General features: G+C 71.7%; 52 protein-coding genes and 2 pseudogenes (2 of these 54 only partly in view). 22 read left to right on the top strand and 32 right to left on the bottom strand.

The features are described from left to right. Together AB5L52_RS32765 and AB5L52_RS32760 are read left to right on the top strand one after the other, a co-directional pair. Window positions 1–431 carry the end of an amino acid ABC transporter permease gene (locus tag AB5L52_RS32765; protein ID WP_351017621.1) on the top strand. The gene continues 505 nt to the left of window position 1, outside the view, so 431 of the gene's 936 nt are visible here — the last part of the coding sequence; its start codon lies beyond the left edge, outside the window; its stop codon occupies window positions 429–431. Continuing rightward, window positions 428–1,186: an amino acid ABC transporter ATP-binding protein gene (locus tag AB5L52_RS32760; RefSeq protein ID WP_351017624.1), complete on the top strand. Its 759-nt coding sequence runs from the start codon at window positions 428–430 to the stop codon at window positions 1,184–1,186. Before AB5L52_RS32765 ends, AB5L52_RS32760 begins: the two co-directional genes overlap by 4 nt. A 31-nt stretch (window positions 1,187–1,217) precedes the next feature. Here the strand turns inward: AB5L52_RS32760 and aroQ are convergent, their stop codons facing one another. After that, window positions 1,218–1,691, bottom strand: coding sequence for a type II 3-dehydroquinate dehydratase (aroQ, locus tag AB5L52_RS32755; RefSeq protein ID WP_351568085.1), 474 nt, complete (start codon window positions 1,689–1,691; stop codon window positions 1,218–1,220). Between the two features lie 209 nt (window positions 1,692–1,900). On the opposite strand from aroQ, the gene AB5L52_RS32750 reads away from it, so the two are divergent. Then, the gene (locus tag AB5L52_RS32750; protein WP_369367419.1) at window positions 1,901–3,172 is read left to right on the top strand and encodes an MFS transporter; all 1,272 of its coding nucleotides are present in this window, start codon (window positions 1,901–1,903) and stop codon (window positions 3,170–3,172) included. 21 nt (window positions 3,173–3,193) lie between these two features. Here AB5L52_RS32750 and AB5L52_RS32745 read toward each other — a convergent pair whose 3' ends face one another. The 6 genes from AB5L52_RS32745 to AB5L52_RS32720 all read right to left on the bottom strand — a co-directional run bounded on the left by AB5L52_RS32745 (window position 3,194) and on the right by AB5L52_RS32720 (window position 11,536). Beyond that, a complete protein-coding gene (locus AB5L52_RS32745) occupies window positions 3,194–4,294 on the bottom strand; it encodes an ionic transporter y4hA (protein WP_351017632.1) in 1,101 nt (366 codons plus the stop codon). A 150-nt stretch (window positions 4,295–4,444) separates the two neighbouring features. Continuing rightward, a complete protein-coding gene (locus AB5L52_RS32740) occupies window positions 4,445–5,446 on the bottom strand; it encodes a TerC family protein (RefSeq protein ID WP_351568079.1) in 1,002 nt (333 codons plus the stop codon). A 222-nt stretch (window positions 5,447–5,668) separates the two neighbouring features. Next, on the bottom strand, window positions 5,669–7,690 hold the full coding sequence (locus AB5L52_RS32735; protein WP_369367418.1) for a TerD family protein: 2,022 nt from the start codon (window positions 7,688–7,690) through the stop codon (window positions 5,669–5,671). Window positions 7,691–7,741: 51 nt separating this feature from the next. Next, complete coding sequence (locus AB5L52_RS32730; RefSeq protein ID WP_351017641.1) at window positions 7,742–8,320, bottom strand: TerD family protein; 579 nt, start codon at window positions 8,318–8,320, stop codon at window positions 7,742–7,744. Window positions 8,321–8,478: 158 nt separating this feature from the next. Then, on the bottom strand, window positions 8,479–10,617 hold the full coding sequence (gene uvrB, locus AB5L52_RS32725) for an excinuclease ABC subunit UvrB (RefSeq protein ID WP_351017643.1): 2,139 nt from the start codon (window positions 10,615–10,617) through the stop codon (window positions 8,479–8,481). 40 nt (window positions 10,618–10,657) lie between these two features. Then, the gene (locus AB5L52_RS32720; RefSeq protein ID WP_351017646.1) at window positions 10,658–11,536 is read right to left on the bottom strand and encodes an MHYT domain-containing protein; all 879 of its coding nucleotides are present in this window, start codon (window positions 11,534–11,536) and stop codon (window positions 10,658–10,660) included. Between the two features lie 280 nt (window positions 11,537–11,816). On the opposite strand from AB5L52_RS32720, the gene AB5L52_RS32715 reads away from it, so the two are divergent. After that, the gene (locus AB5L52_RS32715) at window positions 11,817–12,689 is read left to right on the top strand and encodes a glycerophosphodiester phosphodiesterase (RefSeq protein ID WP_369367417.1); all 873 of its coding nucleotides are present in this window, start codon (window positions 11,817–11,819) and stop codon (window positions 12,687–12,689) included. A gap of 41 nt (window positions 12,690–12,730) precedes the next feature. Then, on the top strand, window positions 12,731–13,285 hold the full coding sequence (locus AB5L52_RS32710; RefSeq protein WP_369367416.1) for a methylated-DNA--[protein]-cysteine S-methyltransferase: 555 nt from the start codon (window positions 12,731–12,733) through the stop codon (window positions 13,283–13,285). 156 nt (window positions 13,286–13,441) lie between these two features. On the opposite strand, the gene AB5L52_RS32705 is transcribed toward AB5L52_RS32710, so the two are convergent. After that, window positions 13,442–13,873 (bottom strand): VOC family protein, encoded by a 432-nt coding sequence (locus tag AB5L52_RS32705; protein ID WP_351568066.1) that lies wholly within the window; start codon window positions 13,871–13,873, stop codon window positions 13,442–13,444. Between the two features lie 98 nt (window positions 13,874–13,971). On the opposite strand from AB5L52_RS32705, the gene AB5L52_RS32700 reads away from it, so the two are divergent. Continuing rightward, complete coding sequence (locus AB5L52_RS32700) at window positions 13,972–14,880, top strand: pseudouridine-5'-phosphate glycosidase (protein WP_351568063.1); 909 nt, start codon at window positions 13,972–13,974, stop codon at window positions 14,878–14,880. Further along, complete coding sequence (locus AB5L52_RS32695) at window positions 14,877–15,890, top strand: carbohydrate kinase family protein (protein ID WP_369367415.1); 1,014 nt, start codon at window positions 14,877–14,879, stop codon at window positions 15,888–15,890. The genes AB5L52_RS32700 and AB5L52_RS32695 overlap by 4 nt, the downstream gene beginning before the upstream one ends. A gap of 152 nt (window positions 15,891–16,042) precedes the next feature. On the opposite strand, the gene AB5L52_RS32690 is transcribed toward AB5L52_RS32695, so the two are convergent. Then, window positions 16,043–16,837: a methyltransferase domain-containing protein gene (locus tag AB5L52_RS32690; RefSeq protein ID WP_369367414.1), complete on the bottom strand. Its 795-nt coding sequence runs from the start codon at window positions 16,835–16,837 to the stop codon at window positions 16,043–16,045. Between the two features lie 336 nt (window positions 16,838–17,173). On the opposite strand from AB5L52_RS32690, the gene corA reads away from it, so the two are divergent. Next, window positions 17,174–18,301 carry a magnesium/cobalt transporter CorA gene (gene corA / locus AB5L52_RS32685; RefSeq protein WP_351017680.1) on the top strand — a complete coding sequence of 376 codons (1,128 nt, stop codon included), beginning with the start codon at window positions 17,174–17,176 and terminating at the stop codon, window positions 18,299–18,301. 32 nt (window positions 18,302–18,333) lie between these two features. On the opposite strand, the gene AB5L52_RS32680 is transcribed toward corA, so the two are convergent. Beyond that, window positions 18,334–18,966, bottom strand: a complete 633-nt coding sequence (locus AB5L52_RS32680; protein ID WP_369367413.1) for a uridine kinase — start codon at window positions 18,964–18,966, stop codon at window positions 18,334–18,336. A gap of 381 nt (window positions 18,967–19,347) precedes the next feature. Between AB5L52_RS32680 and AB5L52_RS32675 the strand changes: the two genes are divergently transcribed. From AB5L52_RS32675 to AB5L52_RS32665, 3 genes are read left to right on the top strand one after another with little or no spacing between them, the layout of a single operon-like run. After that, window positions 19,348–20,043 carry a DUF2293 domain-containing protein gene (locus AB5L52_RS32675; RefSeq protein WP_369367412.1) on the top strand — a complete coding sequence of 232 codons (696 nt, stop codon included), beginning with the start codon at window positions 19,348–19,350 and terminating at the stop codon, window positions 20,041–20,043. Between the two features lie 41 nt (window positions 20,044–20,084). Then, complete coding sequence (locus AB5L52_RS32670; protein WP_369369011.1) at window positions 20,085–20,645, top strand: hypothetical protein; 561 nt, start codon at window positions 20,085–20,087, stop codon at window positions 20,643–20,645. Beyond that, window positions 20,621–22,108, top strand: a complete 1,488-nt coding sequence (locus tag AB5L52_RS32665) for a glutamate synthase subunit beta (RefSeq protein ID WP_369367411.1) — start codon at window positions 20,621–20,623, stop codon at window positions 22,106–22,108. Before AB5L52_RS32670 ends, AB5L52_RS32665 begins: the two co-directional genes overlap by 25 nt. Before the next feature lie 75 nt (window positions 22,109–22,183). Here the strand turns inward: AB5L52_RS32665 and AB5L52_RS32660 are convergent, their stop codons facing one another. Beyond that, entirely contained in the window at window positions 22,184–22,702 is a 519-nt protein-coding gene (locus AB5L52_RS32660; RefSeq protein ID WP_369367410.1) for a carboxymuconolactone decarboxylase family protein, read from the bottom strand. Between the two features lie 46 nt (window positions 22,703–22,748). Here AB5L52_RS32660 and AB5L52_RS32655 point away from each other — a divergent pair, with 46 nt between their 5' ends. After that, on the top strand, window positions 22,749–24,188 hold the full coding sequence (locus AB5L52_RS32655) for a PLP-dependent aminotransferase family protein (RefSeq protein WP_369367409.1): 1,440 nt from the start codon (window positions 22,749–22,751) through the stop codon (window positions 24,186–24,188). Window positions 24,189–24,372: 184 nt separating this feature from the next. On the opposite strand, the gene AB5L52_RS32650 is transcribed toward AB5L52_RS32655, so the two are convergent. Both AB5L52_RS32650 and AB5L52_RS32645 read right to left on the bottom strand, forming a co-directional pair. Beyond that, a complete protein-coding gene (locus tag AB5L52_RS32650) occupies window positions 24,373–24,627 on the bottom strand; it encodes a DUF397 domain-containing protein (protein WP_023551555.1) in 255 nt (84 codons plus the stop codon). After that, a complete protein-coding gene (locus AB5L52_RS32645) occupies window positions 24,628–25,488 on the bottom strand; it encodes a helix-turn-helix transcriptional regulator (RefSeq protein ID WP_351017695.1) in 861 nt (286 codons plus the stop codon). Window positions 25,489–25,804: 316 nt separating this feature from the next. Here AB5L52_RS32645 and AB5L52_RS32640 point away from each other — a divergent pair, with 316 nt between their 5' ends. The 3 genes and pseudogenes from AB5L52_RS32640 to AB5L52_RS32630 all read left to right on the top strand — a co-directional run. Then, complete coding sequence (locus tag AB5L52_RS32640) at window positions 25,805–26,722, top strand: ATP-binding protein (RefSeq protein ID WP_369367408.1); 918 nt, start codon at window positions 25,805–25,807, stop codon at window positions 26,720–26,722. Between the two features lie 107 nt (window positions 26,723–26,829). Continuing rightward, window positions 26,830–27,207 carry a hypothetical protein gene (locus AB5L52_RS32635; RefSeq protein ID WP_351018416.1) on the top strand — a complete coding sequence of 126 codons (378 nt, stop codon included), beginning with the start codon at window positions 26,830–26,832 and terminating at the stop codon, window positions 27,205–27,207. A gap of 444 nt (window positions 27,208–27,651) precedes the next feature. Next, a pseudogene (locus AB5L52_RS32630) lies at window positions 27,652–27,835 on the top strand (hypothetical protein); the annotation flags it as partial. 42 nt (window positions 27,836–27,877) lie between these two features. Here the strand turns inward: AB5L52_RS32630 and AB5L52_RS32625 are convergent. The 7 genes from AB5L52_RS32625 to AB5L52_RS32595 form a co-directional block, all read right to left on the bottom strand. Further along, window positions 27,878–28,054: a hypothetical protein gene (locus AB5L52_RS32625; protein WP_351017701.1), complete on the bottom strand. Its 177-nt coding sequence runs from the start codon at window positions 28,052–28,054 to the stop codon at window positions 27,878–27,880. A gap of 194 nt (window positions 28,055–28,248) precedes the next feature. After that, complete coding sequence (locus AB5L52_RS32620) at window positions 28,249–28,905, bottom strand: DUF899 domain-containing protein (protein ID WP_351017704.1); 657 nt, start codon at window positions 28,903–28,905, stop codon at window positions 28,249–28,251. A 132-nt stretch (window positions 28,906–29,037) separates the two neighbouring features. Beyond that, window positions 29,038–30,207, bottom strand: coding sequence for a cytochrome P450 (locus AB5L52_RS32615; RefSeq protein WP_351017707.1), 1,170 nt, complete (start codon window positions 30,205–30,207; stop codon window positions 29,038–29,040). A 20-nt stretch (window positions 30,208–30,227) separates the two neighbouring features. Beyond that, window positions 30,228–31,580: an amidohydrolase gene (locus AB5L52_RS32610; protein ID WP_369367407.1), complete on the bottom strand. Its 1,353-nt coding sequence runs from the start codon at window positions 31,578–31,580 to the stop codon at window positions 30,228–30,230. Window positions 31,581–31,595: 15 nt separating this feature from the next. Next, entirely contained in the window at window positions 31,596–33,974 is a 2,379-nt protein-coding gene (locus tag AB5L52_RS32605) for an FUSC family protein (protein ID WP_369367406.1), read from the bottom strand. A gap of 142 nt (window positions 33,975–34,116) precedes the next feature. Continuing rightward, window positions 34,117–34,881 carry a nucleotidyltransferase domain-containing protein gene (locus tag AB5L52_RS32600; RefSeq protein WP_369367405.1) on the bottom strand — a complete coding sequence of 255 codons (765 nt, stop codon included), beginning with the start codon at window positions 34,879–34,881 and terminating at the stop codon, window positions 34,117–34,119. 4 nt (window positions 34,882–34,885) lie between these two features. Next, entirely contained in the window at window positions 34,886–36,835 is a 1,950-nt protein-coding gene (locus tag AB5L52_RS32595; protein ID WP_369367404.1) for a TIR domain-containing protein, read from the bottom strand. Between the two features lie 38 nt (window positions 36,836–36,873). On the opposite strand from AB5L52_RS32595, the gene AB5L52_RS32590 reads away from it, so the two are divergent. Both AB5L52_RS32590 and AB5L52_RS32585 read left to right on the top strand, forming a co-directional pair. Then, window positions 36,874–37,617 (top strand): hypothetical protein, encoded by a 744-nt coding sequence (locus AB5L52_RS32590; RefSeq protein ID WP_369367403.1) that lies wholly within the window; start codon window positions 36,874–36,876, stop codon window positions 37,615–37,617. Beyond that, window positions 37,538–37,924, top strand: a pseudogene (locus AB5L52_RS32585) (GNAT family N-acetyltransferase); the annotation flags it as partial. The gene AB5L52_RS32590 and the pseudogene AB5L52_RS32585, both read left to right, overlap by 80 nt. 170 nt (window positions 37,925–38,094) lie before the next feature. Here the strand turns inward: AB5L52_RS32585 and AB5L52_RS32580 are convergent. Continuing rightward, window positions 38,095–38,850 carry an aspartate/glutamate racemase family protein gene (locus tag AB5L52_RS32580; protein WP_369367402.1) on the bottom strand — a complete coding sequence of 252 codons (756 nt, stop codon included), beginning with the start codon at window positions 38,848–38,850 and terminating at the stop codon, window positions 38,095–38,097. 5 nt (window positions 38,851–38,855) lie between these two features. Continuing rightward, entirely contained in the window at window positions 38,856–40,316 is a 1,461-nt protein-coding gene (locus AB5L52_RS32575; protein ID WP_369367401.1) for an NCS1 family nucleobase:cation symporter-1, read from the bottom strand. Window positions 40,317–40,460: 144 nt separating this feature from the next. On the opposite strand from AB5L52_RS32575, the gene AB5L52_RS32570 reads away from it, so the two are divergent. Further along, on the top strand, window positions 40,461–41,135 hold the full coding sequence (locus AB5L52_RS32570) for a GntR family transcriptional regulator (RefSeq protein ID WP_351017729.1): 675 nt from the start codon (window positions 40,461–40,463) through the stop codon (window positions 41,133–41,135). 386 nt (window positions 41,136–41,521) lie between these two features. On the opposite strand, the gene AB5L52_RS32565 is transcribed toward AB5L52_RS32570, so the two are convergent. Both AB5L52_RS32565 and AB5L52_RS32560 read right to left on the bottom strand, forming a co-directional pair. After that, window positions 41,522–42,235 carry a uracil-DNA glycosylase gene (locus AB5L52_RS32565; RefSeq protein WP_369367400.1) on the bottom strand — a complete coding sequence of 238 codons (714 nt, stop codon included), beginning with the start codon at window positions 42,233–42,235 and terminating at the stop codon, window positions 41,522–41,524. Window positions 42,236–42,457: 222 nt separating this feature from the next. Continuing rightward, the gene (locus AB5L52_RS32560; RefSeq protein ID WP_369367399.1) at window positions 42,458–43,831 is read right to left on the bottom strand and encodes a M20/M25/M40 family metallo-hydrolase; all 1,374 of its coding nucleotides are present in this window, start codon (window positions 43,829–43,831) and stop codon (window positions 42,458–42,460) included. A 172-nt stretch (window positions 43,832–44,003) separates the two neighbouring features. Here AB5L52_RS32560 and AB5L52_RS32555 point away from each other — a divergent pair, with 172 nt between their 5' ends. Further along, window positions 44,004–44,822, top strand: coding sequence for an RNA-binding S4 domain-containing protein (locus AB5L52_RS32555; RefSeq protein ID WP_369367398.1), 819 nt, complete (start codon window positions 44,004–44,006; stop codon window positions 44,820–44,822). Window positions 44,823–45,260: 438 nt separating this feature from the next. Here the strand turns inward: AB5L52_RS32555 and AB5L52_RS32550 are convergent, their stop codons facing one another. From AB5L52_RS32550 to AB5L52_RS32540, 3 genes are all read right to left on the bottom strand, one after another. Further along, on the bottom strand, window positions 45,261–45,719 hold the full coding sequence (locus tag AB5L52_RS32550; RefSeq protein WP_369367397.1) for a DoxX family protein: 459 nt from the start codon (window positions 45,717–45,719) through the stop codon (window positions 45,261–45,263). Between the two features lie 142 nt (window positions 45,720–45,861). Beyond that, window positions 45,862–46,557: a class I SAM-dependent methyltransferase gene (locus tag AB5L52_RS32545; RefSeq protein WP_351017741.1), complete on the bottom strand. Its 696-nt coding sequence runs from the start codon at window positions 46,555–46,557 to the stop codon at window positions 45,862–45,864. A 90-nt stretch (window positions 46,558–46,647) separates the two neighbouring features. Continuing rightward, window positions 46,648–47,574, bottom strand: a complete 927-nt coding sequence (locus AB5L52_RS32540; protein WP_351017743.1) for an acyltransferase domain-containing protein — start codon at window positions 47,572–47,574, stop codon at window positions 46,648–46,650. A 120-nt stretch (window positions 47,575–47,694) separates the two neighbouring features. Between AB5L52_RS32540 and AB5L52_RS32535 the strand changes: the two genes are divergently transcribed. Next, complete coding sequence (locus tag AB5L52_RS32535) at window positions 47,695–47,991, top strand: DUF6343 family protein (RefSeq protein ID WP_369367396.1); 297 nt, start codon at window positions 47,695–47,697, stop codon at window positions 47,989–47,991. 212 nt (window positions 47,992–48,203) lie between these two features. Here AB5L52_RS32535 and AB5L52_RS32530 read toward each other — a convergent pair whose 3' ends face one another. The 4 genes from AB5L52_RS32530 to rpsA form a co-directional block, all read right to left on the bottom strand. Next, entirely contained in the window at window positions 48,204–48,584 is a 381-nt protein-coding gene (locus AB5L52_RS32530) for a tetratricopeptide repeat protein (protein ID WP_351017749.1), read from the bottom strand. 50 nt (window positions 48,585–48,634) lie between these two features. After that, entirely contained in the window at window positions 48,635–49,258 is a 624-nt protein-coding gene (gene coaE / locus AB5L52_RS32525; RefSeq protein ID WP_351017752.1) for a dephospho-CoA kinase, read from the bottom strand. 45 nt (window positions 49,259–49,303) lie between these two features. Continuing rightward, window positions 49,304–50,242, bottom strand: coding sequence for a PAC2 family protein (locus tag AB5L52_RS32520; protein ID WP_351017755.1), 939 nt, complete (start codon window positions 50,240–50,242; stop codon window positions 49,304–49,306). A 299-nt stretch (window positions 50,243–50,541) separates the two neighbouring features. After that, complete coding sequence (rpsA, locus tag AB5L52_RS32515) at window positions 50,542–52,032, bottom strand: 30S ribosomal protein S1 (protein ID WP_023551529.1); 1,491 nt, start codon at window positions 52,030–52,032, stop codon at window positions 50,542–50,544. Window positions 52,033–52,406: 374 nt separating this feature from the next. Between rpsA and AB5L52_RS32510 the strand changes: the two genes are divergently transcribed. Then, window positions 52,407–53,243 (top strand): class I SAM-dependent methyltransferase, encoded by an 837-nt coding sequence (locus AB5L52_RS32510; protein WP_351018422.1) that lies wholly within the window; start codon window positions 52,407–52,409, stop codon window positions 53,241–53,243. 103 nt (window positions 53,244–53,346) lie between these two features. Next, window positions 53,347–55,872, top strand: coding sequence for an ATP-dependent helicase HrpB (gene hrpB / locus AB5L52_RS32505; protein ID WP_369367395.1), 2,526 nt, complete (start codon window positions 53,347–53,349; stop codon window positions 55,870–55,872). On the opposite strand, the gene AB5L52_RS32500 is transcribed toward hrpB, so the two are convergent. Continuing rightward, window positions 55,862–56,247, bottom strand: partial view of a DUF3068 domain-containing protein gene (locus tag AB5L52_RS32500; protein WP_369367394.1) — the 3' portion only. It continues 607 nt past the right edge of the window; 386 of the gene's 993 nt are visible here — the last part of the coding sequence; its start codon lies beyond the right edge, outside the window — the gene reads right to left on this strand; its stop codon occupies window positions 55,862–55,864. The two genes, hrpB and AB5L52_RS32500, sit on opposite strands and share 11 nt — an antisense overlap.

The raw sequence follows: 56,247 nt of genomic DNA, 5'->3' as shown, positions 1-56,247 counted from the left end.
AGGGCGTGACGGTCGATCCGGTGCTCCTCGGCGGTACGGCGCTGACGCTGACGTATTCGGCGTACGTGGCCGAGGTGTTCCGGGCCGGCATCGAGTCGATCCACCCCTCGCAGCGCGCCGCGGCCCGCTCCCTGGGCCTGACCAACCGCCAGGCCCTGCGCTACGTCGTCCTCCCCCAGGCGGTACGGCGTCAGGTGCCGCCGCTGCTCAACGACCTGGTGTCGCTGCAGAAGGACACCGGTCTGGTGTCGATCGGCGGCGCGGTGGACGCGGTGCGGGCCGCCGACATCATCGTGGGGCGCAGTCTGAACTACACGCCGTACATCGTCGCGGGGCTGGTCTTCGTGGCGCTGACCATTCCGATGACCCGCTTCACGGACTGGGTGACGGCCCGGATGGACCGGCAGCGGGCCCAGGGAGGATCGCTATGAGCGACGCAGACGCGCCCGTCCTGCGTATGGAGTCCGTCCGCAAGACCTTCGGCGGCTCCGTCGTGCTGCGGGACGTCGATCTGGCGGTCGCGCCGCACACGGTGACCGCGCTGATCGGCGCTTCCGGCTCGGGCAAGTCCACGCTGCTGCGCTGCGCCAACCTCCTGGAGGAGATCGACGACGGTGCGATCTGGCTGGACGGCGAGGAGATCACCGATCCGCGCGCCGACCAGGACGCGGTACGGCGCCGGATCGGGGTGGTCTTCCAGGCGTACAACCTCTTCCCGCACATGAGCGTGCTGGACAACATCACGCTGGCCCCGCGCCGGGTGCACGGCGTCTCCCGCGCGGAGGCCGAGGAACGGGCCAGGGAGCTGCTGGAGCGCCTCGGACTGGGTGCCAAGGCGGATGCCTACCCCGACCGGCTCAGCGGAGGTCAGCAGCAGCGTGCGGCGATCGTACGGGCGCTGGCCGTACGGCCCCGGCTGTTGCTGCTGGACGAGATCACGGCGGCGCTCGACCCCGAACTCGTGGGCGAGGTGCTGGAGGTGGTGCGGGACTTGAAGGACGACGGCATGACCATGGTGCTGGCGACGCACGAGATGGGCTTCGCGCGGGACGTCGCCGACCAGGTTTGTTTTCTGGACGGTGGAGTCGTGCTGGAGCGCGGCACCGCTGAGCAGGTTTTCGGCGACCCGCAGCAGGAACGCACGCGACGCTTCCTGCGGCGGATCGTGGAGGCGGGCCGACTGTAGCGACGCGTCGGCAGGGGCCGCCGGTTTCTCACTACGCGTCGGCCTGGGCCTCGCCCACCAGGGCGGCCACGCGCTCCACGCCGAACACATAGCCCTGCACTCCGCAGCCGGCGATCACACCGTCCGCGCGCAGCGAGACATAGGAGTGATGCCGGAACGATTCGCGCTGGTGGATGTTGGAGATGTGCACCTCCAGGACGGGCATGCCGTCACAGGTGTTGAGTGCGTCCAGAATCGCGACCGACGTGTGGGAGTAGGCGCCGGGGTTGATGACGATCGCGCAGTGGTTCAGCCGCGCCTCGTGGATCCAGTCGACCAGTTCGCCCTCGTGGTTGGACTGCCGGAAGTCCACCGTGCCGCCGTGCGCGGCCGCGGCCTTGGCGCACAGCGCCTCGACGTCGGCCAGTGTGTCCCTGCCGTAGATCTCGGGCTGGCGCTGGCCGAGCAGGTTCAGGTTGGGCCCGTTGAGGATCATGATCGGGGCGTTGGCCAGGGTGCGGGGCACGGTTCCTCCGGTCCGTTCGGGGCGGTACGTCCACGACCGCCGCTCGCACCCGGTCTATCACGGTGGCCACAGCGGACGACGAGCCGCGCACGTCGTCGCCTCGGCGCACACTCCGGTCGCTTCATCACCTCCACGCGCCCCCGTAACGCATGATCACCGTGGGTAGTTGACGCAGCATGGCACCTGCACACACCGTAAGCACACCGTCGATGCTGCGACTCGCCGCGGCCTCCCTGGCGGGGACCGCGATCGAGTTCTACGACTTCTTCGTCTACGGCACGGCGGCCGCCCTGGTCCTGGGGCCGCTGTTCTTCCCGACGTTCTCTCCGCTCGCGGGGACGCTGGCGGCGTTCGCGACGTTCGGGGCGGGGTTCGTGGCCCGGCCGCTGGGCTCGGTGTTGTTCGGGCACCTCGGCGACCGGCGTGGACGGCGGCCGGTGCTGGTTCTCTCGCTGCTGCTCACGGGCGCCTCGACGGTCGCGGTGGGCTGTCTGCCGTCGTACGGATCGATCGGCGTCGCCGCGCCCGCGCTGCTGCTCGCGCTGCGCTTCCTGCAGGGCCTGGGCCTCGGCGGGGAGTGGGGCGGGGCGGTGCTGCTGACCGCCGAGCACGCACCGCCCGGGCGACGCGCCCTGTGGTCCAGCTTTCCGCAGGTGGGGCCCGCGTTGGGATTCGTGCTCGCCAACGGGGTGATGCTCGCGCTGTCGGTGGGACTGTCCGACGCGGAGTTCGCCGGGTGGGGGTGGCGTGTGCCGTTCTGGGCGGCCGGTGTGCTGGCGCTGTCCGGGCTGTGGCTGCGCTCGTCGCTCGCCGAGAGTCCTCGGTTCCTGGAGATCGACGACCACGCGCGCGTGCCGTTCGTCGAGGTCGTACGGCATCACGGGCGGCTGGTGCTGCTGACGGCCGGGGCGCTGGCCGCGGGGTACGCGGTCTTCTACGCGGTGACGACCTGGTCGCTCGCTTACGCGACGGAGCGGCTCGGGGTGAGCCGGACGGTGATGCTGACGTGTGTCATGGCCGCGGTGGTGGTGAAGGCGTCTCTCACGCCGTTCATGGCGGTGCTGGGCGACCGCTACGGGCGCCGGCCGATGTGCCTGACGGGGTGCGCGGCCTGCTGCGTGTGGATGCTCCCGATGGTGGCGCTGCTGTCCACCGGCCAGCCACTGCTGATGTTCCTCGGCATCCTGGGCGCTCTGGTCTCCTTCATCACCATGTTCGCGGTGATCGCCGCCTATCTGCCGGAGTTGTACGAGGCACGGGTGCGCTGCACGGGCGCCGCGGTGGGCTACAACCTCGGCGGAGTCCTGGGCGGCGCCCTCACCCCGATCGTGGCCACGGCGCTCGCGGAGCACAGCGGGCGCGTCCCCTGGAGCGTGGGCGCCTATCTCACGGGCGTGGCGCTGCTGAGCCTCGTGTGCTTCGCCCTGCTGCCGGAGACCCGCCCGGTGCCCGTCGTGGCGGTGGAGCCGGCGACGGGCTGACCGGCCGCGGCCGGACGGCGGCTATGGGTTGATCGCCAATTCCAGGTAGGCCGCGAAGATCACCAGGTGGACTCCGCCCTGCAGGGGTGTGGCTCGCCCGGGTACGACCGTCAGGGAGCTGACCACGACGGTCAGCGCGAGCAGCAGCATATGGGTCGAGCCGAGGCCGAGGACGAGTGGTCCGGACAGCCAGACGGAGGCGAGGGCGACGGCCGGGATGGTCAGGCCGATGCTGGCCATGGCCGAGCCGAGTGCGAGGTTGAGGCTGGTCTGCACCCGGTCGCGACGTGCGGAGCGCAGCGCGGCGATCGTCTCCGGCAGCAGGACGAGCAGGGCGATGATCACACCGACGACGGCATGGTGCAGGCCGGCCGCCTCCACTCCCGACTCGATGGTGGGCGACACCGCCTTGGCCAGGCCCACCACGCCGATCAGGGCCAGGCCGAGCAGGGCGAGGCTGATCCAGGCGGTGCGCGCGGACGGCGGTGTGGCGTGGTCGTCGGCGGTGATGACCTCGCCCTGCCTGGTGATCGGCAGGAAGTAGTCGCGGTGGCGCACGGTCTGGGTGGCCACGAACAAGCCGTACAGAATCAGTGAGGACACCGCGGCGAAGGCCAGCTGCACCGAGGAGAACTCGGGTCCGGGCTTGCTGGTGGTGAAGGTCGGCAGCACCAGGCTGAGCGTGGCGAGCGTCGCCACGGTCGCCAGGGCCGCTCCGGTGCCCTCGGGGTTGAAGACCGCCGTGCCGTGCCGCAGGGAGGCGACGAGTAGGCAGATGCCGACGACGCCGTTGCAGGTGATCATTACGGCGGCGAAGACGGTGTCCCTGGCGAGGGTGGAACTTTTGTCGCCGCCGTCGGCCATGAGGGTGACGATCAGCGCCACTTCGATGATCGTGACGGCGACGGCGAGCACCAGGGAGCCGAAGGGCTCGCCGACACGGTGGGCGACGACTTCGGCGTGGTGCACCGCGGCAAGGACGGAGCCGGCGAGCACCAGGGTCACCAGCCCGACGACCGCGCCCGGCAGGTCACGGCCCCAGGTGAAAGCCAGCAGGACGACCCCGAGGACGGGCACGAGGATCGTCCATTGCCGGGTAAGCGACCGGAGCCGAATGATCATGCCGCGATGGTCGCAGAGCCGTACAGGGTTCGCATTCCGTTCTATTCGGATGCCTCGCATCCTTTCCGCCCCGGGCCCAGCCGCGGCCGGAGCGGGTGTCCGCTTCGCGCAGTCCCACTCCCGCCACGGCCGTATCTGCCGCGGGCTTGGTCAGGCGTCGATGCTGTCCTTCGGGGCACCTTCGCCGCCGGCGTGCGCCGCCTCGACGGCGGCCTGCTTCCTGGTGGCCATCAGGCTGGTGACGGTCGTCACGACCAGGACCGCGCAGATCACGCCGAGCGAGACCGGGATGCCGATCTCGGGGACGTGGACCCCGGACTCGTGCAGGGCGTGCAGCACCAGCTTGACGCCGATGAAGCCGAGGATGATCGACAGGCCGTACGAGAGGTGGACCAGCTTCTTCAGCAGGCCGCCGATCAGGAAGTACAGCTGCCGCAGGCCCATGAGGGCGAAGGCGTTGGCGGTGAAGACGATGTACGGGTCCTGGGTCAGACCGAAGATCGCGGGGATGGAGTCCAGGGCAAACAGGACGTCCGTGGTGCCGATGGCGAGCATCACGACCAGCATCGGGGTCATGACCCGCTTGCCGTTCTGCTGTATCCACAGCTTGGTGCCGTGGTACTGGTCGGCGACGCCGAACTTGCGCTCCGCGGCCTTCAGCAGCTTGTTCTCCTCGTACTCCTCTTCGCCCTCGTCGGCGCGGGCCTCCTGGATGAGCTTCCAGGCGGTCCAGATCAGGAAGGCTCCGAAGAGGTAGAACACCCAGGAGAAGCTGGCGATGATCGCGGCCCCCGCGGCGATGAAGACGGTCCGCAGGACCAGGGCTATGAGCACGCCGACGAGCAGGACGCGCTGCTGGTACTGCGTGGGCACCGCGAACTTCGCCATGATCAGGACGAAGACGAAGAGGTTGTCGACGCTCAGCGACTTCTCGGTGATGAATCCGGCGAAGAACTCACCGGCCGGCTGTCCGCCGCCGAAGAGGAGGAGGCCGAGGCCGAAGAGCCCGGCCAGGGCGATCCAGACGACGGTCCAGATACCGGCTTCCTTGATCGACACCTCATGAGGCTTGCGCCCGATGAAGAAGTCGACCGCGATCAGGGCCGCTAGACCCGCGATGGTCAGGACCCACAGGGCCACAGAGACTTCCACTGCACCTCCGGCATTACGTAACGGCAAACACGTCAGCGTCGTCGCTGCCGGAGGTCTCTTCCACCCACCATGGGCCGGCGCCCCGGGACCGGAACCGGTCCGTACTGACGGGTGCGCCGCAGTCAGGGAGTACTCCCCTCCGTGGGGAAAACAGTACCCTAATCACCAAGGAATGGTAAAGAGAAAAGTAAAATAAAGACCAAAGTCCCTGGTCGAGAGCCTTTACCTGTGCTGGGTCCGGGCTCTGGCCACCTCGGTGAGGACCTGGTGCACGATGTGGCTGCCGGCTGGCACCAGCGAGGGTTCGTAGGTCCAGGCGTGCCCGACCCAGGGGTCGGCGAAGTGGTCGTCCGGGACGGGTGTGAGTCGCAGCAGCGAACGCCACAGCGGATCGAGCAGGGGGCCGTAGGCGGCGGCGTCCTCGCGGTCCGCGACCAGCAGGAGGTGCACACCGACGCCGGGCCCCTCGTCGGCCAGGTACCGCAGTCGGGTCACCGCCCGGTCGTCGAAACCGTGCGGGAAGTCATGGACGATCAACAGCTGGCGAGCGGTGTCGACATCGGCGGGCAACGACTCGGGGGCGCCCGCGCGCAGCGCCATCTGGACCAGGTCGACCCGCCGGGTGAGCCGCTCCAGCAGCTCCGTCAGTCCCGCCGCCCCGGTCGCGGGCGGAGCGGCGAGCACGCCGCTCCGCAGGAGCGGGCCGAACGCCGCGGCCCCGGCGCCGGCCGGGTCGATGATCTGTACGGCGAAGTCCCCCGCCGGATGCACGGCGAGCAGCCGCACCGCGATCGCCACGGCCGCCTCAAGAGCCAGGTGCCGTAGCTCGGCGGAGTCGGGGAAGCCGTCGGCTGCCCCCGCGCCGCTGTCGAGCCACAGGCCGCGTTCGAGCGGGAGCCTGACCAGCAGGGGGATGCGCAGCGGCACGCTCTCGGGCAGATGGAGATCGCCGAGGCGCAGAGCCATCGGCGGCTCGGCGGGCACGCAGTAGCCATGCCAGACAGGGTTGTCCCAGCGGGCATAGGCGGTCGGCAACGCGGGCTCGACCACCTCGGACTCGGCGGTGAGCTGGGCCAAGTCGCGGTCGAGGACCGCGCGCGCCTGGTCGACCAGCTGCGTCCGGCGGGCGTGGGCCGCCTCGCGCGCGGCGTCACCCGCCGCGCCGAGCCGATCGCGGGGGTCGGCGAGGGCCTGATCGAGTTCCTTCTCCAGACGCGAGTCGGCGAAGTCGACGGCGCTGCGGTACGCGGCCGTCGTACGGGCCAGGTCCTCGAACATGCCCCAGACCTGGTTGTACAGCCGCTCCTCCATCGACCAGCCCGCGGCGTCGCCTGCAACGGGCTGTGCGGGCCGGTCGTCGGCGGCCGGAGCGGGCGGTGGCGGTGTGCCGTGCGGAGGGCGGCCGGGGTGCCTGTAGTCGACCCGGCCGCCGGGGTCTGGCGGGGCGGTGCCGGACGCGTGGGCGTCGTACGGGTTCTGCGCGTCGTACCCGCAGCCGCCGGAGGGTGTTTGCCCCGCCGTCCCGGAGGCGGGGGTGCCCTGCGACCCGGGCTCGTGTGTTTCGTGCGGCGTGGCAGCCAGGGTGTCGTACGCCGTGGTCGCGCACACGTCGTGCGGCACGGTCGCGGAGGTGTCGTGCGGTGTGCGGGCCGTGGTGTCGTGCGGTGGGGGCGGTGTCGGCAGTGTGGTGGAGGGGCCGTGGGCCGACGCCCGATGGGCGTGGGCCGCGAGGTCGGCTGCCTCACGCAGGCCTTGATCGGCGAGGAGTGCGGGGAGCCCGGCGGCGTAGCCCTGGCCCATCGCGCGCACCTTCCAGGCGCCCTGTCTGCGGTACAGCTCCAGGGCGAGGACGGCCGTCTCGCTGTCCAGGCCCGTCAGGGTGTAGCAGGCGAGTTCGGTGCCGTCGAGGCCCTCGACCGTGGTGTGCGGTGCGGCGACGGCACCGAACCTACGTGGTCCTTCGGCGCCTGCGGGCAGGGCGAGGAAGACGTCGACGCGGTGTACGGCCTCGGGCAGGGCGTCCAGGTCGACCGCCAGCCGGTGTTCGGTGGCGGCCTGCCGGGACACCTCGACGCCGGGCAGAGCGGGGGCGCCGGGATGGGCCACCCAATGGGAGCCCTGCACCGTGCCGTTCTCGTCGCCGAGCGTGGCTCCGGCCAGGACCGGCACCCCGGCCGAGACCCGGATCACCAACCGGATCTCGCAGAGCGGGTGGTTCTGCCCCCGCACCAGCTCGGCCGTCATCGACGTCCCCCCTACGTCCGTCTGTTGTACGCACCCCGCCGGTCGCGGCGGCTACAGGTGCTGTTGGATCGCCGGCATCAGGTCCTGGAACGTGCGGCCGTAGGCCGGGGTGCCCAGCGCGGTCATCGTCCAGCCCGAGCCCACGCGGTGCACCTTCGCCATGATCTGGGCGGTGTAGTCGCCGCCGCCGTCCAGGGTGTAGCGGGCCAGTTCCTGGCCGTTGGTCTCGTCCACGAGGCGGCAGAACGCGTTCTGCACCTCCTGGAAGGTCTGGCCCGTGAAGGAGTTCACGGTGAAGACGATCTGGTCGATGTGGACCGGAATGCGCTGCAGGTCCACCAGGATCGCCTCGTCGTCACCGCCCTGGCCGACGCCGCCGACGAGGTTGTCGCCGGTGTGGCGGACGGAGCCGTCGTCGCTCACCAGATGGCGGAAGAAGACGACGTCGACCGGCTCCTTCTCGGCGAAGAGCACGGCCGAGGCGTCCAGGTCGATCTCGCGGGTGCGGGAGCCGAACAGACCGCGCCGCTTCGCTGCCTGCCAGCCGAGCCCCATACGGACCGCGGTCAGGGTGGCCCCGTCCTTCTTCTCCAGGCTGATGGCCTGACCCTTGCTCAAGTTGACGGACACCGCTGAATTCCCCTCTCGATGGTCCCCTGTTGCCGCGCAGTGTGCGGTTGTTCAGAACCCTACGCAGGGGCACCGACAGTGCCGAACCCCGGCCCGTGCTTTGTGTCGGTGTTGCAACACTTGGCGCATATGCCGAGGTCCGACGGGGTGGCGGGGGCTCAGGCGAGGCCGGCTTCCCGCATCTGGCGCAGTTCCTTCTTCATCTCCGAGACCTCGTCGCGCAGCCGGGCCGCGATCTCGAACTGCAGCTCCGCGGCTGCGGCACGCATGCGCTCGGTCATCTCCTCGATCTGCTCGGCGAGTTCGGCCGCCGGGCGGTCCGTGGGCACCGCCTTGCCCTTCGCTGCCTTGCCGGCCTTCGCGCCCTTCGCCGCCTTGTCACCCAGCGACGGGACGGGTGCCTTGGCGCCCTTGCCGTCCTTGGACTTGCGGTAGCCGGAGCCCAGGAGCTGCTCGGTGTCGACCTCCTCGCGGGCGATCTGCGCGACGATGTCGTTGATCTTCTTGCGCAGCGGCTGCGGATCGATGCCGTTGGCCTTGTTGTAGGCGATCTGCTTCTCCCGGCGGCGATTGGTCTCCTCGATGGCCTTCTCCATCGCCGGGGTGATCTTGTCGGCGTACATATGGACCTGGCCGGAGACATTGCGCGCCGCGCGGCCGATGGTCTGGATCAGCGAGGTGCCCGAACGCAGGAAGCCTTCCTTGTCGGCGTCCAGGATCGCCACCAGGGACACCTCGGGCAGGTCGAGACCCTCACGCAGGAGGTTGATGCCGACCAGGACGTCGTAGTCACCGGAGCGCAGCTCGCGCAACAGCTCGACGCGGCGCAGGGTGTCGACGTCGCTGTGCAGATAGCGCACCTGGATGCCCAGTTCCAGGAAGTAGTCGGTGAGGTCCTCGGCCATCTTCTTGGTGAGCGTGGTGACGAGGACACGCTCATCCTTCTCGGTGCGCTTGCGGATCTCGTGCACCAGGTCGTCGATCTGGCCCTCGGTGGGCTTGACCACGACCTCCGGGTCCACCAGACCGGTCGGGCGGATGATCTGCTCTACGACCCCGTCGGAGCGCGACATCTCATACGTGCCCGGGGTGGCCGACAGGTACACGGTCTGGCCGATGCGCTCCTGGAACTCCTCCCACTTCAGGGGGCGGTTGTCCAGCGCGGAGGGCAGGCGGAAGCCGTGGTCGACGAGGGTGCGCTTGCGGGAGGCGTCGCCCTCGTACATGGCACCGATCTGCGGGACGGTGACGTGCGACTCGTCGATGACGAGCAGGAAGTCGTCCGGGAAGTAGTCCAGCAGGGTGTTGGGCGGGGAGCCGGGCAGGCGGCCGTCGAAGTGCATCGAGTAGTTCTCCACGCCGGAGCAGGAGCCGATCTGGCGGAGCATCTCGATGTCGTACGTCGTCCGCATCCGCAGGCGCTGGGCCTCCAGGAGCTTGCCCTGCTTCTCCAGCTCGGCCAGGCGCTCCCCCAGCTCCTTCTCGATGTCGTTGACGGCCCGCTCCATGCGCTCGGGGCCGGCGACGTAGTGGGAGGCGGGGAAGACGTACAACTGCTGGTCGTCACTGATGATCTCGCCGGTGAGCGGGTGCAGGGTGGAGAGCGCCTCGATCTCGTCGCCGAACATCTCGATGCGGACGGCCAGCTCCTCGTAGACCGGGAAGATCTCGATGGTGTCGCCGCGGACCCGGAAGGTGCCGCGGGAGAAGGCCATGTCGTTGCGCGTGTACTGGATGTCGACGAAGCGGCGCAGCAGTTCGTCCCGGTCGATCTCGTCGCCGACCCGCAGGGGGACCATCCGGTCCACGTACTCCTGTGGAGTACCGAGGCCGTAGATGCAGGACACCGAGGCGACCACGATGACGTCGCGGCGGGTGAGCAGCGAGTTCGTCGCCGAGTGACGCAGCCGCTCGACCTCCTCGTTGATCGAGGAGTCCTTTTCGATGTAGGTGTCCGACTGCGGGACGTAGGCCTCGGGCTGGTAGTAGTCGTAGTACGAGACGAAGTACTCGACCGCGTTGTTCGGCAACAGCTCGCGGAACTCGTTGGCCAGCTGGGCGGCCAGCGTCTTGTTCGGCGCCATCACGAGTGTGGGGCGCTGGAGCTTTTCGATCATCCACGCCGTGGTGGCGGACTTGCCGGTGCCGGTCGCGCCCAGCAGGACGACGTCCTTCTCACCGGACTCGATGCGCTTGGCCAGCTCGGCGATGGCCGCCGGCTGGTCGCCGCTGGGCTGGTAGGGACTGACGACCTCGAAGGGCGCCACCGTGCGTTCGATGTGGGAAACGGGCCGCATGCCATCCACCGTACGACCCCCCACTGACAACGGGCCCTGATCAACGGTTCTGCGGGGTCCTGGAGGCGTGATGCTCGGCTGTGCGGACCGGCCGGCGCGCGTCGTGGAGGGCGGGGCGGCGGTCCTGGTGGGAGGCGACGGCGGCGGCCGGGACACCCGGTTTCTGCTCGACCGGCCTCGGGACGGGGCGGCCCATGACCATCATCGGGTCGAAGATCACGACGATGCCCGCGAGGAGCAGGAAGGCGAGCGGGCCTATCAGCATGGGCGCGAGCACCGACGGCTCCGGCGCGCCTCCGGCGGCATGGTGCATGCCGTCCAGGTGGACTCCCAGGGCTGCCATGCCCATGTAGTGCATACCGCTGACCGCGAGCCCCATGACGAGACTCGCCCCCACGCTCCATATGAAGCCCCGGACGCGTCCGGCGGCCCACAGCGCGGCGGTGGCGGCCACGACCGCTATGACGACGGAGGCGGCGACGGTGAAGGTGTTGTAAGTGAAATACCCGTGGAAGCGCACGCCGGCCATGCCGAGGTAGTGCATCGAAGCGACGCCCAGACCGGTGATCGTGCCACCGGTGAACAGGGCGGTACCGGTCGCGCCCCGGTAGCCGACGATGAAGATCCCGACACCGACCATGACGATGGCGAGGCCGAGGCTCGCATAGGTGATCGGCTTGTCGTAGTGGATCGGCGCCTCCTTGATGGCGAAGCCCATCATGGCGACGAAGTGCATCGTCCAGATGCCGGAGCCGATAGCGGCGGAGCCGAGGGCCAGCCAGGCGGGTCGCCAGGAGTGCGTGACCAGCAAGGACCGGGTGGTGCAGCGCAGGCCGAGGGCACCGCCGAGGCAGGCCATCAGATAGGCCACCAACGGGGTGACGGCCCCGTAGCTGAATCCGTCGACCGTGCCTTGCATCCGCGGCTGCCCTTCCGCCCTCTTACGTCCCGGAATCCTCGAAATATTCCCCCGGCCCAGGACCGCCCGCGCGATCAGGGTTGTCGCAGAGAGTATGACCCCCACCGGAATGGTCGAACGATTTTCCGGCAAAGAAACACGGCCTTGCCGCAGTTGTGCGGCACCCGTGAGCGAGCTTGGACATCTCCATTGAGTGTGTGGGCATCGTGCACCCGGGTTTCGTTGACCGTCTGCTGTCAGTCTGGTTGCTGTCCGTATACGCTCGACGCGAGGAGCTTGCATGCACGCGCGCGTAGTTGCCACCACAGCCGCCGGGGTCCTGGGAACGGTGGCCCTGCTGCTGAGCCCCACCTCCGACGCCCGGGCCGGTGACGTGGGTGAGACCACGGTGATCGCCCACCGGGGTGCCTCCGCCTACGCTCCGGAGAACACGCTGGCCTCGATCGACAAGGCCGCTCAGCTGGGCTTCTCCTGGGTCGAGAACGACGTCCAGCGCACCAAGGACGGTGAGCTGGTCGTCATCCACGACGACAGCCTGCAGCGCACCACAAACGTCGAGCAGGTCTTCCCCGGCCGGGCGCCATGGAAGGTCAAGGACTTCACCGCGGCCGAGATCGCCCGCCTCGACGCGGGCAGCTGGTACTCCCCCGCGTACGCGGGCACGCGCGTGCCGACGCTGAAGGAGTACATGTGCCGCATCGAGCACAATCACGAGAAGCTCCTCCTGGAGATCAAGAATCCTGAGCTGTATCCCGGCCTGGAGCAGCAGACCCTGAGATTGCTCGGCAACCAGGGCTGGCTCGACCGGAAGCATCTGAAGCGGCTGATCGTGCAGAGCTTCAGCATCGACAGCATCCGGACCGTGCACGAGCTGAGGCCCGCGATCACCACCGCCTACCTCGGCTCGCCCACCCCTGCGCAGCTGTATCGGTACGCGCGCTTCACCGATCTGATCAACCCGTCGTACGGATCGCTCTCCAGGGGGTACGTCGCGGCCGTGCACTCCTTCGAGGGGCCCCACGACAAGCCGCTCAGGGTGTTCGCCTGGACGGTGAACGACGCGGCCACCGCCCTCCGGGTCGCGGGCTACGGCGTCGACGGAATGATCACCAACAAGCCCGACGTGGTGCGGACGGCGCTGGGTTCGCACTGAGCGCGGCGGGCGTTGTCAGTGGCGGGTCGTACCGTGGGCGCATGGACAGCCATGGGCAGGATGAGCGGCGGGTCGTGTGGGCCGTGGTGGGCACGGACATCGGCCCGCTGATGCTGGCGGCGACCCGGGACGGCCTGGTCAATGTGGTCTTCCACGCCACGGACGCGGTGCGCGACCGCGCCCTGGAGCGGCTGGCGGAGCGGCTGGGTGGCGCTCCCGTGGAGGATCCGGACTCACCGCGGCTGACGGAGGCGATACGCCAGCTGCGGGCGTACTTCGCGGGCGAGCGGCACGACTTCGACCTGCCGCTGGACTGGGCGCTGATCTCCGGCTTCAACCGACAGGTGCTGCGCGAGCTGGCGACCGGTGTGCCGTACGGCACCGTGGTGGGGTACGGCGATCTCGCCGGACGGGTCGGCCAGCCCGGCGGTGCGCAGGCGGTCGGCGCGGCGATGGGAGCCAATCCCCTGCCGGTGGTCGTGCCGTGTCACCGGGTGGTGGAGAGCGACGGCGGCATCGGCGGCTTCGGGGGCGGGCTGGAGACCAAGCGCAGGCTGCTCGCCCTGGAGGGTGTGCTGCCCCAGCCGCTGTTCTGACCGGGCCCCGCCGCTCGACTCAGATCAGGCCGTTCCGCTCGTCGACGACCGGGCGCGGGCACTCAGTCTCCGACCGGGCGCGGCCACTCAGTCTCCGACCGGGCGCGGCCACTCGTCTCTGACGGAGCGCGGGCACTCGTCTCCGATGGGGCGCGGCTACTCGTCGTAGTGCCGGGCCTCGAAGACGTTGCCGTCGGGGTCCCGGAAGTAGAAGTTGCGCGGGGCCTTGCCGCGGGCGCCGAACGAGTCGTGGCCGATGTCGCTCAGGGGTACGCCGTGCTCCTCCAGCCGGGTGCGCAGGGCGTCGAAGGCGTCGGCGGGCAGGGACAGGCAGACGTGGTTGACCGGGTGGCCGGCACTGTTGGCCGCACCGGGCAGCATGTTCATGCGGTCCGTGAAGGCGAGCGGGGCGAGGTCCAGGATGGTCTCGTCATTGACGCGCACGGACGGGAACGCGACCGTCCCCTCAGCGAATTCTGCGGCCCGCACGGGCTCCAGGCCGACGACCTCCTGGTAGAAGCGGGCCGCGGCGAGCGGATCGGCCACCCACAGGACGACGTGGTCGAGACGCATGCTGTTCTTCGTCATGCGGCCCAGGCTGGTGGCGTCCCCCACAGGCCGCAAGCGTTTAGCGGCCGCCGGGGCCCGCCAGAGATGAGGAAAAGCCGACGGACAGGAGGCGATGCGTGGTGCTGGTGGTGTCGGAAGAGGTCCGGGAATCGATCGACGCGCGGCGGCCGGTGGTGGCCCTGGAGTCCACGATCATCGCGCACGGTCTTCCCCGTCCGCGCAACCTGCAGGTGGCGCTGGAGCTGGAGGACGCCGTGCGGCGGGAGGGCGCCGTACCGGCGACCATCGCCGTGCTCGACGGCCGCCCTCACGTCGGCCTGGACAAGCAGCAGCTGGAGCGGATCGCGAACGAGGACGGCATCCGCAAGCTGGGCCATCGCGATCTGCCGCTCGCCGTGGCGGCCGGCGTGAGCGGGGCGACCACGGTGTCGGCGACGGCGCAGCTGGCCGCGCTCGCGGGCATCCGGGTGTTCGCGACCGGCGGGCTGGGCGGTGTGCACCGGGAGTGGACGGTGACCCAGGACGAGTCGGCCGACCTGGGTCTGCTGGCCCGGACCCGGATCACCGTGGTCTGTGCGGGTGTGAAGTCGATCCTGGACGTGCCGGCGACCCTGCAGCGGCTGGAGACCCTGGGCGTGGCCGTCGCCGGGTACGGCACGGACCGGTTCCCCGGCTTCTATCTGTCGGATTCGGGGCATCCGGTCGACTGGAGGCTGGACTCCCCGGGTCAGGTCGCGGACGTCATGCGGGCCCAGGACGCGCTCGACGCGCCGGAGTCGGCCCTGATCGTCGCCCATCCCGTCCCCGAGGCGGACCAGCTCGATCCCGCGCTGCACGCGCGCGTGCTCGCCGACGCGCTGCGCGCCTGCGCGGAGCAGGGCATCACCGGGCAGGCGGTGACCCCGTTCCTGCTGGACTACCTGGTCCGGCACACCGACGGTGCCTCCCTGAGCGCGAATCTGGCGGCCGTGCGCGGCAACGTACGGCTGGCGGCGCGGATCGCCACGGCGTGGACCGGCAGGTGACCACGGGCCGGAGCGGGGCCCTGCTGGTCGTCGGTGACGTGGTCACGGATGTGGTCGCCCGGCACCAGGGGCCGCTCACGGTTGGCACCGACACAGCCGCCGCGATCCGGACGCTGCCGGGCGGCGCGGGCGCGAACGTGGCCTGCTGGGCGGCGCACACGGGCTGTGCGGACGTACGGCTGCTCGGACGGGTGGGCGCGGACGCGGCCGCTTGGCACGAGCGTGAGCTGGTCGCGGCCGGGGTGCGGCCTCGGCTGGTGGTCGATCCGACGGCGGCGACCGGGACGGTGATCTGCCTCGTCGACACGGGTGCGGCGGCGGAGCGCACGTTCCTCACGGACAGCGGGGCATCGTTGCAGCTCGAACCCGCGGACTGGTCGGACGCGTTGCTCGACGGCGTGGCCCGGCTGCATCTGTCGGGCTACCTGCTGTTCACGGAGCCGAGCCGGGAGCTGGCCGAGACAGCGCTCGCGGCGGCACGCGCGCGTGGCGTGCCGGTCAGCCTGGATCCGGCGTCGTCGGGCTTCCTCGTGCGGCTGGGCGTGGATCGCTTTCTGGCGTTCGCGGAGAAGCTGGATGTGTTGCTGCCCAGCCGGGACGAGGCGTGTCTGCTGACCGGGCTGCCGGATCCGGCGGACGCGGCGGCCAAGCTGAGCCGCCTCGTTCCGCTGGTCGTGGCCAAGACGGGCGCGGACGGTGCCCTGGTGGCTCGCTCCGGCAGCACACCGGTCAAGGTGCCGGCGACCCCGGCGGTCCCTCGGGACACCACGGGCGCCGGGGACGCCTTCACCGGCGCGTTCCTCGCCGCCCTGCTCGCGGGCGCGGACCCCGAGGAGGCGGCGGCACGGGGTTGCCGGGCAGGCGCGGAGGCCGTACGACGGGTGGGCGGCAGACCGCCGTGTCGGCAACCGGTGGGTGACGGACCACCGTGTCCGCATCCGGTCGGTGACGGACCACCGTGCCCACAAGCGGTGGACAGCAGGCCACCGCGTCCGGGGAGCGCCGACTAGCCGGTGGCCGTCACCGACCGGACACGAGCGGGCAGGCGGGCAGGCAGGCAGGCAGGCAGGCAGCTGGGGCTTGCCCGCGTCCGGCAGCGCGAACGCCGAGGCGGAGCAGTTGAATTCACGCAGCACGGGCGCCCGCCCCGGCTGGCAGGCGCCTAGGCCTTCCTCCCCCACACCGAGATCATCGGTGCGGTGGCCAGGTCCATGGCGCCGCCCTCGACGTTGGCCAGGTGCCGGTCGATGTCCTCGTCGGTGGCGAGTCCGGCGGTGACGAGCCGGTCCCGGATCTGACGGACCGTCGCGGCTTCCAGGGCGGTGCAGGCAGGCGACGTCACCGGGAAGAACGCATCCGCCTCCACCCCGCTCAGGCCGGCCTCGCGCAGCAGACGCGGGAGTTTGCGGCCGTACGAAAGATCGGCGCCACGTTCGGCGAGCAGCTTGCGAAAGCCCTGGCGCAACCGGTTGGCCAGCTGCTGCTCGGGGCCGTACTCGTCGGGGCAGAGCAGGGGCTGGAGGGCGGGATCGGCGTCCTCGACCAACAGCCAGCCGCCGGGCCGCAGGGCCTGGATCATGGACCGCAACGCCCTTGCCCGGTCCGGGACATGGACGAGGACGAGCCGGGCATGGACCAGGTCGAAGCCCTCACCCGGCGGTTCCTCGGCGCCCACGTCGTGGACGCGGACCTCCAGCGGCGGACGGGCGGCGCCCGTGATCTGCGAGGTGTCGATGTCGGTCGCGACGACATTGCCGGTGGGGCCCACCTTCTCGGCCAGCCAGGACACCACGGAGGTACCACCGGCCCCAACCTCCCAGCAGCGCCGACCGGGCCCGATGCCGAGCGCCTCGATGTGCCGGAAGGTCGTGGGATCGAAGAGGGTGGCGAAGGCGTCGAAGCGCTGTCCCGCCTCGCTCTGCTGGTTGTCCAGGAGGTATCCGTCGGATCGCGTCATACCGCGATCATCCCAGTCGCCCGGCTTGTCCGGATCGGGGGACGCCCCGTCCAGGGCGGGGACCGAAGCGTCCAGGGCGAGAAGCGATCCGTCGAAGGTCGGGAACCGATCCGTCCAGGGTCGGGAACCGGTCCGTCCAGGGTCGGGAACCGGTCCGTCCGCAGGCAGGAACCGATTCCTCTCGAGGCTGGCGCCCATCCGTCCGTCCATCCACAGGCCGGAACCAAGCGGAACGTCCTATTCCCACAGGCTTACCCACGCTTTGCTCTCGGCTGGCAGACTTGCCGGACAAGGCACGGAAGTGTTGCACGCGGAGATCCAAGCGAGGAGATCCAGATGTCCATGGCGGGGAATCTGCGGAAGGTCACGGGACTGGGCAGGGTCGGCGGCCTGCGCAAGGTGGCGCGGCTGGCCCGGCGGCAGCCGCGCGTGGACCTGAGCCATCCCGCCAGGTCACCGCTGGGCTCGTCGGTGGTCAACTGTGTGACGTATCAGGACGGTGTTCGCGTGCCGCAGTGCACGGACCTGGTGGACGCAGTGCGGATGGTGCGCAAGACCGGCGAAGGGTTCGTCTGGCTGGGGCTGCATGAGCCGACGGATCGTGAGTTCGCGGGCATCGCCGAGCTGTTCGACCTGCATCCGCTGGCGGTGGAGGACGCGGTCGAGGCCCATCAGCGCCCGAAGCTGGAGCACTACGGGGACACGCTCTTCGCGGTGTTCAAGACCGTCTGCTACGTGGAGCACGAAAAGCTGACGGCGACCAGCGAGGTCGTGAACACCGGCGAGATCATGGTGTTCGTCGGCGAGGATTTCGTCATCACGGTCCGGCACGGCCGGCATGGTTCACTGGGCCCCCTGCGCGAGGAGCTGGAGGCACATCCGTATCAGCTCTCGAAGGGCCCGGCGGCGGTGCTGCACGCGATCGCCGACCATGTCGTCGACGACTATCTGAACGTCACGGACGCGGTGCAGGCCGACATCGACCAGGTCGAGACGGAGGTGTTCTCGGAGAACGGCGCACGGCTCGACCCCGGCCGCATCTACCAGATGAAGCGTGAACTGCTGGAGCTGAAGCGGGCGGTGGTGCCGCTGGGCCGCCCGGTGGAGGACCTGGCCACCCGTCCCATACGAGTCGTCGCACCGGAGATACAGGCCTATTTCCGGGACGTGCTCGACCATCTGATCCGGGCCAAGGAACAGATCGCCGCGTTCGACGAACTGCTCAACTCGATCCTGCAGGCCCATCTCGCGCAGGTGACCGTCGCGCAGAACGAGGACATGCGGAAGATCACGGCCTGGGCCGCCGTGATCGCCGTGCCGACGATGGTGTGCGGGGTGTACGGCATGAATTTCGACAACATGCCGGAGCTTCACTGGCGGTTCGGCTATCCGCTGGTCATGGCCGTGATGGCGGGAGCGTGTCTGGTGCTGTACCGGGGCTTCCGGCGCAACGGCTGGCTCTGAGCCACGGGGGCCGATGGGCCGGTCCGTGCGGCTCAGCCGCTCCAGGCGGGATGGCGCGGGTCGTCGGCGCGTACCAGGACGTCGGCCAGGCCGGCGGGGTCGGTCTCGGTCTCGTAGCGCTCGAAGGCGGGGAGCGTCCACTGGTCGGGCTCCGGGGTACGGCGGCGCAGTGCGCCCGGGGAGAGGAGGAGGTGCACGGTCAGGTCGAAGGGGAACCAGTGGCGCAACAGAAGAGGGCCGTGGAGCAACAGCACCCCGCCGGGCGGGAGTTGGACATAGGGGCTGCGGGTGGCCCGGTCGGTGACCGGATCCCACAGGTCGGGCAGGACGCGCCCGCTGCCGCCGGGATCCAGAGGGCCGAAGACCTCGCGCCACAGGGCGCCGATGTCGAACCATCCGCCGTAGTACGACTCCGCGTCCCGCCGCCCGTGCTCCAGGCGCAGTGAGGCGGGACGCAGGAAGCCCTCGGTGCCGACCACGAGCGAGGGCCGACCGCGCACCCGCAGCGCCTCCCCCACGCGCTCGGCGAGGTCGCCGGGCCGGGCGGCCGGAGCCCCGTCGAAGCCGACGCGCGGCCAGGCCCCTCCGTCGGCCGCCTCCACCCCGGCCAACCGGTCGGCGAGCAGCTCGGCGAGCCGGTCCCAGGTGATCGCTTCGAGTCGCACAGGGCCCATGATGCCGGGTGGCGGGAAGGCGAGGTGACAGTGCCTGCTGGGCCGGGGGGTGCGGCCGGGCCGCAGACGGGGCGGGCGTTACCGCGTCGGCGGGGACTGGCTGCCCGGTGTCGAGAGGGACGAGAGCGACGGGAGCGATGAAGGGGGTGGTCGCGGTGGGCGCGGTGGTGAGCCTTGGCTGTCGTACGCCGGCCTCGCGGTGGCTGAGGCGGACGAGATGCAGGCTTCGGTGCGGCACCGTGCACGGAGGTCGGATACGAGGAGGTCGGGGTTCGGCTTGCAGAGCAGGCGGGAGAACGGCATACGGGAGGAGGAGATGAAGGAGTAGGCAAGGCGTGGGAGGCTCGGGTGGTAGCGGGGAAAGTACCGCGTATGGCGCTTCCTTCAACTCCCCACTCTCCCGGTCGACTTGTCGTCATCCAGGCGCTGAAGCCCAAGCGGTGTGCCACTTGCCGGCGCGGGCCGTTGTCTCTGCTCGTGCTGGAGGACGGGGCGCCGCGCTGTCTGCACTGTGCAGACCTGGGACACCTGGTGTTCCTGCCGCGCGGGGACATCGCGCTGACCCGCAGGTCCAGGGAGGAGAGCGGGCTGTCGGTCGTGGTGGTGCGGTTCAACCGGCGCAAGAGCCGCTACGAACGGCAGGGCGTGCTCGTGGAGGAAGCGGCGCTCGCCCGGGCCGAGGCCCGGTGCCTCGCGGACGCGGAGGCGCGGCGCCGGCGACGGGCGCGGGACGCGCGGCGTCGGGGGGCGGAGGACGAGCGGTTCGCGGCGGCGTTCGCGGCCGAGATCCTGCGGTTGTTTCCGGGCTGCCCGGCCGACCGGGCGCGGGCCGTCGCGGCGCACGCCTCCGCGCGGGGCAGTGGGCGGGTCGGGCGCAGCGCGGCCGGGCGGGCACTGTCGGAGGGGGCGGTGATCTCGGCGGTCGTGGCGGCCGTACGGCATGTGGACACACCGTACGACGAGCTGCTGATGATAGGGGTGTCACGGTACGAGGCACGGCGCCGGATCGCTCCGGCCGTGGAGAGCGTGCTGCGGGCCTGGCAGGACGCCGGGGCGGACGCGGGCTGAGAGCAGTGAGAGGGAGGGGCGAGACGAGATGGGGCGTGGAGATGATCGGCGGGCCGTTCTTCGTGCTGATCGTGGTGGGGATTCTCGGCACCGGGCTGATGGCCGGGGTCTTCTGCGCGTTCTCGATCCTCGTGGTGCGGGGCCTCGCCGCGCTGCCGCCCGCGCAGGGCGTCGCGGTGATGAACGCGATCAATGTCGCCACGGTGTGGCCTGCCTTCATGACGGTGTTCACCGGCACGGCGGTGCTGAGCGCGATGATCACGGTGGTGACGTTCATGGTGTGGCCGGGAGAGGGGAAGCTTGAACTCCACCTCATCGGCGCAGCCCCGTCCGCGCAACCCCATCACCAGAAGGGCTGTCCGCCGCTCTGCGCGGTCGCCGGGGCGGACGTATCGTGGCCGAAAGAGTGCCGAAGGCAGCCGCTCGACGTTCTCGAAAGATCTCCACGTTCTCGGGGGCTCTCGCCGGCTCTCGATGTCTCGGAGGCTCTCGGTGTTCTCGGAGGCTGCCGCCCGATGATGTACGGCCCGTCGTACAGCCGGTACCCCCGTGGTACCCGTACGCGAGGAAGTCGACCATGGCCGATCCCAAGGGGTTCATGACCACGCCGCGCCAGGAGTGGCCGCGGCGGCCCGTCGAGGAGCGGGTGCGGGACTGGGACGAGGTGTACGTCCCCGGAGCGCTGCTGCCCATCATCAGCAAGCAGGCCGACCGGTGCATGGACTGCGGGATCCCGTTCTGCCACGACGCCTGCCCGCTGGGCAATCTGATCCCGGAGTGGAACGACCTGGTCTCGCGCGAGGACTGGCGGGCGGCGAGCAACCGGCTGCACGCGACCAACAACTTCCCCGAGTTCACCGGGCGGTTGTGTCCGGCACCGTGCGAGGCGGGATGTGTACTCGCGATCAATCAGCCGGCCGTCACCATCAAGAACGTCGAGTGCGCGATCGCCGACCGCGCCTGGGCGGAGGGCTTCGTCCCGGCGCGGCCGCCGGAACGGCTGTCGGGGATGACCGTCGCCGTCATCGGCTCCGGGCCCACCGGGCTCGCCGCGGCGCAGCAGCTCACGCGGGCCGGGCACACGGTCGCCGTGTACGAGAAGGACGACCGGATCGGCGGGCTGATGCGGTACGGGATCCCCGAGTTCAAGATGGAGAAGCAGCATCTGGAGCGGCGGATCGAGCAGATGCGGGCCGAGGGCACGAAGTTCCGTACGTCGACCACGGTCGGGCGGGATGTCGGCGCGGTGGAGCTGCGGGGACGGTACGACGCGGTGGTGATCGCCACGGGGGCGACGGCGTGGCGGGAACTTTCCGTGCCGGGGCGGGAGTTGAACGGGATACACCAGGCGATGGAGTATCTGCCGCTGGCGAACCGGGTGTGTGAGGGGGATCTGGAGGTGTCACCGCTGTCGGCGGCCGGCAAGCACGTGGTGATCGTGGGGGGCGGGGACACCGGGGCGGACTGTCTGGGGACGGCGGTGCGCGAGGGGGCCGCGTCCGTGACCCAGCTGGACATCTACGCGCAGCCGGGTGCCGAGCGCGACGAGGACATCGAGCCGTGGCCGACGTACCCGAAGATCTACCGGCTGTCGGCCGCGCACGAGGAGGCCCGGGACCTGCGTACGGCGCCGGCGGCGGACGCGGACGCGCGGCTGTTCGCGGCGTCCACGCTGCGCTTCACCGGGGACGAGAGCGGGCGGGTGCGGTCGCTGCATCTGGTGGAGGTCGACGAGTTGCGCCGCCCGCTGCCGGGCACCGGGCGGACGCTGCCCGCGGATCTCGTGCTGCTCGCCCTCGGGTTCAGCGGGCCGGACCAAGAGGACGGACTGATCGGGCAGTTGGGGCTGCAGCTCGCCCCGCGCGGCACGCTCGCGCGGGACGACGGCTTCGCGACCAACGTCCCCGGGGTGTTCGCCGCCGGGGACGCGGCGCGTGGGCAGTCGCTGATCGTCTGGGCGATCGCGGAGGGGCGGGCGGTGGCAGCGGCTGTCGACCGGTATCTGACCGGGAGTTCACGGCTGCCGGCGCCGGTCTCTCCGAGGGATCGGCCGATGAGGGTGTAGGTGTGGCCGACGGCTTCCTGCAGCCGCTTCGGCGCGGTGATCGGTCGTGGTGATCGGCGCCGGTCCGTGCTCGGGTCAGTCGTTCCTCTCGTCCGTGCCCGCCACCTTTCCCGTCACCAGGGCCACCCGGTTCCATGTGTTGATCGCGCAGATCAGGGCGACGACGTGGGCCAGTTCCTGCTCGTCGAAGTGGGCGGCGGCCTCGGCGTAGACGGTGTCGGGTACACCCGAGTCGGCGACGAGGGTCAGCGCCTCCGTGAGTGCCAGGGCGGCCTGTTCCTTCGGGGTGAAGAAGTGCCGGGCCTCGCGCCAGACGGCGACCATGTGCAGCCGGTCCTCGCTCTCGCCGGCCTTGCGGGCGTCGTTGGTGTGCATGTGCAGGCAGTAGGCGCAGTGGTTGAGGTGCGAGGAGCGGATCTGGATCAGTTCGGCCAGCGCCGGGTCGAGGCCCTGACGGGCGGCGGCGTCGAAGCCGATGATGGCGCGGAAGACCTTCGGCGCGGACCTCGCGAAGTCCAGCCGGGTGCGGGCGGCCTCGGCGGCGGCAATCGCGCTGGTCACGTCCGTTGCTGTGGTGATCGTGTGCGTCGTCATGGCTTCAACCTACGGCCCGGATAGACCGGCTGTAGGGTGCACTTCCATGACGAAATCGTGGGTCAATTCCGCGGAGCCGGAACGGATCGGTGCCGATCTGCATCTGGAGCTGTCGGGTCCGGGTGGTCGGCGGGCGGCGCTGACCCGGTCGCTGCGGGAGGCCGTGCGCAGCGGACGGCTGGCACCGGGCACCCGGCTGCCGCCGTACCGGTCGCTCGCCGCCGATCTGGGCGTGGCCCGCAACACCGTGGCCGACGCCTACGCGGAACTGGTCGCAGAGGGCTGGCTCACCGCCCGCCAGGGCTCGGGCACCCGGGTCGCCGACCGGGCGGAGCCGCTGCGACCCACGGTACGGACGCCTGTGAAGACGCCTCCACGCGTGCGTGGCCCGCGACACGAACTGCGGCAGGGCACGCCGGACACCTCGGCGTTCCCGCGGGCGGCCTGGTCGGCCTGCTATCGGCGGGCGCTCCAGGGGGCGCCGAGCGAGGCGTTCGGGCCGGGGGATCCGGCCGGGCGCAGAGAGTTGCGGGAGGCACTGACCGAATATCTGGCACGCGCGCGTGGTGTGCGGACCGCCCCGGACCGGATCGTGGTCTGCTCGGGTTTCGCGCACGCGCTGCGGCTGCTGTTCGGCCAGGGCGGCCCGGGCGACGGGGTGCTGCGCGGTCCACTGGGCGTGGAGGCGTACGGGCTGGGCTTCCACCGGGAGCTGCTCGCCACGGCCGGGGTGCGGACGATGCCACTCCCGCTGGACGAGCACGGCGCGCGCGTGGACGTACTCGGGCGGGAGCGGGCGGTGCTGCTCACGCCGGCCCACCAGTTCCCGACCGGCGGCCCGCTGCACCCGGAGCGCCGGGCGGCCGTGATCGGCTGGGCACGCGCGCGTGGGGCGGTCGTCCTGGAGGACGACTACGACGGCGAGTTCCGGTACGACCGCAAGCCCGTCGGCGCGCTCCAGGGCCTCGACCCGGAGCGGGTGATCCACCTCGGGTCGGTCAGCAAGAGCCTGTCACCGGCGCTGCGGCTGGGCTGGATGGTGCTGCCGGAGCGTTACGTCGCGCCCGTGCTCGCGGCGAAGGGTGAGCGGGAGGGCTGGACGAGCGTCCTCGACCAGCTGGCTCTGGCGGAGTTCCTCGTCTCCGGGTCGTACGACCGTCATGTGCGGCGCATGCGGCAGCGTTACCGGCACCGGCGCGACCGGCTCGTCGCCGCGCTCGCCGCGCACGCGCCGCATGTCCAGGTCACGGGCATCGCGGCCGGGCTGCACGCGGTGCTGCGGCTTCCGCCGGGTACCGAGCGGTCCACGGTGCAGGCCGCCGGGTGGCACGGCGTCGCCCTGGACGGACTCGCCGCGTTCCGGCATCCGGAGGCGGAGGCGGGGACGACGGCGGGTGACGGACTGGTGGTGGGATACGCGGCCGCCGCCGAACACGCCTACGGCGCGGCACTGGAGGCGCTGTGCGGGGTGCTGCCCCCCGGGTGAGCGGCGAGCCACCTGCCCCGTGGGGCGCGGGTTGCCGCAGCACGGCCACCATGCAGCGATCTGGTGCGGGGTCAGCTCGGTGGGGATGCCGGTGCCGATGGCCAGGAATGCCGTACACCCCGCGTGGCCGGCCAATTCGTGGCGTGCTGAAGGAACTTGAGCGGCAAGCCGCACACGGTCGGGATCAGGACAGCAGGAAGTCGGCCTCCCCCGCCTTGGCACCCTCGATGAACGCGGTCATCTCGTCGGCGGTGTAGATCAGCGCCGGGCCGTCCGGATCGGTGGACTGGCGTACGGCGATCCGGCCGTCGGCCAGCTTCATGGCCTCCAGGCAGTTTCCGCCGTTGCCGCCGCTCCAGGGCTTGTGCCAGCCCTCGCTGCCCAGCTCCCGCGCGGGCATGCCGTTGTAGACGTGTCCGCGCGGCTCGATGCGATCCATTCACAGCTCCTTGCGGAGATCCCGAAGGATCTCCTTCGTGCGTTGTGCCGTAGCGGCCTGCGCCGCCATGCGGTCCATGACCTCGAGATGGGTGGCCACCTCGGCGCGCGCGTCGAGGTAGACGGCGCCGGTCAGGTACTCGCTGTAGACCATGTCCGGCAACTCCGGCATGGCGAATCGGAACAGCACGAACGGCCCGTACGTCCCCGGATGCGGCCCGCTCGCGTACGGGGCGACCTGGAGCGTCACGCGGGGCAGCTTCGTGGCCTCGAGCAACTTGTCGATCTGCGCACGCATCACCTCCGGGCCGCCGACCGGGCGGCGCAGGGCCGTCTCGTCCATCACCGCCCAGAAGCGCGGGGCGTCTTCACGGGTGAGCAGTTGCTGGCGCTGCATGCGCAGGGCGACATGCCGCTCGATGTCGTCCGGGCTGGTCTGGCCGATGGCACCGGACTTGAGCACGGCGCGCGCGTAGTCCTCGGTCTGGAGCAGGCCGGGGACGAAGTGCGGGTCGTAGGAGCGGATGAGGGCGGCCGCGCCCTCCAGGCTGACGTACATCGAGAACCAGCCGGGCAGGATGTCGTGGAAACGCTGCCACCAGCCGGGCTTGTTGGCCTCCTCGGCCAGCTGGACGAAGAGTTCGGCCTCGTCGTCGGGCACGCCGTAGGCCTTGAGCAGCAGTTGCAGGTACGGGATCTTGAGGGCGACCTCGGCCATCTCCATCCGGCGGACGGTGGCGGGAGCGACATGCAGGACGCGGGCGGCTTCCTCGCGCTTCAGTCCGGCGCGTTCCCGCAGGTCCAGCAGGCGCCGACCGAGGACCACCTGACCCACTGTCGGCGCGGACCGCGGTTCGCTCACGCTGCCACCTCCACCGAAAACTCCACCGAACGCTCCACCGGCGACCGGACCGACGGCCGGAAACCGACGGCCGGACCAACAGCCGGACCGACGGTCCTGCCGACGGCCCCCACCGACAGTTCCACCGAATTGCTTGCCGACAGCCCTACGGCGCCATTCGAAGATGCATTCGAAGATCGGGACAGATCTCCGATGACCCCAATTGGCGCCGCTCGACGTGCTGTTGCGAAGCAGTGTGCCACGGCCTCTGACCGAGTCACACAGCACTCTGCATTTTTCAGAGTGACACTTGCCAAGTGTTCACGGCGGGGAGATAGTGGCAAGCGTGATTCCGTCCGCGCCCTTAGGAACAGACGCCGCCGCAGACCGTCCCGGTCTCGGCGCAGCCGCGGGAGCAGCTCCTCAAGGGGGCGCTGCCCGGCGCCGGTTCCGTTTCGAGCTGGCCGCACATCCGGGTTCCGTCGCCCAGGCCAGACGCCTGACGCGTGCCCGGCTGAGCGGCTGGTCGGTGTGCGCGGACACCTGCGACAGCGCGGCCCTCGTCATCTCCGAGCTGGTCACGAACGCGATCGTGCACACCGCGAGCAGTCGTGTCGTGTGCGAGCTGCACGACCACGACGACACCGTGCGCATAGCCGTACGCGACTGGGGCTGTGCCCCCGGCGAACCCCACCCGTCCCCGGCCCGGCCCGACGAGGAGCACGGGAGGGGGTTGCTCCTCGTCGACGCATTGTGCCGGGCCTGGGGCGCCCAGGAACACGGCCCCGGACTGCTGGTCTGGGCCGAGCTGGCTCACCAGGCCGACGCGGCGGACGCCGGCGCGGATCCGGACGAGGACCTGGGCACGACGCACGACACCCCCGGCTTGTACGACGGCCTGGGCACGACGCACGACACCCCTGGCCCGTACGACGGCCTGGGCACGACGCACGACGTCACGGGTCCGTTCAACGACCTGGGCTGGGGTGCCCGCACCAAGCCGGGGCGCCCGGACGACTCCGACGAGGACGAGTCGCCGGAGGGCCGGAACACGGGTTCCGGGCGCCTCCCGCATCAGCCCGCCGATCAACCGCACCACTGTGGGGCACCGGAGCCGCAGGGTCACGGAGCACCGGACCCGCACCGGCACCGGCACCGGGCACCGGACCCGCACGGGCACCGCGCCTCGGACCGACCCGCGCACCAACTGCTGCACCGGGCTCCCGAGCAGCGCCGCGGCGGGGAGCGCCCGTGACCGGCAGCGGCGACTCCGACCGGCGGGGTCTCACCGGCTCGGGACGGCGCGACCACGCCCACTCCGAGGGTCCCGAGCCGTCCCTCGGTCTGGACACTCTGGTGCGGATGCAGCGTCGGCGGTCCGTACCGGACGCGCCCCGTCGGCTCACGGTGCCGGACGGCATGACCGCACCGCTCGGCTGGGACGCCGTGGCCGTGCCCGACCGTCTCGGTCCGCTGGTCGTACCCCGGCTGCCACGGCTCGGCTGTGTGTACACGGACGGCGCCCGCTGGTGGTGGATCGTTCCGTCGGACTCCGACTATGCCCTGCCCTGGCCGTCCCCGGCCCAGTACGCCCCCGGTGCCCTGGTCACCGACACGGCCCGGCTCATCCACCGCCCGGAGGGTACGGTGCCGTACACCCCGCCGATCCCGCTGTATCTGGCGCTGTGCCGGGTGATCGGGACGGCGCCGGACTTTCCGCGGCGCTTGGCCTGGCCGTGACGCCCGTTCGGGTGCCGAGTCCTGACGCGTGGGCGGCTGCGGGTTGCTTCCGCTCTGGAGCTGGGCTTCCGATCTGAGGCTGGGCTTCCGCTGTGGAGCTGGGCTTCCGCATGATGGTGAGCCGGCTGCCCGGCATGCCGGCGTCCAGTCTCCGGCGGCCCTGCGGGCCGCTGCCCGGGCCGCGCGGATCGTGCCGGCCGCCGGGGCAGTCCCGGGCGGTGCTCAGGCGAGGAGCCTGCCGGCCGTGAACACCACGCTCGGCGGCCTGCCGACCGGCCCGGACATAGGGCAACGGCTGCGCTCGGCGGCCCCGCGTCGGCCGCCGTGGCCGCCTCGTCGGTCGCGGCCGTACTGCTCAGAGCGGCCTCCATCGGGCAAGCCCACGCCGGTCGAGCTGCTCGCGGGATCCGCAACAGCGGCAGCGGCTCGGCATCACCCTGGGTCGCGTACCGGCGCGGGCAGGTGCTGATCGTGGACGAGTCGACCGCCGCGCTGGACGCGCGCGCCGAGCTGGAGGTCTTCGAGAAGATCCTGGCGCCGGCCGGCCAGGGGCGGTGCCCATGCCGAGCCGTACGCGCTCCAGGCAGAGCGGTTCACGGCGAAGGTACCGGCGCCGAAGCCTGTCTGAACCGGCTCCGCGGCAGCAGCCGCCGCGGCGGGGGCAGTCGACTCACTCCGCGCCGTCGCCGCCCCGCACGATCACCAGGAACGTGTCCGTCGCGAGGTCCATGACGACTTCGGCGGGCAGGCCCTCCTGACGCCGTGCGTGCGCGAACTCCTCGGCGGGCCAGGATCCCCGGGGACCACCGGCGGGAAAGCGTTCGAGCACGGTTCGCCCGTTCACCATCTCGCACCTCCAGAAAGCGTCTTCCTTAAGGGAGTTAACGCTCCGGAGAACGGAAAAGGCTCGCTAGGCGACGGGACTGAGACATTACCTACACTCGTTCAGCGCGGACCGTGAGAATGTGTTCACTTTGTGACACGAACCGCTCTCTCCGTGTCAGAGTGCGCACTCACCGTGTCCGGAGCGTGCTCGTCGTGTCAGGCGTCGTACTCGTCGTGCAGGCGGAGCCGGCCGCCCTCGCCGACGGGGCTGCGGCCCAGCGCGGTCAGGTCGAGCAGGCCGGCGACGGTGCCGAGTCCGTCGAGCCCGTCGTCGTACACCGAGTAGGTGTGGAAGACCCGGTCGTGGTCGCGCAGGAAGCAGCTGATGCCCGGGCGCTCGGTCAGGCCGCCGTCCGGCTCCACGCCGGCCACGGTGGCCTCGAAGTCGAGGTTGAAGTGGCCGTCGGACGACGAGTACCAGGGCACCGTCCAGCCCATCCGCGCCTTGAACGGCAGGATCCGGGTGAACGGCGCCCGGGAGACCGCCGCGAAAGCGGTGCTCCGGGCACGCAGCTGGGCGAGGTGGCCTATCTGGTCCAGGAAGGCCGAGCAGCACGGGCAGCCGGTCACCCACTCCGGCGCGAACATGAAGTGGTGGACGACGAGCTGGGCACGCCCCTCGAAGAGGTCCAGAAGGGTGGCCTTGCCGTCGCCGCCCTCGAAGACGTACTCCGCGTCGACCTCGACCATGGGCAGTCGGCGCCGCTCCGCGCCGAGGGTCTCGCGCGCCCGCCTGACCGCCTCCTCCTTGCGCAGCAACTCCTCGCGCGCCGCGCGCCACCGCTCGCGCGAGACGATCTCCGGGAACGACATGGGCCCTCCTGTCGACGGTCGGTCAGAAAGTGGTGACCGTCGGTGGGTACGGAACTCATCGTCGCGCACAGAGATTTATTCCGGACAGTTTCTCCATGCCGCGTTTTCCGCACGGATGTCGCCGGCCGGTGCTCAGTACCGCACCGGCAGGGCCAGCAGTCCGCGCGCCCGCAGGGACGGACGCCACCTCAACTCACCGTCGCTCAGGGCCAGTTCGGGGAAGCGCTCCAGCAGGGCCGCCAGGGCGATCTCCGTCTCCGCGCGGGCCAGGGGCGCACCGAGGCAGTAGTGGATGCCGTGGCCGAGGGCGAGATGCCCGGTGGCGTCGCGGGAGAGGTCGAGGCGGTCGGGGGCGGGGAAACGCGCGGGGTCGCGGTTGGCGGCGGACAGGGACACCAGGACCGTCTCCCCGGCGGGGACGGTGACACCGCCGATCGTGACGTCCTCGAGCGGGAACCGGCGGATGGCGAGCAGCGCGGGACCCTCGTAACGGGCCAACTCCTCGACGGCGGCGGGGATGTGGGTCGGGTCCTTGCGCAGGGCGGCGAGCTGGTCCGGGTGCTGGAGGAGGCCGAGGACGGCGTTGCCGATGAGCTGGACCGTGTTCTCGTAACCGGCGAAGAGGATGACGAAGGTCAGCGACATCAACTCGTCCTCGCTGAGCCGGTCGCCGTCCTCGTCGCGTACGGCGATCAGGTCGGAGAGGAGGTCGTCGGCGGGCTCGGCGCGCTTGGCGGCGAGGAGACCGGTGAAGAAGCCCAGCATGGCGGCGACCGCGTCCCGGGCGGCTCCGGGCCGTGCCGGGTCCGGGGCGACGAGGGCGTCCGTCCAGACCCGGAAATCCAGGCGATGACTCTCCGGCACGCCGAGCAGGTCGCAGATGACGGTGATCGGCAGCGGGGCGGCGTAGGCGGCGACCAGGTCGGTGGTGCCGTGCGGGCCGAACGCGTCCAGGAGCCGGTCGGCGGTACGGCGGATGGGCTCGCGCAGTTGCTGCACCCGGTGCGGGGTGAACGCGCGGCCGACCAGGCGCCGGATGCGGGTGTGGTCCGGCGGGTCCATGTTGAGGAGGTTGGCGTCCAGTGCGGGCGGCAGGGCGAACCCCTTGTAGGTGCCGTCCGACGCGTGCCGTTTGTCCAGCGAGAGCCGGGGGTCGGCGAGCGCGGCCCGGACGTCCTCGTACCGGGTGACGAGCCAGGCGGGGGCACCGTCCGGTCCGGTGATGCGCTGCACGGGCGCGGTGTCGCGCAGGCGCCGGTAGACGTCGTAGGGGTGGTCGATGAGGCCGTCCGCGAGTTCCATGATCTTCAGCCTACGCGGACTCAGATGTCGTACTCCTGGATGCGCCGCCCATGGCTCCGGTCGGTCAGTGCGGGCAGGCGGGCCCCCAACTCGCTGACGACGGCGGGGAGATCGAGGGTGAGCAGTTCGCGGTCGCGCATCAGGATCCGGCCGTCGACGACGGTGGTGCGGACGTCCGACGCGCGGGCGCTGTGCACGAGGGTGGCGGCGAGGTCGTGGACGGGCTGGGTGTGCGGGCCGGTGAGGTCGACCAGGATGAGGTCGGCGCGCCGGCCGGGCGCGAGGGATCCCACGCTGCCGCCGAGGCCGACCGCGCGGGCGCTCTGCAGGGTGGCGTGGTGCAGAGCCTGACGGGAGGTCAGCCAGCGGGGGTCGCCTTCGGTCGCCTTCTGGATCAGGGCGGTGAGCGTCATCGACTCCCAGACGTCGAGGGAGTTGTTGGAGGCGGCGCCGTCGGTGGCGAGTCCGACGGGGACGCCGGCCGTGCGTAGGGCCCGTACCGGAGTGGTGGCCGGCCAGGCGAATCTGAGATAGCCGCGGGGCGCGGTCGCCACGGCCGTACGACCACCGGTACGGGCCAGCAGCGGGAGGTCGCGCTCGATGATGCCGGTGCCGTGCGCGATGAGCAGGTCGGTGTCGAGCAGTCCGGTCCGGTCCAGGACCTCGATGGGGGTGAGGCCGTGCCGGGCGAGGCTGGCGTCGGTCTGGTCGCGGTTCTCGGCGGCGTGGAGGTGGACGGGCAGGCCGTGTGCGCGGGCGAGTTCGGCGGTGGCGGCGAGGTCGGGGTCGGTGACGGTGTAGGGGGCGTGCGGGGCGAGGGCGGTGGTGATACGGCCGTCGGCGCCGCCGCGGTGGCGCAGGGCGAACTCCGCCGAGCGCTCCAGCCCTTCGGGGCCCTGGCTGGAGAAGTAGGCCTCCCCGAGGTGGGCGCGCAGGCCGGACTCGGCGACGACGGCGGCGACCTTGTCCATGTGGAAGTAGTGGTCGGCGAAGCAGGTCACCCCGCCCCGAATCATCTCGGCGCAGGCGAGCCGGGCGCCCCATTCCACGTCGTCGGCGGTGAGGTTGGACTCGACGGGCCAGACGACGTCGTTGAACCACTCCTCGATCGGCAGATCCTCGGCGAGACCGCGCAGCACCGCCATCGGCGCGTGCGTATGGCAGTTGATCAGCCCCGGCATGGCGACCTGTCCGTGCGCCTCGATCCGCTCCGCGGCCGGCAGATCCCGCACCTCGGCGGCCGTCGTCACGGACTCGATGACCCGGTCGCGCACGACGATCGCCGCGTCCGGACGGAACCCGATCCGCTCGTCCTCGTCATGGACGAGCACGGTGCAGCCGGTGATGACCAGATCGGCGGGAGCGGCACGCATGGGCCCACGGTACGGCTATGCGGCGGCGGACAGCGGCACCTCGGCCCCCTGTGTCTCCAACTCCCATAGTGCTTCGCGCAGTTGGGCGAGGTGCCGAGGGGTGAGCCGGCCGGTGTCATCGAGGTGGACGGCGCAGGCCGTGATCGTGTCGACAAGTCGCTCCAGGACGTCCGCGACGGCGTCCGTGCCGGCGGTGTGCCGGGCGAGGGCGGGCAGTTCGGCCGCGGCGAGCGCGATCGCGGTACGGGCCTCGGCGAGGGTGCGATAGGCCTCCCGGCGCAGCACCCACCGCTCGGCGCGGTCACCGGACCGACCGAGGACACCGGACGCGCCGAGAGCGCCAGACCGACCGAGAGCACCGGACACGCCGAGGCCACCGCTCTCACCGGGAGCGCCGGGGCCGCCGAGAACACCGGACTCACCAAGGCCACCGCACTCACCAAGATCGCCAGACCGGCCGACGACATCGGACGCGCCAAGGTCACCACTCTCGCCGGGAGCGCCGGGGCCGCCGGACGTGCCGAGGCCGCCAAAGCCGCCGGACTCGCCGAAAACGCCGGACCGACCGAGAACACCGGACTCACCAAGGCCACCACACTTACCAAGATCGCCAGACCGGCCGACGGCACCGGACACGCCAGGGTCACCACTCTCACCGGGAGCGCCGGGGCCGCCGGACATGCCGAGGCCGCCAAAGCCGCCGGACTCGCCGAGAGCGCCAGACCGACCGAGAACACCGGACTCACCGAGGCCACCGGACACGCCGAGAGCGCCAGACCGACCGACGCCACCGGACGTGCCAAGGTCACCGCTCTCACCGGGAGCGTCGGGGTCGGCGAGGGCGGCGGACTCGCCGAGGACGTGTGTGAGATAGGCCTGTGCGGCGCTGCCGGCGACGGCGAGCCGTGCTCGTACCCCGCCGCCGCGCCTGCCCGGCATCGGCAGATGCCCGACGATCAGCACGAGCGCGCAGGCCAGCAGGGTCTCGCCGATGCGGCTGACGGAGGCCTGCGGCTCGCCGCCGGCCATGACCAGGGCGAGGACGAGGGCGGTGACGACGGCGGTCTGCGCGGCGAAGTGCCGGGTGGCGACCGGGACCAGTGCCCCGCAGACCGCGACCAGCGCGATCAGCCCCGCGGGCCGGGGCAGCAGCGCGGCGAGCCCGGCGAACACAAGGGCACCCAGCACCGTCCCGGCGGCCCGGCACAGCACCCGGGAGACGAGCGGCCCGAGGTCGGGCTTGACGAGGAAGACGGCGGTGGCGGGCAGCCAGTACCAGTGCTGGTGCGGGCCGTACCAGCGGGTGTGGTGCAGCGCCTGGGCGATGGCGGCGCTGGCGCCGAAGCAGAGGGCGACGCGCAGCCCGTACTCGCGTCCGCCGGTGCCGAACGCGGCGCGCAGGGCGTCCCTGGCGCCCCGGTGCCGGGTGAGCGGCCGCTGCCGCGGGCCGTCCGCCCGGTCGAAGGCCTCGGCGGCGCGCAGCAGGGCGTCGTCGAGGGCGCGCAGGGCGGGCGCCGACCGGTGTGGGGCGGGCAGCGGGCCGGTGCCGGTGTTGCCGCGGACGGCGGCGGCGAGCCGCCGGGGCCCTTCCGCGGCCCGCGCCGAGACCGGCTCGCCCACCCAGAACAGGGCGGTGGCGGCCTCCGCGAGGGGCAGGGCGGCCGCGTACTGGGCGTGCAGCCGGCGCTCGGCGGCGGAGCCGGCGTACCGGCGCAGCCGTGGTCCGGCCAGGGCGTCCTGGGCGTGGTCGAGCGCGGCGGTGAGCGCGGCCCGCCGCGCGGTGGCCCGCGGTCCGCCCACGGCCTCGACCAGGTCGGCGACGGCGTCGTACACCTCGGCGACCGCCGCGCGCTCCCCGTCGAACCGGAAGTCCCCGGCGAGCGAACCGGGTGTGGGCAGGGCGAGCCGCAGCAGGAGCAGCCACCCGGCGCCGGTGAGGAAGGCGAGCGCCCGCAGCAGGCCGCTCTCGGCCGCCGGCATCCCGGCGCCGAGCGCGGCACCGACGAGCAGGTGGGTTCCCGCGGCGGAGGCGACGGGCCCGACCGCGCTGACCCCGCCGGCGACCAGCCCGAGCCCGGTGAGCGCCAGGGTGAGCGGTACGGCGGCCAGCCCCTGCCCGGCGTACGTGCCCACGAGCAGTCCGAGGGCGCCGGCCAGCGCGGGCACCCCGAGCCGCTGGACGGCGGCCCGCCGGCTGCCGGGGCGGTCGTTGATGCCGGCGAGCATCGCGGCGATGGCGGCGAGCACGCCCAGGGATGTCCGCCCGGCGAGCAACCCGGCGGACAGCAGCGGTCCGGCGGCGAGCGCGCCCCGGATCACCGCGCCCCAGGGCACGGGACCGCGCTGCGCGCGCAGGGCATGGGCGAGCCAGAGGGGTACGGCGGGCCGGGACACGGGGCTCCTGTTCGTACGAGGGCGGGGTGGGCCGTCGGACGACAGTGGCCGTGGACCGTGCCTCCACGGTAGGGCGGGTTCGCCGGGGGGACAGGGCGATCACGTTTCAGGAAGGTGAAAGATGCCGGGTCGGCAGGGTTCTTTATGAACGCAATTCCCCGATGATGCGCTCGGCTTCCGTGACGGCACGGTGCAGCGCGTCGGGTTCGGCCCGCAGCGCGCCCACCACCGTGTCCATGTCCCGCAGCCCGGCCCGCTCCAGCAGCCGCTTCTCGTTCGTCACCCACTCACCGCGGGCCGCGAGCACTCCGTGGGCGGCCTGGGCGGCGGCCGTGGCGATGGCCCCGGCGGTCTCCGTGAGGCGGCCGTGGGGCGCGTGGTTGGCCTTGGCATAGCCGAGGGTGGCGCGGGCGGTGCCGTGCCAGCGCTCGGCGGCGGTGGCGCGGAGCTTGGCCGGGTAGCGCGCGGGGCGGGGCAGGGTGCCCCTGAGGACCTGGTTGCCGGCCAGTTCGGCCACGATCAGATAGCTGGGAATGCCGGCGAGATGGAAGAGCAGCGGCTCCACCCGGAACCGGCCCTCCTCGGCCTCCGCCAGCTCGTGCTCGACCACGTCCAGGTCCCGGTAGTGCACATCCACCCGGCGCCCGTCGACCGTCAGCCACGCCCCGCCGTTGAACACCCCGCCGCCCCACGCGCCGACCTCGGACACCTCCCCCGCCCAGCCGACGGCCCGCAGATCGTCGGGGTCGAAGGAGCCGCGGTAGTAGACGGCCAGGTCCCAGTCGCTGTCGTCCCGGTGGGTGCCCTGGGCCCGGGAGCCGCCGAGGGCGACGGCCCGGACGGCGGGGAGCGCGGCGAGGCGGTCGGCGGTACGGCTGAGGAAGTCGGCATCGGAAGAGTGCGGCATGGCCTCAGCCTGCCGCAGCGATCCCGAAGTCCGCTCCCGAGATTTCCGCGAGACCCTCCGCGATGCGCCGCAACGGCTCGCGCAGCGCGGCGAGATCGGCCCGCATCCGAGCCGCCTCCGGCCAGGCAGGCTCGTGGTCGAGCGGTGCGACATCGGCGGGGCGGCGGGCCTCGTACGCGGCGAGCCGGGGGTGCCAGGTGCTGGTGAAGGGCCGGATGGTGTCATTGATCAGGGCGTAGGCGAGGCTCTGCACCGTGGCGGCGCCCTCGGCGGTGCCCTGCTCCAGGCGGATGCTGTAGGTGTGCAGCGTGCCGCGGGTGAAGTCGATGAGCGACTTCAGCGAGGACAGTGCCTCGCGCAGGCTGCCGGTGCCGGGTGCCAGTTCCTGCACGCCGATCCGGGTCACCAGCTCGACCTGGATGTCGAAGGCCGCCATCCGCTCCGACTCGCTGGGGGCTGCTGACACGAGGGCCTCCCTACGGCTTCCGGGTAGGGCCAGCCTAACCGGCTCGCGGTGGCCGCAGAGGGTGCGCAGGGCCGCGTGCCGCAGGGCTTCGGTACGGGCGGGCGCGGGGTCGTGCTGGTGCCAGGCGTGCAGGGTCACGGGGTGCAGGGACCAGCGGTCGCCGTCGGCATGGCCGTGGGCCGTCTCGGCGACCGGAGTGAGCAGGCTGCGCGTGCGCAGTTCCGCGATGCCGTTGCCCGCGCGCCGGCCCGCCACGACCTGCGGCACCCGGTCGACGGCGGCCAGCACCCGGCACACGTCCTCGGCGGTCACCGGCAGGGGGTACAGGGCCGCCGCACAGCGCAGTGCGTCCGCCGCGTCGGCGGTGTCCACGTCGTGGACGACGGCCGCGGTGACGTCGTCGCCGGCGAGCGAGTCGAGAAGGGAGCCGCCCCGGGCGTGCAGCCGCTCGGACAGATCGTGGGCACGGTGCCCGGCCTGCAGGGCACGGCCGAGCAGCGCCAGGGCGAGCGGGTGGCCGCCGACCGCCTCGGCCAACGCTCCGTCCCCGCCGACCAGTTCGCGCGCGTGGACGTCGTCGAGCGGCCCCAGGTCGACGGGCGTGCCGAGCGCGTCGTATGCGCGGCTGCGCAGAGTGAAGACGGTGTGGCCGAGCGGATGCGGTGCCGCCATCGCCGCGACGGTCTGCCAGGGTGTCCTTTCCGGAGCGACGGCGTCGACGATCCACAGGAACGGTTCGCCGACGCTTTCGAAGTACTGGAAGAGCGGCTGTGCCCCGCCATCCAGGCCGCAAGCGCGCAACGACCCCTCGTGGTCCCGTCCGTCCAGCCGGAACACACCGCCGGGGTACGCCGCCTCGAAGCGGACCGCGTACTCGTCGGCGAGGAGTGTCTTGCCGATGCCGGCCATGCCCCGGATCTGCACCGTGCGGGTGGCGGACCGGCCGACGGTGAGCGGGGCCGCGTGGGCGTGCAGCGCGGAGTGCACCCGCCAGAGTTCGGACAGCCGGCCGACGAACTCCGGGTGCGGCTCCGGCGCCCGGTACCGGCCCCGCCCGCCGCGCTCCCGGAGGGCCATGGGCCCGGCCAGCCGTGCGACGTGTTCGCGTACATCGGCCACGAGGGCGGCGGGATCGTGGGCGGAGGCGTGCCGGGCGTCGCGGAGTTCGACGGGGTGGATGTGCCCGGTGGTGGGCTCCGGATTGACGACCATGACCCGGCGCCGCGGATCGCCCTCCCCGAGTCCCGCGAGATAGGCGGTCGTCAGCTCCCACTGGCAGGCCTCCCGCTCGGGGTAGGCGGCCGAGTAGTAGGCCAGCAGCGCCTTGGAACGGCCCAGTTCGCGCCGGATGGTGTCGCTGATGCCGGCGAAGGAGGCGACGCCGGTCTCGTCGGTGAACACCGTCAGCCCGCCGTCGCGTAGCGCACGGACGAGCGGACGGACCCGCTCCACATCACCGCGGCTGTAGCTGAGGAAGACGTCCCACACGGCGACTTACCCTACTGTGGGTACCGGGGAGGGCGATCATGGCACACAGGCAGCGCAGGCGACGGCGACCGAGCGGTCCCTCGCAGATCACGGCCAAGCTCACGATCCCGTTCGTCGGCGAGCTCTCCGGCACCTGGGAGCCCGCCGACGCGGAGCGCAGTGCGGCCTGGGAGCTGTATCTGGAGCTGGTGACCCGGGTCTCGGTGGAGGAACTGGGCCGCGACGAGGGATTTCTGCGCGAGGCGCTGTCCTCGCTGTACACGTTCTTCACCACCACCCGGGAGATCCTGCGCCGCTACGGCCCCGACGTCGCCCCGCCCCTGGCGCCCGGCCATGTGAGCTTCGGCGTCCTCGCGGTCACCGTCCTCAACCGCGTCCTGCGCCCGCTCCTCGGCACCTGGCATCCGCGCCTCACCGCCCATGAGTCCCGACGGCCGGAGGGCACCGATCCCCTGGAGTGGGAGCGGGAGTGGGACCACGCGGACGCGCTCCGCGCGCAGATCGCGGCGGTCCGCAGGTCCCTGACCTCGCTGGCCCGGACCCTCCAGGAAGTCGCCGGGGTCAGCGACCTCATCGACCTCCCGGCTCCCCACTCGCCCGGAACGGCTGAGGGGCACCCCCCCCCGCAGGTCAGAGGGACAGTGAAGGCTGACCAGTCGGCTCACCCGATGGCGGGGTTCACGGGGTCGGGCGGCGCCGCCCATAGTCGCCCGGCCGCGCTCCGACGACGATGTGCGGGAGTACTTCCGGCACTTCCGGCTCGTCGTGGTGCCGGCGTGTGAGACCTGGGGGGCGGAGGCGGTCAGGGTCGGCGGTCGGCGGTCGGCGGTCGGCGGTCGGCGGTCGGCGGTCGGCGGTCGGCGGTGTGATGGTGCTGCACGCGGCGGAGCTGTCCCAGCTGACTCCGGACCCCGCGTGGCGGGGGCGTGGCCTCGGCGACCGCTTCGTCGCGCCGGCCAAGGAGTGGGGCCGAGCGACGCGCGGCGCGGGCCGACCCTGTGGAGCCCTGTGGACCTGCCAGGTCAACAGGCCCGCCCGCCGCTTCCACGAGCGCAGCACCACGACTTCACCGCCGTCGGGGTCACCGACGCAGCCCGGCGCGCCGGGCCGGAGCCGGTGCACCGGCGACGCCGCGCAGGGCTGTTGCCGTTCGACACCGCGCGGGGCCGTTGCCGTTCGACGCCGCGCGCGGCGCGGGCCGTGCGGCCGCCGCACGCACCCGCAGGCAGCCGCAACGAGGAGCGGGAGCCGGACGTGCGTTACGTCCGGCGGCCCTGAGCCCCGCGTTCCGGCTCGCCCGAGGGCCGGCCCCACCGCCGGACCTTGGGCAGGGGCGTGCCGTAGCTGCCCGCTCGGCTCGTCGTCAGGCCCAGGGTGACCAGGGATTCCGCGAGCTTGACCGCCGCCGCCACCCCGTCGACCACCGGCAGCCCGAGTTTCTCCCCTACCGCCCGCCGCAGTCCCGTCATCCCGGCGCAGCCCAGGACGAGGACCTCGGCGCCGGCGTCCCGGGCCCGTTCGGCCGCCGTCAGGAACGCGGACTCGGTGCGGCCGGGGTCGTCGGCGAGGTCGAGGACACCGAGCCCGGTGCCGACGACGGCGGCGCAGTTGCGGGCCACTCCGGCGGTCTCCAGGCTGTCCTCGATCTGGCCGCGGGACCGGTCGAGGGTGGTGACGACGCCGTAGCGGCGGCCGAGGAGGCAGGCGAGGTGGGCGGCGGCCTCGGTGATGTCCACGACGGGGACGTCGACCAACTCCCGTACGCCTTCCCGGCCGTGCTCGCCGAAGCCGGCCAGGACGACCGCGTCGTACCCGGGTCCGTCGTAGGTGCGCAGGGTGTCGAGGACGGCCGCGGCCGAGAGGTAGCTGTCGAGCCAGCCCTCGGCCGATGCCGGGCCCCACGCGGGGGTCAGACCGGCCACGGTGGTGCCCGGCGCCGCGGCGGCCCGCGCGCCGCGGACGATCTCCTCGGTCATCTCCCGCGTGGTGTTGCAGTTGGTGACGATGATCCGCAACGCCGTCAGACCTCCTCCGCCGCGCCGGCCACGCGCTCCCCGCGGCTCAGCAGCGCGTACAGGGCGGCGCCGAGTGCCGTGCCGATGAACCAGGAGTACGGCGCCACATCGCTGAAGCTCTTCACCAGGGCCAGTACGGCGGCGACCGCGGCGGCGGGCAGGAAGGCCCACAGCGCCTTCGGGTTGACGCCCCTGCGGTAGTGGTACGGCGAGCCCGGGCGGGCGTCGAACAGCGCGTCGACGTCGACCTTGCCGCGCTTGACCCAGTAGTAGTCGATCATGATCACGCCGAACAGGGGGCCCAGGAAGGCGCCGAGGCCGCCGAGGAAGTAGTTGACGACGGTCGGGTTGGAGAAGAGGTTCCATGGGGTGACGAGCAGCGCGGCGACCGTGCTGATCATGCCGCCGACCTTGAAAGTGATCTTCTGCGGCCAGACGTTGGCGAGGTCGTACGCCGGTGAGACGAAGTTGGCGACGATGTTGACGCCCATGGTCGCCACCGCGAAGGCCAACGCGGCCACGACCAGCACCCAGGTGTTGCCGACCTTGGCGACCAGTTCCGCCGGGTCGGTGATGGCCTGCCCGAACGCCTTCAGCGAGCCGGCCGTGACGATCACCGACACGACGACGAAGGCGGTGGAGTTGATGGGCAGGCCCCAGAAGTTGCCGCGCCGGACGGTCCGGTAGTCGGGTGCGAAGCGGGAGAAGTCACAGAAGTTGAGCATCAGCGTGCCGTAGGTGGCGAGGATCAGGCCGATCGCGCCGAACCACTGCCGCCACTGCTCGCCGGTGGACACCGGGTGCGGGGTGGAGGTGAGCGAGATGCTCCAGTGGGCCTTGGCCAGGACCCAGACCGCCAGCGCGATCATCACCAGCCAGATCACCGGGCCGCAGAAGTCCTGGAACTTGCGCACCGCTTCCATGCCCTGGCTGATGATCACCCACTGGAGCAGCCAGAGCGAGACGAAGGAGATCCAGCCGAGCGCGTCCAGGCCGAGGAAGGAGTGGTGGGTGAGGGACGTGAGGCCGGGCCAGGCCGCCAGCAGCATCACGTTGACGGCGACGGACGCCAGATAGGTCTGGATGCCGTACCACATGATGGCGATCACGGCTCTGATCAGCGCCGGGATGTTGGCCCCCCAGATCCCGAAGCTGATACGGCTGACCACCGGGAAGGGCACGCCGTGACGCTGGCCTATCTTCCCCATCCGGTTCATGCCGGCGTAGATCAGCACGAAGCCGACGAGCAGGGCGGTGAAGACCTGCCAGACGTTCATGCCGAGGACCAGCAGACCGGCGGCGAAGGTGTAGTTGCCCAGGTTGTGGACGTCGGACATCCACATGGCGAAGAGGTCGAAGACCTTCCAGTTCCGCTGCTGTGCGGGGGCGAGATCCTCGTTGACGAGGCGGGGGTCGGGGACGAACGCGGGGGCGCCGGTGGATTCGGCGCGGTCGGCGAGGGACACGGGGCCTCCATGAGCGAGGGGACGGAGGACGACAGCCGTTTGGTATACCAAACTGCCGACATGGTCCCGCCGTCAAGCGTTCGGACCGATGTCCTTGCCGTTACGGCCCCGTAAAAGCACCACCGGGTCGGCGAAAATGGCCCCATGACCCCCACGACGACGAAGACCGAACCCCTCGGCGCGGTACGCGAACGCGTCCTGGCGAGCCTGCGGGAGGACATCATCGCCGGGCGCCTGGCACCCGGTGACCGGCTCGTCGAGCGGGAGTTGGCCGAGCGGTTCGGCGTGTCCCGGGTGCCGGTACGGGAGGCGATCCGCGCCCTGGTCGCCGAGGGCTTCGTCCTCTTCGAGTCGGCCCGCCGCACGGTCGTACGCCGGCTGACCCCGACCGACGTCCGGGAACTCTTCGAACTGCGCGAGGCGTTGGAGGTGTACGCGGCGGGGCTGGCGGCGTCCCGGGTGAGCCCGGAGGCCCTGGCGGAGCTGCGGCAACTGCTCGACCAGGCATCGCGGGCCACGGAGGAGGGGGATGCCGAGGCGATCACGGACATCAACACACGCTTTCACGACCGCATCCGAGCCCTGGCCGGCAACAGCCTGCTGATCTCGGTCATGGAGCCGGTCGACGGCCGCCTGCGCTGGCTCACCCGGCGGAACGAGGAATGGCCCCAACTCCTCACCGAACACCGCGAGTTGTACGAGGCGATCGCCTCCGGCGACCCGGACCGCGCCCGCGCCCACGCCCTCGATCACGTCCGCGCCAACTATCGATCGACGGTACGGCGTCTCTTCGGAACCGATTCCAGCGATGACGCCTGAGCCAAGGGCAACGGAAGGGCCACCTGTTGGCGCCTGAGGGACGACTATTGGTCGAGAGGCGGGTACCCGGGGGGTCTCACGGGGTGCGGGCGGGGCACGGGGGGGAGGAGGCGGCGCCCGGTCGACGGACGGAGGCCTGACCGCGGGATGGCAGTCGGCCGAGGGACGGCAGCCCGGCCCTGCGGACGGTTACCGGGGCAAGAGGCGGCGCCCGGCCGACAGAGGGGCACCTGACCGAGGGGGCACGCGGTCGAGGGACAGCTACCCGACCTGCGGACGACTACCAGGGCAAGAAGCGGCAGCCCAGCCGACAGGAGGCACCTGACCGAGGGCACGCGGTCGAGGGAGACGCTCGCCCGACGGGCGGCTGGCCGACCTGCGGACGGCTACCGCAGCCCAGCCGCCTCTGCCGCGGTGCTCAGTACCTCGCGGAGCATCTGCGGGGTGAGCCGGCCGGTGAAGGTGTTGCGCTGGCTGACGTGGAAGCAGCCGAAGAGGTCCAGCCCGTCGAGCGGGACCCGGGCGCCGTGGGCGAAGGCCGGACGAGGCCGGGGCACGGTCCAGCCCGCCTCGGCGAACGCGGGAAGCGCGGCCTGCCAGCCGAAGGCACCGAGGACGACCGCGGCCTTCAGCGTCGGGCGCAGCAACCTCAGCTCCTGGACCAGCCAGGGGCGACAGGTGTCGCGCTCGGCGGCGGTCGGCTTGTTGGCGGGCGGGGCGCAGTGCACGGGCGCGGTGACCCGGACGCCGTACAGTTCCAGCCCGTCGTCGGTGCTGACGGAGGTGGGCTGCGAGGCCAGCCCCACGTCGTACAGCGCCTGGTAAAGCACGTCGCCGGAGCGGTCGCCGGTGAACATCCGGCCGGTGCGGTTGCCGCCGTGCGCGGCGGGGGCCAGCCCGATGATCGCCAGCCGGGCGTCGGCCGGACCGAAGCCGGGCACCGGCCGCCCCCAGTACGTCCAGTCCACGAACGCGGCCCGTTTCGTACGGGCCACCTCCTCACGCCACTCGACCAGCCGGGGGCATGCCCGGCACTGCGCGACCCGCTGATCGAGCCGGGCGAGATGGTCGAGATGGTCGAGAGCGCTGCTGTCGTCCATACGGCCACCGTATGCCCCTTGGTGCGGCATGGTGTCTGTGATCTTCGAGCTGTTCCTGATCACAGCGACGCCGCGGGCCAGGATGACCAGCGCGGGCGCGCTGAAGTCCACCACGCACAGGAACAGCACGGGCGCGCCGGATGACGTACGCCACCGTCACGGCCGCGAACCTCCCTTTCCGCTGCGGCGGTTGCCCGGTGGCGGCCGTGGTCGTCGCCTCCGTCATCCGTCCGCCCGGCAGCGAGCCCCGGCCGCGTAGTCCGCGTACTTCTCGGCGAACGCGCACATCGCCACGACCGTGTTGCGCAGCTCCGACAGCAGCACCCGCTCGTTCGGGGCGTGCAGATTGCACAGGTTGTCCTGGGCGCCGAAGAGCAGCACCTCCGCGTGGGGCGCGGCCCGGGCCAGTCCGTTGACCAGCGGAATCGAACCGCCGGTCGCGATGTACGACGCTTCGGTGCCCCACGCCTGCGCGAGCGCCTCCAGGGCGGCCCGGTAGGCGGGACCGCCGGTGACGGCTTCGAAGCCGGGGCCGGTGTCGCCGGGTGTGACGGTGAGCGGGACACCGAAGGGCCGGAGCGACCGCAGATGCCCGACCACCGCCGACTGCGCCTCACGCGGGTCCTGCTGCGGGTGGAACCGCACGTTCAGCTTGGCGCGGGCGTACGGCACGACGGCGGAGGCGGCGTGGTCGACGCTCGGTGCGTCGAGTCCGATGACCGTGATCGCCGGACCGCTCCACAACCGCTCCCCCAGCGTGCCGCTGCCCATGACCGGGATTCCCTCCCGCACCCCCGCCAGCTCCCGGAACTCCTCCTCGGCGTAGGCGGCTCCGGCCCACTTCTCCCTTCTGAGCCCTGCCACGGCGACGTCACCACGCACGTCGTGCAGGGTGGACAGCGCCTTGAGCAGCACGAGCAGCGCGTCGGGCGCGGCACCGCCGAACTCCCCGCTGTGCAGGGCCTGTTCCAGCGTGCGGACCTCCACGATCACCTCGGCGACGCCCCGCAGCCCGGTGGTCAGGGAGGGAGAGCCCGGCCGCAGATTGCCGCAGTCGGCGATGACGATGGCGTCGCACGCGAACCGCAACGGATCGGCCGGCGGAAACTCGTCGAACGGGCTGCCGTACTCCTCCTGCCCCTCGAACACGATCTTCACCCCGACCGGCGGCCGCCCCTCGAACGCCCGCAACATCCCGAGGTGCGCGATCACATTGGCCTTGTCGTCCGCGATGCCACGGCCCCGGAGGCCGCCCTCGATCGGCGTGGGCTCGAACGGCGGGGACAGCCACAGCTTCTCGTCACCGGCCGGCTGGACGTCGTAGTGGGAGTAGAGCAGGACGGTCGGCGCGGTGGGGTCCGGCGGTGGAATCTCGGCGAAGATCACCGGGGCGGTGCCGGGCAGGTCGATCCGCTCGACGTGCTCGACGCCGACTCCGCGCAGCAACTCCACGAGGAGGTCGTGCGCCGCGAGCACCGGCTCCGCCGGGTAGCCCGGAAAGGCCACGGACGGAATCGCAGCCAACCGCACCAGATCGGCCCGCAGCCCCTCCATCAGCCCCTCAACCCTGCCCGCCGCCTCCACGCCACCTCCCACGACTCCCTGACCCGACTCCTACTCGCTCCCGACAACAGCCTCAGCGGCATGGAGGCCCGGCGCATCCGGGGTGCGCCAGGGGGGTACGGCCCACCACTACGCCGGTCGCCGCAGGCCGGGGCCCCGGGAAAACGCCTCCGGCTCACCCGGCCGAGGGAGTTAAGGTCGGGGCATGGCTTCCGAGGATGCGGACGAGAACGTGCACCGTGGCACCGGCGAACCGGACGGGACCAGCCCCGCCCCGGACGACCAGGGCGCCCGGACCGCTCAGGGCTCCGCTGCCTCCGCAGAGCAGCCCGTCGACCCGAAGACCGCCGCCGCGGTGGCCGCCGCCGAGGCCGCGGGGCCGAGCAACGGCGAGTCGGTCCGCATCGACAGCTGGATCTGGGCCGTGCGTCTGATCAAGACGCGTTCCCTGGGCGCCACCGCCTGCCGGGGCGGCCACGTCCATGTGAACGGTGAGCGGGTGAAGCCCGCCTACTCCGTACGCATCGGCGACGAGGTACGCCTGCGGCACGAGGGCCGCGAGCGGATCGTGATCGTCAAGCGCCTGATCCGCAAGCGGGTCGGCGCCCCCGTGGCCACCCAGTGCTACGTCGACAATTCACCTCCGCCCCCGCCCCGCGAGGCCGTCGCCCCCGTCGGCCTCCGCGACCGAGGCACCGGCCGCCCCACCAAACGCGACCGCCGCGAACTGGAACGCCTCCGCGGCCTCGCGAGCCCGAGCGCCCCAGCCGGCATCGACGCCTGGGGCGGCATCGGAAGCCCCGGCGGCTTCGCCGGACACAGCGGGCCCGGAAAATCCGGTGGCCGGGGTGGCTCCGGATCGGGCGGGCCCGGTAAACCCGGTGGCCGGGGTGGCCCCGGATCGGGCGGGCCTGGTGGATCCGGTAGCCGAACTGGCGCCGGAGCCGACGGGCGCGACGGATCCGGCAGGTCCGGCAGGTCCGGCAAGCGTGGCGGCTCCGGCGGCACCGGCAGGCACAGCTGACCCGGGACCAGCAGGAACACCTGACCCGGGACCGGCAAGAACAGCTGCCCCGGAACCGGCGAGCGCGGCTCATCCGGTTCTGACCAGCACGGCGGATCTGGTGGGACCGGCAAACACAGTCGACCGGGACCGGCAACGGCAGCGGATCCGCGTCCGCCGGGCGCGCGGGACGTCCGGTGGGACCCGCAGCGCACGGCTGATCCGGGCCAGTGGGCATGGCAGCTCCCCGACCGCCAGCCACAGCTGTCCGGGACCAGCAGGCACGAGACACCCACGACCAGCAGGCCGGCGGACCCGCACCTCACCGGACCAGTGGGCGCACCCCGGGACGGTGGCCTGAAGGCGTCCCCCGAAGGCGTCCGCTCCCCATCGCCACACGCCGGTACCGTCGACCAGGCCCCCGCGCCCGGTCGACGGTGCCGGCGCTGTGCGCCAGGGTCACCGCCGCCGTACCAACCGCAGCAGCTCCGCGTTGTGCCCGCGTCGGGCCCAGGCGATCAGGGCCAGCGGCACCATCAGGATCAGCGGGGTCGCCGCGTTCTGCCCGTGGAAGGCCGTGAGCTGGACGATGAACGCGCCGACCATGAGCGTGCTGAGCGCGATCGCCGCCACGGACTGCAGCACAGGGATCAACAGCGCAATGGCTCCGGCGAGTTCGAGCGCGCCGATGGTGTACATGGCCCCGCTGCCCCAGCCGATCTTGTCGAAGGACTCGACGGCCGAGGGGTGCGCGATGAGCTTGGGCAACGCACTGGCGATGCCGTAGAACAGCGCGAGCAGCACCTGCACGGACCGCAGCGTGACCCGGGCCGCGCGCCTCCGGCCGCTGAGGGAGCCGGTGGAGGCGGCAGGGGCGACGGAAGCGGTGGGGGCGACGGAGGCGGTGGTCTCGGACATGGGGGTCTCCTGCTGGGGAAGCGGTGCCGGTTGCTTTCACCCAGGTAGACCCGGCGCGGTCCGGAAACTCATCGCTCTCCGGCCGCCCCGTCCGGCCGGTGCGTCCGATGTGGCCGATGCGACCGATGCAGCCGCGTGCCCGCTATGCCTTCGGCGCCGCCCGCACCCAAGTCCCGTCCGGTGTCAGATACGCGTCCACCTCCAGCCCCGCTTCCTCCAGTGCCGACTCGAACTGCTCCTTCGTCAGGGGCCGGGCCAGGAACGTCTGGGTCCAGACCACGTCCGGGAAGACATACTCCGCGCGGACCGAGTTCACTCCGTCTCCGGCGGGCTCCACCGAGGCGATCCGTATCGTGAAGCCGGTAGGGTCGACGCGCTCCCTCGGCACGTTCGTGTGGTAGTCCTCGCCCTCCCGCTGGATGAGCACACAGCCGCCCTCCGCGAGGTGCCGGACGCAGGTGCGCAGCATGCTCCTGCGGACGCCCTCGTCGCCGCTGTGCACGAGGAACGACGCGAGCATCACCACGTCGAACTTCTCGCCGCCCAGGTCGAGTTCCTCGATGGGGCTGCATATCGTGCGCGCCCCGCGGACCCGGCTCAGCATGTCGGCGGACTCGTCCACCGCCGTGACCGTGAAGCCGCGCTCCAGCAGGGGGTGGGTCATCCGGCCCACTCCGCTGCCCAGTTCCAGGATGTGTGCCCCGGCCGGTACCGCCGCGGCGATGATGTCCGGCTCGTCGCCCACCGGCAAGCGCTCATAGAGCTCGACCGCACAGCCGTCCGGGGTGATCGCACCGGGTCCCGTGCCCTCGTATCCCTCACGCATTTCGACCGTCATGCCCGAACAACGGCCCGCCCTCGCAGGCCCGTTCCCGTTCGACACTGGTTCACTCGTTCGAGCTATTTCGCGATGCCGCGGCAACCACGGCTAGGTGCCGAGCGTTCCCTCGGTCCGGAACGGGAACCATCCGTGCCCGATGTACCAGTGACCGCCCGCCCGCAGATGATCCCCCACGGCCCGCTCGACGGAGGTGCGGCGCGGCAGCTCCGCGACCGGCAGGTCGGGGTCGCCGAAGACGAAATGGACGGGTTCGGTGTCGGACGGCTCGGTGTCCTCGCGGGCGGTGCGGAACCGTTCCTGGAAGCGGACGATATTGGAGTCGGCCGGCAGAAACTGCTTCAACTGCGGGTCGAGCAGCCAGGAATGGCACAGCGCGGCCACGGGCCGCTCCTCGGGGAAGTGCCGGGCGAAGAACTCGCGGGCCAAGGCCAGCGAGCGGTCGCAGGCGGACGGGGTCAGCGGGCCGTGGAAGTCGGGGATGTGCAGGTTGAGGCAGGGCGTGCCGGGGACGGCGTCCAGCCCGGCCGCCGCGAGCACCGGCGCCGTGCGTTGCCCGAGCCGCGCCCGCTCGAACTGCAACCGGCCCAGCTGGAACAGCTCGCCGCGGAAGTGCTGGCCGAGCCAGCGCCCCGCCCGTACACCGGTCGTGCCGTGCCGTCGGCGATGCACCGCCATGTGCCGGCCGAGGTCGGCCAGGGTACGCCGGGAGATCTCGGCCGGGATGCCGCGTTCCCGGTGTCGGGCGAGGGTGCGCGGGAGCGCGGCGAGGAAGACGAACACGGCGAAGGTGCCGCTCAGCTCGGCCGGCGCCGCGGCGAGGAGTTCGGCGAGGTCGGGCGGGTTGCCGGTCCCCTCCGGGCCGCGGAACAACTCCTCGACGCACTGTTCCAGGAGTCTCGGCGCGCCCGGGTCACCGGTGAGCCTGGACCGCAAGGCCACCAGTGCGTTGATGTCCTCGTGCGGCACCGCCAGGTCGAGGAGCAGTTCGGGCAGGTCATCGGCGTCCGGCAGCAAAGGATCCCCCTTCGACGAGCGGCGAGCGGTGAGCGGCGTGCGAGTGCGCCCAGCGGCGGTCGAGCGCCGTTGATGAACGTCGTCACCGAAGAGTACGTTGCAGGGAGGAGTGGTGATCCGATGCGTACGGGCAGTGAACCGGCGACCGCGCGCAGTGCTCTGCGGGCGCGGTTCTGGCTGAGCCTGTGGGGTCTGGTCTGGGCGATCTTCGGCACGGCGGCGTTCGCGCTCGTGGGGCGCCCCGGCTGGGCGGCGGCCTGCGGGGTGCTGTGGCTGGTGGCCACCGTCGACATGGCCATGATCCTCCGGCACATCCGGCAGGGCCCGCACTATCAGCCGGGCCGTGACGTGCCGCCGTATCGACCGCCGGGCAGCGGACCGCCGTTCCCGGGGCCGGCGAGGCACCGCCATCCATGATCGGCCGAAACGTCGCCGTCCGTGATCGACCAAGGCGTCACCATCCGTGGTCGACCGGGCCGCGACCACGCACCCGCGAGCGAAATCCCCGCCCGGGCCGCATCTGGATCAGGGGCGCGATGGTGCACACCGTCGGCCCGAGGCGCTCAGTGCGCGACGGCACGTGCCGGCCCGGCACTGCATGCGCGACGCCGCACACAAGCTCGCGGCGCTCAGTCGTCGAAGCGAGCCGCCTTCAGGTACTGCGGGTTGGGGTCCAGCGCGGCCGCGAGGCGGAAATGGCGTTTGGCCTGGTCGGCACGGCCCTGACGTTCATAGGTGCGGGCCAGTGCGAAGTGCGCGAACGCGTTGTCCGGCTCGCGCTCCAGCACGATCGTGAACTCCAGCTCGGCGGGCCGCAGTTGTGCGGCCGCGAAGAACGCACGCGCGCGGAGCAGCCGTGCCGCGGTGTTCTCGGGGTGCGCGGCGATGACTCCGTCGAGCAGTTTCACCGCGCCCCGCGGATCCCGCGAGTTGAGCAGATGCTCGGCTGCACGGAAGTCGATGACATGCGTCTCCGGAGTACGTCCGGTGGAACCGCTGGTCTCGGGCACGGCTGAGTCCTTCCCTCACTGCAGGGTTTCAACGCCCGCGGACGGGGCCGCTATTCCGCGTCCTGTTCCGCGGAACCCTCGCGGGCTCTCCGTACGAGGTCCTCCCACACCTCGGCGACGCGCTTGCGCAGCGCGTCCAGCGGTATGTCGTTGTCGATCACGATGTCCGCGATCTCCCGGCGCTGCTCACGGGTCGCCTGCGCGGCCATACGCGCGCGTGCGTCCTGCTCGGTCATCCCGCGCAGCCGGACCAGCCGGTCGAGCTGGGTCTCGGGGCTCGCGTCCACGACGACCACGAGGTCGTACAGCGGCGCCAGGCCGTTCTCGGTGAGGAGGGGCACGTCATGGATCACGACGGAGTCGGCGGTCGCGGCCTCCTCCAGCTCGCGGGAGCGGGCGCCCACCAGCGGGTGCACGATCGAGTTGAGGACGGCGAGTTTCCCGGGGTCGGCGAAGACGATGGAGCCGAGTCGGGGCCGGTCGAGGCTGCCGTCCGCCGCGAGGATGTCCGTGCCGAAGGCTTCCACCACGGCGGCGAGGCCGGGGGTGCCCGGTGCCACGACCTCGCGCGCGATGCGGTCCGCGTCGATCAGCACGGCCCCGTGCTCCACGAGCAGCCGTGACACCTCGCTCTTGCCGGCGCCGATCCCACCGGTCAGGCCCACTTTCAGCATGAGCGGAAGCTTAGGCCCTGCCACTGACAGCGGGACCGGCGGAGGTCAGTTGTCGCCCTCCCGCTCGGCCAGGAACCGCTCGAACTCGAGCCCGATCTCGTCGGCCGACGGGATCTCCACCGGCTCGGCGAGCATGTTGCCCCGGGTCTCGGCGCCCGCGGCCGCGTCGTACTGGTGCTCCAGACCCTGGACGAGCGCGGTGAGTTCCTCGTCGCCCTCCTGGATCTGCCGGTCGATCTCCGTCTGCGTGCGGTGCGCGTCGGTGCGCAGCGAGTGCGCGATGCCCGGCAGCACGAGTCCGGTGGCGGCTGTGATGGATTCGAGGACGGTCAGGGCGGCGTCCGGGTACGGCGAGCGGGCGATGTAGTGCGGGACGTGCGCGGCGACGCCCAGGACGTCGTGCCCGGCCTCCATCAGCCGGAACTCCACCAGCGACTCGGCGCTGCCGGGCACCTGGGCCTCCTCGAAGGGGCTGCGGTGGCCCGGGACGAGATCGGTGCGGTTGCCGTGCGGGGTCAGGCCCACGGGACGGGTGTGCGGTACGCCCATGGGGATGCCGTGGAAGTTCACCGACAGGCGGACGCCGAGCCGCTCGACGATCTGCTGCACGGCCGCCGCGAACCGCTCCCACTCCACGTCCGGCTCGGGACCGGACAGCAGCAGGAACGGGGCACCCGTGGTGTCCTGGACGAGGCGGACCTCGATCGCGGGCACCTCGTAGTCGGTCCAGCGGTCCCGCTTGAAGGTCAGCAGGGGCCGACGGGCGCGGTAGTCGACGAGCCGGTCGTGGTCGAAACGGGCGACGAGCTGGTGGGGCAGCGAATCGAGCAGCCGGTCGACGATCTGGTCTCCGGTCTCACCCGCGTCGATGTATCCGTCGAAGTGGTAGAGCATGACAAGGCCGGCCGACTCCTGGGCGAGCGCCATGTCGACAACGGCGAGGCCCTTCGGCTCCCATGCGTACAAACCCTGCGGATCAAGCACTGTGACCGCTCCTCCTCGTGTTCGTTCATCGACAACGCGTCGTGGACCACGGTCATTCCCGCGACACGTCACTTGATCAGCGATCTCGGGGAGACGGTGCACAGGAAGGCGCGGGCACCTGCGGTTTCCCAGGGGCGCGGGGCTGCATCGATATGCGGCTCCGCCGCGTGGGCGCGACAAGCCACGACGGGCCCGGAGCGGGACGCCGACCGAACCACGCCCGAACACGCCTGAGGGGCCGCACCTCGAAAGGTACGGCCCCTCAGGACCAGCTATCGGCTAAGCCCAGCGGCTAGCGTTCAGCTCTGGCCACCGGCGAGCTTCTCGCGCAGCGCGGCCAGCGCCTCGTCCGAGGCCAGCGCACCGGAGGTGTCGGCGCCCTCGGAGGAGTACGAACCGCCGGTCGCGGCCGGAGCCGCAGCCTCGCCGCCCTCGGCGGCAGCAGCCGCGTCGGCCTCGCGGGACTTGATGACCTGCTGCTGGTGCTGCTCGAAGCGGGCCTGCGCCTCGGCGTACTGGCGCTCCCACTCCTCGCGCTGCTTCTCGTAGCCCGGCAGCCAGTCGTTGGTCTCCGGGTCGAAGCCCTCGGGGTAGATGTAGTTGCCCTGGTCGTCGTAGGACGCGGCCATGCCGTACAGGGTCGGGTCGAACTCGACCGAGGCCGGGTCGGCGCCGAAGGACTCGTTGGCCTGCTTCAGCGAGAGGCTGATGCGGCGACGCTCCAGGTCGATGTCGATGACCTTGACGAAGATCTCGTCGTTGACCTGGACGACCTGCTCCGGGATCTCCACGTGGCGCTCGGCCAGCTCGGAGATGTGGACCAGACCCTCGATGCCCTCGTCCACGCGGACGAACGCACCGAACGGAACCAGCTTGGTGACCTTACCCGGGACGACCTGACCGATCTGGTGGGTCCGGGCGAACTGCTGCCACGGGTCCTCCTGGGTCGCCTTCAGCGACAGGGAGACACGCTCGCGGTCCATGTCGACGTCGAGAACCTCGACGGTGACCTCCTGGCCGACCTCGACAACCTCGGACGGGTGGTCGATGTGCTTCCAGGACAGCTCGGAGACGTGGACCAGACCGTCGACGCCACCCAGGTCCACGAAGGCACCGAAGTTGACGATCGAGGAGACGACGCCGGAACGGACCTGACCCTTCTGGAGGGTCGTGAGGAACGTCTGGCGGACCTCGGACTGGGTCTGCTCAAGCCAGGCGCGGCGGGACAGGACCACGTTGTTGCGGTTCTTGTCCAGCTCGATGATCTTGGCCTCGAGCTCCTTGCCGACGTACGGCTGAAGGTCGCGGACACGGCGCATCTCGACCAGGGAGGCCGGGAGGAAGCCGCGGAGGCCGATGTCGAGGATGAGACCACCCTTGACGACCTCGATGACGGTACCGGTGACGATGCCGTCCTCTTCCTTGATCTTCTCGATGGTGCCCCAGGCACGCTCGTACTGGGCGCGCTTCTTCGAGAGGATCAGGCGGCCTTCCTTGTCCTCCTTCTGGAGAACCAGGGCCTCGATCTCGTCGCCGACGGCCACGACCTCGTTCGGGTCGACGTCGTGCTTGATCGAGAGCTCGCGGCTCGGGATGACACCTTCGGTCTTGTAACCGATGTCGAGCAGGACCTCGTCCCGGTCGACCTTCACGATGACGCCGTCGACGATGTCGCCGTCGTTGAAGTACTTGATCGTCTCGTCGATCGCTGCGAGGAAGGCTTCCTCGTTACCGATGTCGTTGACCGCTACCTGCGGGGTGGTGGCGGTGGTCTCGGTGCTGCTCGTCATGTGGGAAAGGGCTCCGGTACGGACATTGAAGTCGTAGGTACTGCTTACGCCGGGAGCCCGTTTCGCTCTGCAGAAGCCGGACAGCCAAGGAAGCGCCACCAAATGGACACCGGGTGCCCGGTGGCGCCTCGACAACCGAGGGGACATACATACAGATGCGAGCGCAGCCTGCTACGTCTGAGGTGCGCAGGCCCGCAGCGCAACTTGTAGCATACGGGGGCAGCCGGACAGGGTCAATGCGCGAAGGCGCACACCAGGGGCGGATCGCCGCATATCCGGCAGAAGAAACGTCCTTCAAGGCTACGCAGGCCTGCAGGACCGCCTCCGTGACGGACCCCTGACGGGTTGCACGGAAGAGTACGACGAGGGAGCCGATCATCCAAGAGCCGGAAGCGTACGAGCCCCAGGAAGCCGAGACGTCCGAGCCGGAGGCCACGCGCCGTGACGCCGGCGTCGCGGAGAGCGCACGGGCCAATCGGGGCTGGTGGGACCGCAATGCGGACGAGTACCAGATCGAGCACGGCACGTTCCTCGGCGACGACCGCTTCGTCTGGGGTCCGGAGGGCCTGGACGAGGTGGAGGCCGAGCTGCTCGGCCCGCCGGAGGAGCTGAAGGGCAAGGACGTCCTGGAGATCGGCGCGGGCGCGGCGCAGTGCGCGCGCTGGCTGGCCGCCCAGGGTGCCCGCCCGGTGGCGCTGGACCTCTCGCACCGCCAGCTGCAGCACGCCCTGCGCATCGGCGGACCGTTTCCGCTGGTCTGCGCGGACGCCGGCGCGCTGCCCTTCGCGGACGGCTCCTTCGACCTGGCCTGCTCGGCGTACGGGGCGCTGCCGTTCGTCGCGGACCCCCGCCTGGTGCTGCGCGAGGTGCGCCGGGTGCTGCGGCCGGGCGGCCGGTTCGTGTTCTCGGTGACGCATCCGATCCGCTGGGCGTTCCCGGACGAGCCGGGCCCCGAGGGCCTGTCCGTGTCCTCGTCCTACTTCGACCGCACGCCGTACGTGGAGCAGGACGACGCGGGCCGCGCGGTCTACGTCGAGCACCACAGGACGCTCGGCGACCGCGTCCGGGACATCGTGGCGTCCGGTTTCCGGCTGGTGGACCTGGTGGAGCCGGAGTGGCCGTCCTGGAACACCTCGGAGTGGGGCGGCTGGTCGCCCCTGCGCGGCAACCTGATCCCGGGCACGGCCGTCTTCGTGTGCGAGCGCGACTGAGCGCGCTGGGCCGAGCGGATTACGCCGGGCACGCGCGTGTGGGCCGTTTTCATGCGCGTACGCGCGCGTGAGGGCGGTTTCGTCGTCGTACGACACTAGGGGCGTGATCCGTTACGACGCCCTGGACGCGCTGCCCGTGCGCTCCGCTCTGCCCGCCCTCACCGATGCCCTGGAGAGCGCCGGCACCGCCGTGCTCGTGGCGCCGCCCGGCACCGGCAAGACGACGCTGGTGCCGCTCGTGCTGGCAGGGCTGGTCGGCGGAGGGCCCGCGCGGCGGGTCGTGGTGGCCGAGCCGCGCCGGATCGCGGCACGGGCGGCGGCCCGCCGGATGGCGTGGCTGCTCGGCGAGAAGCCCGGCGAGAGCATCGGATTCACGGTGCGCGGCGAACGGACCGTGGGGCGGCACACGCGCGTGGAGGTCGTGACGACCGGCGTGCTGCTGCAGTGGCTGCAACGGGACCAGGAGCTCCCGGGCGTCGACGTCGTCGTCCTGGACGAGTGCCATGAGCGGCATCTGGATGCCGATACGGCGGCCGCGTTCCTGTGGGACGTACGGCAGGCGCTGCGGCCGGAGCTGCGGCTGGTGGCCGCGTCGGCGACGACGGACGCCGAGGGCTGGGCGCGGCTGCTGGGCGGGGCGCCGGTGGTCGCGGCGGCGGGCGTCGCGCACCCGGTGGAGGTGGTGTGGGCGCCTCCGGCGCGTCCGGTACGGCCACCGCACGGGATGCGCGTCGATCCGGCGCTGCTGGCGCACGTGGCGTCGGTGGTGCGGCGGGCGCTGGCCGAGCGGGACGGCGACGTGCTGTGCTTCCTGCCCGGCGTGGGCGAGATCGCGCGCGTGGCGGGGCAGCTCGGCGGACTCGGTGAGGTCGACGTGCTGCAGGTGCACGGGCGGGCGCCGGCCGCCGTGCAGGACGCGGTGCTGGCACCCGGGGCGCGGCGCCGGGTGGTGCTGGCGACCTCGGTGGCGGAGTCGTCGCTGACGGTGCCGGGGGTGCGGGTGGTGGTGGACTCGGGGCTCGCGCGGGAGCCGCGGGTGGACCACGCGCGCGGGCTGAGCGGACTGACGACGGTACGGGCGTCACGGGCGGCCGGGCGGCAGCGGGCGGGGCGGGCCGGGCGAGAGGCGCCGGGGGCCGTCTACCGATGCTGGGCGGAGGCCGAGGACGGCCGGCTGCCGGCGTTCCCGACGCCGGAGATCAGGGTGGCCGACCTGACCGCGTTTGCCTTGCAGGCGGCTTGCTGGGGCGATCCGGACGCCGCCGGGCTGGCGTTGCTCGATCCGCCGCCGGGCGGGGCGATGGCGGCCGCACGCTCCGCGTTGGCAGCCGTGCGGGCGGTGGACTCCGCCGGTCGGGCCACGCCCGTCGGTGTGCGGTTGGCCCGGCTTGGAGTGCATCCCCGGCTGGGGCGGGCCTTGCTGGACACGGCCAGTGAGGGTGCGGAGGTGGTCGCCCTGCTCTCTGAAGAGGTGCCGCGGGACTACGGGGACGACCTGGCTGGTGCGTTGCGTCGTGCCCGGCGTGGGGGTGACGCCTACGCCGCGCGGTGGGCTGCGGAGGTGCGGCGCCTGCGGGGCGTCTCTGCGGAGTCGTCCCACCGGCCCGCCGGTGACCGTCGGACGGAAGGCGCCGGTCAGGTCGGATCGGACGCCGGTGATGACAAGCTCGCGGGGCTCGTCGCCGCGCTTGCGTTTCCCGAGCGTGTCGCCAGGCTCGACGGCGGGTCGTACCTGATGGCGTCCGGCACCCGGGCCGAGCTGTCCGACGGATCCGCGCTGCGGGGCGCTCCCTGGATGGTCGTCGCCGTCGCCGATCGGATCGCCGGGAAGGGGCACGCACGCGTGCTGCTCGGAGCTGCCGTGGAGGAGGGCCTGGCGCTCGCTGCCGCCGAGCCCCTGCTCGGCGAGCGGGACGAGGTGCACTGGGCCGACGGGGATGTCGTGGCCCGGCGTGTCGAACGGCTGGGGGCGATCGAGCTGTCGGTGCGGGCGCTGAAGGACGCCGATCCGGTGCTCGTACGTGCCGCTCTCCTGGACGGGCTGCGTCAGGAGGGGCTCGGGCTCCTGCGGTGGTCCGCGGAGGCGGAGGCGCTGCGGCAGCGGCTGGCGTTCGTGCGGGCGCATCTCGGGGAGCCGTGGCCGGACGTGTCCGACGGCACGCTGCACGCGCGCGTGGACGAATGGCTGGAGCCCGAGCTGAGCCGGGCCCGGCGGCGGGCGGATCTCGCACGGATCGACGCCGGGCAGGCGCTCGCACGGTTGCTGCCCTGGGCGAGCGGCGAGGCCGGCAGGCTGGATGAACTCGCGCCCGAGCGGATCACCGTACCCAGTGGGTCCAGAATCCGGATCGACTATCAGGATCCCGAGCGGCCGGTGCTCGCCGTGAAACTGCAGGAGATGTTCGGGCTGGACGAGACGCCCGCCGTAGCCGGTGTGCCGCTGCTGGTGCACCTCCTCTCCCCCGCCGGGCGGCCCGCCGCCGTCACCGCCGACCTCGCCTCCTTCTGGAAGGACGGCTACAAGGGCGTACGGGCGGAGTTGCGCGGGCGGTATCCGAAGCATCCGTGGCCCGAGGACCCGGCGAACGCCGAGCCCACCCGGCACACCAACGCACGGCTCAGGCGCTGACCGGTTCGGGTTCCGTCGCCTCTTCGGGGGCCGGGTCCTCGGGGCGGCGGGCGCGGGCTTCCAGGTAGAGGGAGAGGGCGAGGAGCAGGAGGCCGAGGAGCAGGGAGCCCCGGGGGACGTACGAGGTGAGCGTCAGGACCAGGGTGCGGTTGTGCTTGACCAGGGCGACCGTGTGCTCGATGTAGTCCTCGCGCATCTTCACGTCCCCGGCGAACGCCGTGACCTTGGCGCGGCCCCCGAGCAGGGTGCCGCCACGCAGCTCCTCCTGGTGGAGTTCCTCGCCGTAGACGGGGGCACCGGTGACCGGTTCGACCCAGAACCTGCGGACGGTGCTGTACCAGCGGGTGGTGCCCGTCCTGGCGACCGATTCCGCTG

The sequence above is a fragment of the Streptomyces sp. CG4 genome (genome assembly GCF_041080655.1).
GTDB lineage: Bacteria > Actinomycetota > Actinomycetes > Streptomycetales > Streptomycetaceae > Streptomyces.
Note: the sequence above shows the minus strand (reverse complement) of the source record. Positions and strands in the feature narration are given on the sequence as shown.

Bases quoted from the DNA above. Each gene is read 5' to 3' on its own strand.
- AB5L52_RS32760 (WP_351017624.1), top strand. From the start codon at position 428: ATGAGCGACGCAGACGCGCCCGTCCTGCGTATGGAGTCCGTCCGCAAG.
- AB5L52_RS32750 (WP_369367419.1), top strand. From the start codon at position 1,901: ATGCTGCGACTCGCCGCGGCCTCCCTGGCGGGGACCGCGATCGAGTTC.
- AB5L52_RS32745 (WP_351017632.1), bottom strand. From the start codon at position 4,294: ATGATCATTCGGCTCCGGTCGCTTACCCGGCAATGGACGATCCTCGTG.
- AB5L52_RS32735 (WP_369367418.1), bottom strand. From the start codon at position 7,690: ATGACGGCCGAGCTGGTGCGGGGGCAGAACCACCCGCTCTGCGAGATC.
- uvrB (WP_351017643.1), bottom strand. From the start codon at position 10,617: ATGCGGCCCGTTTCCCACATCGAACGCACGGTGGCGCCCTTCGAGGTC.
- AB5L52_RS32720 (WP_351017646.1), bottom strand. From the start codon at position 11,536: ATGCAAGGCACGGTCGACGGATTCAGCTACGGGGCCGTCACCCCGTTG.
- AB5L52_RS32715 (WP_369367417.1), top strand. From the start codon at position 11,817: ATGCACGCGCGCGTAGTTGCCACCACAGCCGCCGGGGTCCTGGGAACG.
- AB5L52_RS32710 (WP_369367416.1), top strand. From the start codon at position 12,731: ATGGACAGCCATGGGCAGGATGAGCGGCGGGTCGTGTGGGCCGTGGTG.
- AB5L52_RS32705 (WP_351568066.1), bottom strand. From the start codon at position 13,873: ATGACGAAGAACAGCATGCGTCTCGACCACGTCGTCCTGTGGGTGGCC.
- AB5L52_RS32690 (WP_369367414.1), bottom strand. From the start codon at position 16,837: ATGACGCGATCCGACGGATACCTCCTGGACAACCAGCAGAGCGAGGCG.
- corA (WP_351017680.1), top strand. From the start codon at position 17,174: ATGTCCATGGCGGGGAATCTGCGGAAGGTCACGGGACTGGGCAGGGTC.
- AB5L52_RS32675 (WP_369367412.1), top strand. From the start codon at position 19,348: ATGGCGCTTCCTTCAACTCCCCACTCTCCCGGTCGACTTGTCGTCATC.
- AB5L52_RS32670 (WP_369369011.1), top strand. From the start codon at position 20,085: ATGATCGGCGGGCCGTTCTTCGTGCTGATCGTGGTGGGGATTCTCGGC.
- AB5L52_RS32665 (WP_369367411.1), top strand. From the start codon at position 20,621: ATGGCCGATCCCAAGGGGTTCATGACCACGCCGCGCCAGGAGTGGCCG.
- AB5L52_RS32660 (WP_369367410.1), bottom strand. From the start codon at position 22,702: ATGACGACGCACACGATCACCACAGCAACGGACGTGACCAGCGCGATT.
- AB5L52_RS32655 (WP_369367409.1), top strand. From the start codon at position 22,749: ATGACGAAATCGTGGGTCAATTCCGCGGAGCCGGAACGGATCGGTGCC.
- AB5L52_RS32650 (WP_023551555.1), bottom strand. From the start codon at position 24,627: ATGGATCGCATCGAGCCGCGCGGACACGTCTACAACGGCATGCCCGCG.
- AB5L52_RS32635 (WP_351018416.1), top strand. From the start codon at position 26,830: ATGCAGCGTCGGCGGTCCGTACCGGACGCGCCCCGTCGGCTCACGGTG.
- AB5L52_RS32625 (WP_351017701.1), bottom strand. From the start codon at position 28,054: ATGGTGAACGGGCGAACCGTGCTCGAACGCTTTCCCGCCGGTGGTCCC.
- AB5L52_RS32620 (WP_351017704.1), bottom strand. From the start codon at position 28,905: ATGTCGTTCCCGGAGATCGTCTCGCGCGAGCGGTGGCGCGCGGCGCGC.
- AB5L52_RS32615 (WP_351017707.1), bottom strand. From the start codon at position 30,207: ATGGAACTCGCGGACGGCCTCATCGACCACCCCTACGACGTCTACCGG.
- AB5L52_RS32610 (WP_369367407.1), bottom strand. From the start codon at position 31,580: ATGCGTGCCGCTCCCGCCGATCTGGTCATCACCGGCTGCACCGTGCTC.
- AB5L52_RS32600 (WP_369367405.1), bottom strand. From the start codon at position 34,881: ATGCCGCACTCTTCCGATGCCGACTTCCTCAGCCGTACCGCCGACCGC.
- AB5L52_RS32590 (WP_369367403.1), top strand. From the start codon at position 36,874: ATGGCACACAGGCAGCGCAGGCGACGGCGACCGAGCGGTCCCTCGCAG.
- AB5L52_RS32570 (WP_351017729.1), top strand. From the start codon at position 40,461: ATGACCCCCACGACGACGAAGACCGAACCCCTCGGCGCGGTACGCGAA.
- AB5L52_RS32565 (WP_369367400.1), bottom strand. From the start codon at position 42,235: ATGGACGACAGCAGCGCTCTCGACCATCTCGACCATCTCGCCCGGCTC.
- AB5L52_RS32555 (WP_369367398.1), top strand. From the start codon at position 44,004: ATGGCTTCCGAGGATGCGGACGAGAACGTGCACCGTGGCACCGGCGAA.
- AB5L52_RS32550 (WP_369367397.1), bottom strand. From the start codon at position 45,719: ATGTCCGAGACCACCGCCTCCGTCGCCCCCACCGCTTCCGTCGCCCCT.
- AB5L52_RS32545 (WP_351017741.1), bottom strand. From the start codon at position 46,557: ATGACGGTCGAAATGCGTGAGGGATACGAGGGCACGGGACCCGGTGCG.
- AB5L52_RS32535 (WP_369367396.1), top strand. From the start codon at position 47,695: ATGCGTACGGGCAGTGAACCGGCGACCGCGCGCAGTGCTCTGCGGGCG.
- coaE (WP_351017752.1), bottom strand. From the start codon at position 49,258: ATGCTGAAAGTGGGCCTGACCGGTGGGATCGGCGCCGGCAAGAGCGAG.
- rpsA (WP_023551529.1), bottom strand. From the start codon at position 52,032: ATGACGAGCAGCACCGAGACCACCGCCACCACCCCGCAGGTAGCGGTC.